This window comes from Streptomyces sp. WY228 (assembly GCF_019287315.1).
Classification (GTDB): Bacteria; Actinomycetota; Actinomycetes; order Streptomycetales; family Streptomycetaceae; genus Streptomyces; species Streptomyces caviscabies.
The window spans coordinates 4,899,669-4,956,095 of the sequence record NZ_CP079114.1 but is presented as its reverse complement, the minus strand read 5'-3'; the positions used below and the strand labels follow the sequence as shown (position 1 = coordinate 4,956,095).

At 73.3% G+C, this 56,427-nt stretch carries 51 protein-coding genes and 1 pseudogene (2 of these 52 running past the window's edge); 27 read left to right on the top strand and 25 right to left on the bottom strand.

The annotated features are described in order from the left end of the window. Window positions 1-880: the 3' portion of a transporter gene (locus KV381_RS21650; protein WP_218786032.1), read on the top strand. Its footprint begins 761 nt before the window's first position; the window shows 880 of its 1,641 coding nt (coding positions 762-1,641); its start codon lies beyond the left edge, outside the window; its stop codon occupies window positions 878-880. 34 nt (window positions 881-914) lie between these two features. Here KV381_RS21650 and KV381_RS21645 read toward each other — a convergent pair whose 3' ends face one another. Continuing rightward, entirely contained in the window at window positions 915-1,808 is an 894-nt protein-coding gene (locus KV381_RS21645) for an alpha/beta fold hydrolase (RefSeq protein ID WP_030083249.1), read from the bottom strand. 644 nt (window positions 1,809-2,452) lie between these two features. Beyond that, window positions 2,453-3,145, bottom strand: coding sequence for a metal-dependent transcriptional regulator (locus tag KV381_RS21640; protein WP_030083247.1), 693 nt, complete (start codon window positions 3,143-3,145; stop codon window positions 2,453-2,455). A gap of 210 nt (window positions 3,146-3,355) precedes the next feature. On the opposite strand from KV381_RS21640, the gene KV381_RS21635 reads away from it, so the two are divergent. Next, window positions 3,356-4,111 carry an SIS domain-containing protein gene (locus KV381_RS21635; protein ID WP_030083245.1) on the top strand — a complete coding sequence of 252 codons (756 nt, stop codon included), beginning with the start codon at window positions 3,356-3,358 and terminating at the stop codon, window positions 4,109-4,111. Here KV381_RS21635 and KV381_RS21630 read toward each other — a convergent pair. Both KV381_RS21630 and KV381_RS21625 read right to left on the bottom strand, forming a co-directional pair. Beyond that, a complete protein-coding gene (locus KV381_RS21630; RefSeq protein ID WP_218786031.1) occupies window positions 4,099-5,292 on the bottom strand; it encodes a HAMP domain-containing sensor histidine kinase in 1,194 nt (397 codons plus the stop codon). The genes KV381_RS21635 and KV381_RS21630 overlap by 13 nt on opposite strands. Next, window positions 5,289-5,978, bottom strand: coding sequence for a response regulator transcription factor (locus KV381_RS21625; RefSeq protein WP_193463718.1), 690 nt, complete (start codon window positions 5,976-5,978; stop codon window positions 5,289-5,291). The genes KV381_RS21630 and KV381_RS21625 overlap by 4 nt, the downstream gene beginning before the upstream one ends. A 128-nt stretch (window positions 5,979-6,106) precedes the next feature. On the opposite strand from KV381_RS21625, the gene KV381_RS21620 reads away from it, so the two are divergent. The 4 genes from KV381_RS21620 to KV381_RS36650 are packed head-to-tail and all read left to right on the top strand — an operon-like array spanning window position 6,107 to window position 9,715. Continuing rightward, the gene (locus KV381_RS21620; protein WP_218786030.1) at window positions 6,107-6,631 is read left to right on the top strand and encodes a hypothetical protein; all 525 of its coding nucleotides are present in this window, start codon (window positions 6,107-6,109) and stop codon (window positions 6,629-6,631) included. Further along, entirely contained in the window at window positions 6,628-7,692 is a 1,065-nt protein-coding gene (locus tag KV381_RS21615; RefSeq protein ID WP_218786029.1) for an efflux RND transporter periplasmic adaptor subunit, read from the top strand. The genes KV381_RS21620 and KV381_RS21615 overlap by 4 nt, the downstream gene beginning before the upstream one ends. After that, window positions 7,689-8,429 (top strand): ABC transporter ATP-binding protein, encoded by a 741-nt coding sequence (locus tag KV381_RS21610; RefSeq protein WP_218786028.1) that lies wholly within the window; start codon window positions 7,689-7,691, stop codon window positions 8,427-8,429. The genes KV381_RS21615 and KV381_RS21610 overlap by 4 nt, the downstream gene beginning before the upstream one ends. Further along, window positions 8,426-9,715: an ABC transporter permease gene (locus KV381_RS36650; RefSeq protein ID WP_256995135.1), complete on the top strand. Its 1,290-nt coding sequence runs from the start codon at window positions 8,426-8,428 to the stop codon at window positions 9,713-9,715. Before KV381_RS21610 ends, KV381_RS36650 begins: the two co-directional genes overlap by 4 nt. A 45-nt stretch (window positions 9,716-9,760) precedes the next feature. On the opposite strand, the gene KV381_RS36645 is transcribed toward KV381_RS36650, so the two are convergent. Continuing rightward, on the bottom strand, window positions 9,761-10,471 hold the full coding sequence (locus tag KV381_RS36645; protein WP_256995134.1) for a PAS domain-containing protein: 711 nt from the start codon (window positions 10,469-10,471) through the stop codon (window positions 9,761-9,763). A gap of 319 nt (window positions 10,472-10,790) precedes the next feature. Between KV381_RS36645 and KV381_RS21595 the strand changes: the two genes are divergently transcribed. Beyond that, window positions 10,791-12,188, top strand: a complete 1,398-nt coding sequence (locus tag KV381_RS21595; protein WP_218786027.1) for a phytase — start codon at window positions 10,791-10,793, stop codon at window positions 12,186-12,188. A gap of 307 nt (window positions 12,189-12,495) precedes the next feature. On the opposite strand, the gene pdxH is transcribed toward KV381_RS21595, so the two are convergent. Continuing rightward, window positions 12,496-13,137, bottom strand: a complete 642-nt coding sequence (pdxH, locus tag KV381_RS21590; RefSeq protein WP_030628306.1) for a pyridoxamine 5'-phosphate oxidase — start codon at window positions 13,135-13,137, stop codon at window positions 12,496-12,498. 262 nt (window positions 13,138-13,399) lie between these two features. On the opposite strand from pdxH, the gene KV381_RS21585 reads away from it, so the two are divergent. Next, window positions 13,400-14,503: a citrate synthase 2 gene (locus tag KV381_RS21585; RefSeq protein WP_030083225.1), complete on the top strand. Its 1,104-nt coding sequence runs from the start codon at window positions 13,400-13,402 to the stop codon at window positions 14,501-14,503. Window positions 14,504-14,603: 100 nt separating this feature from the next. Here the strand turns inward: KV381_RS21585 and KV381_RS21580 are convergent, their stop codons facing one another. Together KV381_RS21580 and KV381_RS21575 are read right to left on the bottom strand one after the other, a co-directional pair. Further along, a complete protein-coding gene (locus tag KV381_RS21580; protein WP_098024206.1) occupies window positions 14,604-15,191 on the bottom strand; it encodes a hypothetical protein in 588 nt (195 codons plus the stop codon). 92 nt (window positions 15,192-15,283) lie between these two features. Further along, entirely contained in the window at window positions 15,284-15,988 is a 705-nt protein-coding gene (locus tag KV381_RS21575; protein ID WP_218786026.1) for a bifunctional 2-polyprenyl-6-hydroxyphenol methylase/3-demethylubiquinol 3-O-methyltransferase UbiG, read from the bottom strand. Window positions 15,989-16,102: 114 nt separating this feature from the next. Between KV381_RS21575 and KV381_RS21570 the strand changes: the two genes are divergently transcribed. The 3 genes from KV381_RS21570 to KV381_RS21560 all read left to right on the top strand — a co-directional run bounded on the left by KV381_RS21570 (window position 16,103) and on the right by KV381_RS21560 (window position 18,905). Further along, on the top strand, window positions 16,103-16,711 hold the full coding sequence (locus KV381_RS21570) for a helix-turn-helix domain-containing protein (protein WP_193463726.1): 609 nt from the start codon (window positions 16,103-16,105) through the stop codon (window positions 16,709-16,711). Next, window positions 16,698-17,426: a uridine kinase gene (locus KV381_RS21565; RefSeq protein WP_218786025.1), complete on the top strand. Its 729-nt coding sequence runs from the start codon at window positions 16,698-16,700 to the stop codon at window positions 17,424-17,426. Before KV381_RS21570 ends, KV381_RS21565 begins: the two co-directional genes overlap by 14 nt. A 300-nt stretch (window positions 17,427-17,726) precedes the next feature. Beyond that, window positions 17,727-18,905 (top strand): alanine--tRNA ligase-related protein, encoded by a 1,179-nt coding sequence (locus KV381_RS21560; protein WP_030083215.1) that lies wholly within the window; start codon window positions 17,727-17,729, stop codon window positions 18,903-18,905. Window positions 18,906-18,985: 80 nt separating this feature from the next. Here KV381_RS21560 and KV381_RS21555 read toward each other — a convergent pair whose 3' ends face one another. Next, window positions 18,986-19,381, bottom strand: a complete 396-nt coding sequence (locus tag KV381_RS21555) for a GNAT family N-acetyltransferase (protein ID WP_086778669.1) — start codon at window positions 19,379-19,381, stop codon at window positions 18,986-18,988. A gap of 283 nt (window positions 19,382-19,664) precedes the next feature. Between KV381_RS21555 and KV381_RS21550 the strand changes: the two genes are divergently transcribed. Both KV381_RS21550 and KV381_RS21545 read left to right on the top strand, forming a co-directional pair. Then, window positions 19,665-20,072: a DUF4440 domain-containing protein gene (locus tag KV381_RS21550; protein ID WP_193463729.1), complete on the top strand. Its 408-nt coding sequence runs from the start codon at window positions 19,665-19,667 to the stop codon at window positions 20,070-20,072. Between the two features lie 140 nt (window positions 20,073-20,212). Next, a complete protein-coding gene (locus KV381_RS21545; RefSeq protein WP_218786024.1) occupies window positions 20,213-21,469 on the top strand; it encodes a serine hydrolase in 1,257 nt (418 codons plus the stop codon). A gap of 24 nt (window positions 21,470-21,493) precedes the next feature. Here KV381_RS21545 and KV381_RS21540 read toward each other — a convergent pair whose 3' ends face one another. The 10 genes from KV381_RS21540 to KV381_RS21495 form a co-directional block, all read right to left on the bottom strand. Beyond that, window positions 21,494-26,629, bottom strand: a complete 5,136-nt coding sequence (locus tag KV381_RS21540; protein WP_256995133.1) for a hypothetical protein — start codon at window positions 26,627-26,629, stop codon at window positions 21,494-21,496. A gap of 117 nt (window positions 26,630-26,746) precedes the next feature. Continuing rightward, a complete protein-coding gene (locus KV381_RS21535) occupies window positions 26,747-27,367 on the bottom strand; it encodes a TetR/AcrR family transcriptional regulator (protein ID WP_030628283.1) in 621 nt (206 codons plus the stop codon). Next, window positions 27,355-28,089, bottom strand: a complete 735-nt coding sequence (locus KV381_RS21530; protein WP_218786023.1) for an enoyl-CoA hydratase family protein — start codon at window positions 28,087-28,089, stop codon at window positions 27,355-27,357. Before KV381_RS21530 ends, KV381_RS21535 begins: the two co-directional genes overlap by 13 nt. Beyond that, on the bottom strand, window positions 28,086-29,678 hold the full coding sequence (locus tag KV381_RS21525; RefSeq protein WP_030628279.1) for a 4-coumarate--CoA ligase family protein: 1,593 nt from the start codon (window positions 29,676-29,678) through the stop codon (window positions 28,086-28,088). Before KV381_RS21525 ends, KV381_RS21530 begins: the two co-directional genes overlap by 4 nt. A gap of 150 nt (window positions 29,679-29,828) precedes the next feature. Then, a complete protein-coding gene (locus KV381_RS21520; RefSeq protein ID WP_030628277.1) occupies window positions 29,829-30,998 on the bottom strand; it encodes an acyl-CoA dehydrogenase family protein in 1,170 nt (389 codons plus the stop codon). Then, on the bottom strand, window positions 30,995-32,983 hold the full coding sequence (locus KV381_RS21515) for a biotin carboxylase N-terminal domain-containing protein (RefSeq protein WP_218786022.1): 1,989 nt from the start codon (window positions 32,981-32,983) through the stop codon (window positions 30,995-30,997). The genes KV381_RS21520 and KV381_RS21515 overlap by 4 nt, the downstream gene beginning before the upstream one ends. Window positions 32,984-32,990: 7 nt before the next feature. Next, window positions 32,991-34,589 carry an acyl-CoA carboxylase subunit beta gene (locus KV381_RS21510; protein WP_218786021.1) on the bottom strand — a complete coding sequence of 533 codons (1,599 nt, stop codon included), beginning with the start codon at window positions 34,587-34,589 and terminating at the stop codon, window positions 32,991-32,993. Continuing rightward, a complete protein-coding gene (locus tag KV381_RS21505) occupies window positions 34,586-36,325 on the bottom strand; it encodes an acyclic terpene utilization AtuA family protein (RefSeq protein ID WP_218786020.1) in 1,740 nt (579 codons plus the stop codon). The genes KV381_RS21510 and KV381_RS21505 overlap by 4 nt, the downstream gene beginning before the upstream one ends. Next, window positions 36,322-37,134 carry a TIGR03084 family metal-binding protein gene (locus KV381_RS21500; protein WP_218786019.1) on the bottom strand — a complete coding sequence of 271 codons (813 nt, stop codon included), beginning with the start codon at window positions 37,132-37,134 and terminating at the stop codon, window positions 36,322-36,324. Before KV381_RS21500 ends, KV381_RS21505 begins: the two co-directional genes overlap by 4 nt. A gap of 189 nt (window positions 37,135-37,323) precedes the next feature. Beyond that, window positions 37,324-37,878 carry a DinB family protein gene (locus tag KV381_RS21495; RefSeq protein WP_030628263.1) on the bottom strand — a complete coding sequence of 185 codons (555 nt, stop codon included), beginning with the start codon at window positions 37,876-37,878 and terminating at the stop codon, window positions 37,324-37,326. Between the two features lie 122 nt (window positions 37,879-38,000). Here KV381_RS21495 and KV381_RS21490 point away from each other — a divergent pair, with 122 nt between their 5' ends. The 3 genes from KV381_RS21490 to KV381_RS21480 all read left to right on the top strand — a co-directional run bounded on the left by KV381_RS21490 (window position 38,001) and on the right by KV381_RS21480 (window position 39,456). Continuing rightward, on the top strand, window positions 38,001-38,714 hold the full coding sequence (locus KV381_RS21490; RefSeq protein ID WP_218786018.1) for an NUDIX domain-containing protein: 714 nt from the start codon (window positions 38,001-38,003) through the stop codon (window positions 38,712-38,714). Window positions 38,715-38,782: 68 nt separating this feature from the next. Then, the gene (locus tag KV381_RS21485) at window positions 38,783-39,025 is read left to right on the top strand and encodes a CopG family transcriptional regulator (RefSeq protein WP_078611201.1); all 243 of its coding nucleotides are present in this window, start codon (window positions 38,783-38,785) and stop codon (window positions 39,023-39,025) included. After that, complete coding sequence (locus KV381_RS21480) at window positions 39,022-39,456, top strand: PIN domain-containing protein (RefSeq protein WP_103537514.1); 435 nt, start codon at window positions 39,022-39,024, stop codon at window positions 39,454-39,456. Before KV381_RS21485 ends, KV381_RS21480 begins: the two co-directional genes overlap by 4 nt. Window positions 39,457-39,488: 32 nt before the next feature. On the opposite strand, the gene KV381_RS21475 is transcribed toward KV381_RS21480, so the two are convergent. Further along, window positions 39,489-40,466, bottom strand: a complete 978-nt coding sequence (locus KV381_RS21475) for a DMT family transporter (RefSeq protein ID WP_030083180.1) — start codon at window positions 40,464-40,466, stop codon at window positions 39,489-39,491. A gap of 159 nt (window positions 40,467-40,625) precedes the next feature. On the opposite strand from KV381_RS21475, the gene KV381_RS21470 reads away from it, so the two are divergent. After that, window positions 40,626-41,510, top strand: a complete 885-nt coding sequence (locus KV381_RS21470; protein ID WP_030628253.1) for a LysR family transcriptional regulator — start codon at window positions 40,626-40,628, stop codon at window positions 41,508-41,510. A gap of 85 nt (window positions 41,511-41,595) precedes the next feature. Here KV381_RS21470 and KV381_RS21465 read toward each other — a convergent pair whose 3' ends face one another. Beyond that, on the bottom strand, window positions 41,596-42,621 hold the full coding sequence (locus KV381_RS21465) for a helix-turn-helix transcriptional regulator (protein WP_256995244.1): 1,026 nt from the start codon (window positions 42,619-42,621) through the stop codon (window positions 41,596-41,598). 359 nt (window positions 42,622-42,980) lie between these two features. Here KV381_RS21465 and KV381_RS21460 point away from each other — a divergent pair, with 359 nt between their 5' ends. Beyond that, entirely contained in the window at window positions 42,981-43,475 is a 495-nt protein-coding gene (locus tag KV381_RS21460) for a hypothetical protein (RefSeq protein ID WP_030628237.1), read from the top strand. Between the two features lie 19 nt (window positions 43,476-43,494). Here KV381_RS21460 and KV381_RS21455 read toward each other — a convergent pair whose 3' ends face one another. Next, window positions 43,495-46,398, bottom strand: a complete 2,904-nt coding sequence (locus KV381_RS21455; protein WP_218786016.1) for an FAD-binding and (Fe-S)-binding domain-containing protein — start codon at window positions 46,396-46,398, stop codon at window positions 43,495-43,497. A gap of 288 nt (window positions 46,399-46,686) precedes the next feature. Between KV381_RS21455 and KV381_RS21450 the strand changes: the two genes are divergently transcribed. From KV381_RS21450 to KV381_RS21415, 8 genes are all read left to right on the top strand, one after another. Further along, window positions 46,687-48,270, top strand: a complete 1,584-nt coding sequence (locus tag KV381_RS21450; protein WP_218786015.1) for a sensor histidine kinase KdpD — start codon at window positions 46,687-46,689, stop codon at window positions 48,268-48,270. After that, window positions 48,267-48,689 carry a roadblock/LC7 domain-containing protein gene (locus KV381_RS21445; RefSeq protein WP_030083168.1) on the top strand — a complete coding sequence of 141 codons (423 nt, stop codon included), beginning with the start codon at window positions 48,267-48,269 and terminating at the stop codon, window positions 48,687-48,689. The genes KV381_RS21450 and KV381_RS21445 overlap by 4 nt, the downstream gene beginning before the upstream one ends. Continuing rightward, entirely contained in the window at window positions 48,686-49,057 is a 372-nt protein-coding gene (locus KV381_RS21440) for a DUF742 domain-containing protein (RefSeq protein WP_030083166.1), read from the top strand. The genes KV381_RS21445 and KV381_RS21440 overlap by 4 nt, the downstream gene beginning before the upstream one ends. After that, the gene (locus KV381_RS21435) at window positions 49,038-49,727 is read left to right on the top strand and encodes an ATP/GTP-binding protein (protein WP_030628229.1); all 690 of its coding nucleotides are present in this window, start codon (window positions 49,038-49,040) and stop codon (window positions 49,725-49,727) included. Before KV381_RS21440 ends, KV381_RS21435 begins: the two co-directional genes overlap by 20 nt. Further along, window positions 49,724-50,986 carry a cytochrome P450 gene (locus KV381_RS21430; protein WP_030083163.1) on the top strand — a complete coding sequence of 421 codons (1,263 nt, stop codon included), beginning with the start codon at window positions 49,724-49,726 and terminating at the stop codon, window positions 50,984-50,986. The genes KV381_RS21435 and KV381_RS21430 overlap by 4 nt, the downstream gene beginning before the upstream one ends. Then, window positions 50,983-52,215 carry a cytochrome P450 gene (locus tag KV381_RS21425; RefSeq protein WP_030083161.1) on the top strand — a complete coding sequence of 411 codons (1,233 nt, stop codon included), beginning with the start codon at window positions 50,983-50,985 and terminating at the stop codon, window positions 52,213-52,215. Before KV381_RS21430 ends, KV381_RS21425 begins: the two co-directional genes overlap by 4 nt. Before the next feature lie 125 nt (window positions 52,216-52,340). After that, on the top strand, window positions 52,341-53,459 hold the full coding sequence (serC, locus tag KV381_RS21420) for a phosphoserine transaminase (RefSeq protein WP_218786014.1): 1,119 nt from the start codon (window positions 52,341-52,343) through the stop codon (window positions 53,457-53,459). A gap of 170 nt (window positions 53,460-53,629) precedes the next feature. Further along, window positions 53,630-54,241, top strand: a complete 612-nt coding sequence (locus KV381_RS21415) for a Uma2 family endonuclease (protein ID WP_030628222.1) — start codon at window positions 53,630-53,632, stop codon at window positions 54,239-54,241. A gap of 13 nt (window positions 54,242-54,254) precedes the next feature. On the opposite strand, the gene KV381_RS21410 is transcribed toward KV381_RS21415, so the two are convergent. The 3 genes from KV381_RS21410 to KV381_RS21400 all read right to left on the bottom strand — a co-directional run bounded on the left by KV381_RS21410 (window position 54,255) and on the right by KV381_RS21400 (window position 56,204). Then, on the bottom strand, window positions 54,255-54,668 hold the full coding sequence (locus KV381_RS21410) for a DUF4259 domain-containing protein (protein WP_218786013.1): 414 nt from the start codon (window positions 54,666-54,668) through the stop codon (window positions 54,255-54,257). A gap of 26 nt (window positions 54,669-54,694) precedes the next feature. Beyond that, window positions 54,695-55,414 carry a class I SAM-dependent methyltransferase gene (locus KV381_RS21405; RefSeq protein ID WP_218786012.1) on the bottom strand — a complete coding sequence of 240 codons (720 nt, stop codon included), beginning with the start codon at window positions 55,412-55,414 and terminating at the stop codon, window positions 54,695-54,697. 133 nt (window positions 55,415-55,547) lie between these two features. Continuing rightward, the gene (locus tag KV381_RS21400) at window positions 55,548-56,204 is read right to left on the bottom strand and encodes a hydrolase (RefSeq protein WP_030083154.1); all 657 of its coding nucleotides are present in this window, start codon (window positions 56,202-56,204) and stop codon (window positions 55,548-55,550) included. A gap of 191 nt (window positions 56,205-56,395) precedes the next feature. Here KV381_RS21400 and KV381_RS21395 point away from each other — a divergent pair. Continuing rightward, a pseudogene (locus KV381_RS21395) lies at window positions 56,396-56,427 on the top strand (MarR family transcriptional regulator) (its annotated part continues 202 nt past the right edge of the window); the annotation flags it as partial.

Sequence of the window (56,427 nt, the reverse complement as noted above, 5' to 3'; positions counted from 1 at the left end):
CCTGATCACGGTCGCCGCCCTGGTGGCGCTGATGTGGATGTGGCGGCGGAGCCTGGTGAAGCTGATGACCGCGCCGGACGGTTCGACCCTGGCCGCGGCGGAGCCGAGCCGCGAAAAGGACTCCGGCCGGGGCGGTCTGTCGGCGCTGCTGCCGGAGGGCCGCACGGCGACGGTGATGCAGCGCAGTCTGCGGTACGTGGCACGGGACCCGAAGACCAAGGCTGCCTGGGTGACGGCGCTGGCGGTCGGGGCGATCGTGCCGCTGCTCAACGCCGTCCAGGGCACCGGCTCGGTCTACTTCGCGTGCTTCGCCGCCGGAATGCTCGGCATGCAGATGTACAACCAGTTCGGCCAGGACACCTCGGCCTTCTGGATGGTGGCGCTGACGATCTCCTCGCCCCGGGACGCGTATGTCGAACTGCGGGCGCGGGCGCTGGTCCTGCTGCTGCTCACCCTGCCGTTCACGCTGGTCGTGTGTGTGGTGACGGCGGCGATGATCGGCGACTGGCGGTCGCTGCCGGGCGCGCTGGGCCTGTCGTTCGCGCTGCTGAGCTCGATGGTGGCGACGGGCGCGGTGGCCTCGGCGCTGTTCCCGTACTCGATTCCGCAGGAGGGCGCGTTCAAGAACGTGGTGCCGGGGCAGGGCGGTCTGGCCTGGATCTCGATCCTCGGCGGCATGCTGGCCGCCGCGCTGCTGGCGTCGCCGGTGATCGCGGCGACGGTCTGGATGCACCTCTCGGACCACCATGACGCGCTGTGGTTCATGGTGCCGGGCGGGCTGGCCTACGGGGCGCTCATCGGGTGGGCGGGGCTGAAGGTCGCCGCGCCGCGCACGGCGGCGCGGCTGCCGGAGATCCTGGCGGCGGTCAGCAAGGGCTGAGCCGCCGCCCTCGGGGAGGGGTGCGGGCCGGGGGCTACGGCGAGACCGGTTCGCGGTCGTCGCGGTTGTCCTCGGCGAGCTGTTCCAGGAAGGGTTCGACCGCGGCCCGCCAGCCCTCGGGCTGGTCGTAGTGGACGAGGTGGCCCGCGTCCGCCACCTCCGCGTACTGGCCGCGCGGCAGGACGCGGACCATCTCCTGGGCCTCGGCCCGGCCCAGCTCACCGTCGAGGCCGCGCAGCACCAGTGCGGGGCACCGGACCTGGGCCAGCTCCTCCCAGTGGGCGTCGAAGACCCAGGTGGCGCGGGAGCGGAGCATCTGGCGGCGGGAGAAGACCGGGCGCCAGCCGTCCTCGCTCTCGGCCATCACCTCGGCGTAGAACTCGCCGCGCGAGGGGTTCGGCCGCTCCACCCAGGGGTCGTCCTCGCCGAACCACTTCCGTACGTCGGCGAGGGTGGCGAAGGGCAGCGGCCAGGAGTCGAACCAGTCGCCCCACTCGCGCTGGGAGGCGGCTCCGAGGGCGGAGGCCCGCATGTCGCAGATGACGACGGCGCGGACCAGGTCGGGGCGCTTGGCGGCGAGCTGCCAGCCGGTGAGCGCTCCCATGGCATGGCCGACGACGGTGACGGGGCCGAGCCCGAGCTGTTCGATCGCGGCCTCGGCGTCGGAGACGTAGGCGTCGCGGGTGTACGGGCCGTCGGCGGGCTTGTCGCTGCGGCCGTGGCCCCGTTGGTCGAGGCCGACCGCGCGGTGCCGTTCGGCGAGCCAGCGGGCGGTCGGGGCCCAGTGCGAGGCCCGGCCCATCAGCCCGTGCAGCAGTAAGACCCCGGGAGCGCCGTCCGCTTCCGCGCGCCCCTTGGGCGGGTCGGCGAACTCCCATGCCGCGAGGCGTACGCCGTCGGTTCCGGTCACATCGATGCGCCGCACCATAGTCCTGGCACCCCCTTCTGGTCCTCGGTCACCGTGTGGTCGCCCCGCCAGGCTATCGAACTCTTATTCGAAAACGAGGTTGCGCCACCCAAGACCCCACGTTCGAGTGACACCGGTCAACGATTGATGCCGACCGGCCTGGGGAGATCTTCAGCGGGAGGCGGGCCGCTCGGGGACAGGGGCCCGCGGGAACTGACCTTGAGAGCTCGGGGCTCCGGGTCAGCACAGGGGAGGAACGGCCCCGGCGTCTGCGGACGCCGGGGCCGCCCGCTGTTCGAACGCAGCCTCCGGCGGGCGCCCGGCGGATCGGGGCCCGGCCTTCTCCGGCGGCCTCGACAACGATGGCAGGCGGCAGCGCGAACCGCCCCGCACCGGCCGGGACCGGCCCCTTCCGAAGCGTGACGGGCACCGTGCGGTGCGCGTGGTGGTACGACGGGCGCATTCCCTGCTCCCTCCCCGACCGTGCCGGCCGTGGCCGGCCGACACCCTCAGGTGCGCTGCCTGGCCTCAGCCTGGCATGTGACGCGTCCGGCCGCTGCCATTCCGGACGGAAACCGGAAAGCCCGCAGCACGGTGGGGCCACCGTGACCGGCCGCCGCACCGGCGCCGGACGACGAACGCCCCGGCACCGGGCGGCCGCCGGGTCAGCGCTTGGCGACGAAGACGTGCGAGGCGACGTCGGAGTCCAGCTCCGCCGCCTCCCCGCTGGAGCCGACCAGCACGCCGCCGGGCGACTCGGTCACGCTGACCACGGACCCGGGCTGCACCCCGGCCCTGCGCAGCGTGTACATCAGCTGCGCGTCGGTCTGGATCGGCTCCCCGATCCGCCGGACCACCACGGTCTTGCCCTCGGCGCCCGGGTCCAGGTCGGCCAGGCTCACCATGGAGGCGTCCAGGAACGGGTCGGCCTCGGCCTTCTCGCCCAGCTCCTCCAGGCCCGGGATGGGATTCCCGTACGGCGACTCCGTCGGGTGGCGCAGCAGCTCCAGCACCCGCCGCTCCACCGCCTCGCTCATCACGTGCTCCCAGCGACAGGCCTCGGCGTGGACCTGCTCCCACTCCAGGCCGATCACGTCCACGAGCAGACACTCGGCGAGCCGGTGCTTGCGCATGACGCGGGTGGCGAGGCGGCGGCCCTCCTCGGTCAGCTCCAGATGGCGGTCCCCCGCGACCTGGACCAGTCCGTCGCGCTCCATGCGGGCCACCGTCTGGCTGACGGTCGGACCGCTCTGGTCCAGCCGTTCGGCGATCCGGGCGCGCATGGGGACCACGCCTTCCTCTTCCAGTTCGAGGATGGTGCGGAGATACATCTCCGTGGTGTCGATCAGTCCGGACATACGTGCCCCTCGATGCTGTGACTAGAAAACGTCGTGCGATGGCCCTGCACCAATTCTGACGCATAGCACCGACAACCGTGCCGCCCCGGTGGAAGACCGGTGGAAGTGCGTACGGGCAGGGTCGCAGGGCGCTATTGACAGGCCACTGGTCCAGACCGCAACGTGATCGGCGGCACAGCCATTCCCACCCCGCCGAAAGGGCCCTTCCCGATGAGCGACAGCAAGCTGGCCGGCCAGTTCTTCGATGCGGCGATCGGCCTGCTGACGCGGGTGCGGGACGAGGAGGCGGACAGCATCGCCGCCGCCGGCGCGGCGATCGCGGACACCGTCGAGTCGGGCGGCCGGCTCTTCGCCTTCGGCGCCGGCCACTCCTCGCTGGCCGCCCAGGACGTCGTCTACCGCGCGGGCGGCCTGGCGCTGATGAACCTGCTCACCGTGCCCGGCGCGGTCGGCGTGGACGTCATGCCCGCGACGCTCGGTTCGGCGCTGGAGCGGGTGGACGGGCTCGCGTCGGCCGTCCTGGACTCCAGCCCCGCCACCGCCGGGGACCTCCTGGTGATCGTCTCGCTGTCCGGGCGCAACGCCCTGCCGGTCGAGATGGCGCAGAACGCCCGGGCCCTCGGACTGAAGGTCATCGGCCTCACCTCGGTCGCGTACGCGGAGCACACCCGCTCCCGGCACGCCTCGGGCGGCTTCCTGCGGGACCACTGCGACATCGTCCTGGACAGCAAGATCGCGATCGGCGACGCGGAGCTGACGGCCCCGGGCGTCGACGCCCCCTTCGCCCCCGCCTCCACCGTGGTGACCAGCGCGATCATGCAGGCGATGCTGGCGGCCGCCGTGGAGCGGCTGGTGGACCGGGGCATCGAGCCGCCGATGCTGCGCTCGGGGAACGTGGACGGCGGCCACGAGTGGAACGGCCGGGTCATGACGGAGTACCGGGACCGGATCTTCTACCGGCACTGAGCCGCGGCCTCCGGGACCCGGGCCGGCAGGACGACCCGGGCCGTCAGCCCGCCGCCCGGGTTGGCGCTCGCGGCGGCATCGCCGCCGTGCGCCCGCGCCACCGACGCCACGATGGAGAGCCCGAGGCCCGCGCCCTCGCCGGGCGCGTGGCGGCGGGCCCGGGCCCGGCGGAACGGTTCGAACAGCAGCGGCACGGTCGCCGGGTCCACCACCGGCCCGGTGTTGGCGACCTCCAGCCCGTCCGGCCCGACCCGGACCCGTACGGTCCCGCCGGGGTGGTTGTGGCGCAGCGCGTTGGCGACCAGGTTGTGCACGAGGTGGTCGAGCAGGACCGCGTCGCCCTCGACCGTCACCGGCCGGGCCGTCACATCCACGGTGATGTCCCGCTCCTTCGCCTCGGCGGCCAGCGCCTCGGTGACCGTGGCGGTGGTCTCGTCCAGCGCGACCCGCTCCCGCCGCCGCAGCCCCTCGTCGGAGACCGCGAGGAGCAGCAAGCCCTCGATGAGCCGCTCGCTGCTCGCGGCGGTGTCGATGAGCTTGTCCCGGATCCAGGCGACCTTCTCCGGCGGCGGGCCGTCGGCGAGCCCGATCTCGGCGGCGGCCCGCTGCACGGCGAGCGGGGTGCGCAGCTCGTGGGCGGCGTTGGCGGCGAACCGCTGCCGGGCGGCGACCACCTCCTGGATCCGGTCGAGCATCCCGTCGAAGGTGTCGGCCAGCTCCTTCAGCTCGCCGGGCGGCGCCTTCAGCGCGATCCGCTCGTGCAGGTTGGATCCGGAGAGCCGGCGGGCGCGGGCGGTGATGACGCCGACCGGCCGCAGCACCCGGCCCGCCATCCACCAGGCGAGGGCGACGGAGAGCGCGGAGTAGACGGCGAGGGAGACCCCGGAGACGGTCAGCAGCTGGCTGAGCGCGGCGTCCCCGGCGACGGTGCTGACCTTCTGCGCGACCGCGATCTGACCGGGTTCGAGCACCGCGGTCCGCGCCCAGTCCGAGGACGGCAGCGTGGGGGCCGCGGTGGCGCCGTCCAGCCGGGTGGCGGGCACGGCCGGGGCGACGGCGGTGACGATACCGGCGTACACACCCTCGCTGACCAGCAGATAGACGATGGCCAGCAGCAGGACGCCGGCCATCACCAGCAGTCCGCCGTACAGCGCGGCGAGACGGGTGCGCTCACTGTTCACCGGGCGCTCCCCGTACCGGCCCCGGGGGCGTCCCCGATGCGGTAGCCGGCCCCCGGCACGGTCTCGATCACCGGGGGTGCGCCGAGTTTGGCGCGGAGCTTGGAGAGGGTGACGCGGACCGCGTTGGTGCGGTAGCTGGTGTCCTCCTCCCACACCTCCTCGATCAGGTCGTCGCCGCTGACGACCGCGCCTTCGGCCCGCAGCAGGGTCTCCAGCACGGCGAACTCCTTGCGGGAGAGGGAGAGGAAGCGGCCGTCGCGGCAGACCTGGCGGCGGGCGGTGTCGAGCCGCAGCCCGGCCCGTTCCAGGACGGGCGGGAGGGCGGGGCGGGCGCGGCGGCCGAGCGCGAGGACCCGGGCGAGGAGTTCGTCGTACGCGAACGGCTTGGTCAGGTAGTCGTCGGCGCCGAGCCCGAGTCCGGCCACCCGGTCCCGTACGGTCCCGGCGGCGGTGAGCATCAGGATCCGGGTGAGCAGCCGCCGGGCGACGACCCGGCGGCACACCTCGTCGCCGTGCAGGCCCGGCAGGTCGCGGTCGAGGATCATCACGTCGTACGCGCCGAACCGCAGCCTCTCCAGCGCCGCCCGCCCGTCGGGGGCGATGTCCACGGCGACGGCGTCACGGCGCAGCCCCTCGGCGATCATCTCCGCCAGGAATTCCTCGTCCTCCACCACCAGCACGCGCATGGGCCCTGTGTACCCGAAAGCGATGTTTCGCCGGTGTAAGCGTCCGGGCTGAGAGAAACGAAACCGCGTCCTCGCGCACGCTCGGGCCGTCCCTGTACGGACCTGTCGGCACGCGACGAGGAGCCCCCATGAACCAGACCCTTTCCCGCCGGACCGCCGCGCGCTCACGCGGGCGCTCGCTCGCGGCGGCCTGTGCGCTGGCCGCCGCCCTCGCCCTGACCGCCACCGCCTGCTCGGGCGGCGACGGCGGCACGAAGGACGGCGGATCGGCCTCCGGCAGCAAGAAGACGAAGGAGGACCAGGCGCTGGAGCACCGCAAGTGCCTCCGCGACCACGGCCTGGACATCCCCGAGCCGAAGCCGGGCCAGGACGGCATGGGCGTGACCATCGACGGCGGCTCGATGGGCAAGGAGAAGATGGAGAAGGCGTTCAAGGCCTGCGAGGACAAGGCGGTCGGCGGCGGGCCCAAGGAGCTGTCGCAGGCGGAGAAGGACAAGATGGTCGCCTTCGCCCGGTGCATGCGCAAGAACGGTTTCGACATGCCCGACCCGAAGTTCGACGGCGGGGCGATGCAGGCGGCGCCCGCGCTGAAGTCGAAGGACATGAAGAAGTTCGAGAAGGCCAACAAGGCGTGCGAAAGCGTCGGCCGATGAAGCGCGGACGGGCCGTGACGGCGGCGGTCGCGGTGGCGGTGCTCGCGGCGACGGCCGGCTCCCTCGCCCTCACCCGGCTCGGGCCCGACGAGGAGGCCGGCGGGGCGAAGAACACCGGCCTGCCCCCGGCCACCGCCCCGGTCGAACGCGGGGACCTGCGCGACAGCGCCCAGGCCGACGGGACGCTCGGCTATGACAAGGAGCGCAAGGTCAACGCGGGCGCGGCGGGCACCGTGACCTGGACACCGCGGACCGGGTCGACCGTGGAGCGGAACGAGCGGCTGTACGAGATCGACGGCCGGCCGGTGCGCCTGATGTACGGCTCCGGGCCCATGTACCGGACGTTGAAGGCGGGCGACAAGGGCCGGGACGTGGAGCAGCTGGAGCGCAATCTCGCGGATCTGGGCTACACGGGCTTCACCCCGGACGACGAGTACACCGAGCTGACGGCGGCGGCCGTCGAGCGCTGGCAGAAGTCGCACGGCGCGAAGCAGACCGGAAAGGTCGGGCCCGCGGACATCGCGTTCGCGCCGGGGAAGGTCCGGATCAAGAGCATCGGCGCGGGCCTGGGCGAACAGGCGCAGCCCGGCGCCCCGGTCCTGGAGACGACCGGTTCCGAACGCATCGTGACGTTCCGGCTGGACGTGGCCGAGAGCCGGTTGGCGAAGACGGGCACGAAGGTCACCGTGGACCTGCCGGACGGCACGACCGCGGCGGGGAAGGTCTCCTCGGTCGGCCGGACCGCGAAGCAGGGCGACGATCCGCAGGACGACAGCCCCAAGGTCACGCTGACCGTGTCCTTCGACGAGCCGGACGAGGTCGACGGCTTCGACCAGTCGCCGGTCACGGTGAACCTGACGGGCGAGACCCGTGAGGACGTCCTGACCGTACCGGTGAACGCGCTGCTCGCCCTGCCCGGCGGCGGCTTCGGCCTCCAGGTCGTCCGGGGCGGCACGGTCCGCGAGGTGAAGGTCGAGCTCGGCATGTTCGCGGAGGGCCGGGTCGAGGTGTCCGGCGGCGGTCTGCGCGAGGGCGTGAAGGTCGGGGTGCCGAAGATATGAGCACCAACGCCGCCGCGGACCCGGCGCCCCGCCCCCGTACGGTCGTCGCCCTCTCCGGCGTCACCAAGGAGTACCCGGGCCCGGTCGCCGCGCTGCGCGGGGTGGACCTCGCCGTCGAGGAGGGCGAACTCCTCGGCATCGTGGGCCCGTCCGGCTCCGGCAAGTCCACGCTGCTGCACATCATCGGCACCCTGGACCGTCCCACCGCGGGCTCCGTCCACATCGCGGGCCACGACGTGGCGGCGCTCTCCGACCGCAGGCTCTCCGCGCTGCGCGCCCAGCACGTGGGCTTCGTCTTCCAGGCGTTCCACCTGGTGCCGGGCGTCAGCGCCCGCGACAACGTGGCGGAGGGCCTGCTCTACTCCGGCCTCTCCCGCTCGGTGCGCCGCCGCAGGGCGGCCGAGGCGCTGGACCGGGTCGGCCTGGCGGACCGCCTCGACCACAAGCCGCACCAGCTGTCCGGCGGCCAGAAGCAGCGGGTCGCCATCGCCCGTGCCGTCGTCGGCGAACCCGCCCTCCTGCTGGCCGACGAACCGACCGGGGCGCTCGACTCGGCGTCGGGCGCGGCGGTGATGGAGCTGCTGCGGGACCTGAACCAGGAGGGGGCCACGATCGCGGTGATCACGCACGACACGGAGATCGCGCGGGAGTTGCCGCGCGAGGTGCGGATCCGGGACGGCCGGGTGGTCGCGGACGTGATCCACGGGGCGGCCGCGGCGACGGGAGCGGGCCGGTGACCCGCACAGGCCGGGGCCGGGGCAGGCTGAAGGCGGCCCGGCTGAGCCCCCGGGACGTGGCGCACGTCGGCTCGTCCGGTCTGCGCAGCCGGCCGATGCGGGTGGTGCTCTCCGCCCTGGGCATCGCCATCGGCATCGCGACGATGATCTCGGTGGTCGGCATCTCCGCCTCCAGCCAGGCCCAACTGCTGAGAGAACTCGACAAGTTGGGCACCAACCTGCTCGTCGCCTCGCCCGGCGAGTCGATGTTCGCCGGGGAGGATGTGAAGCTGCCCGAGGAATCGGTCGGGATGGTCGGCCAGATCAAGGGCGTCCAGGACGTCGGCGCGACGGCCGATCTGAACGCGACCGTACGCCGCAACGAGAAGGTCGACGAGGGCGACACGGGCGGGATCGCGGTCAAGGCGACGACGGCCGGCCTGCTCCGGGTCCTGCGCGGCGAGGTCGGCAGCGGCCGCTGGCTGAACGCGGCGACCGGCCGCTACCCCTCCGTGGTCCTCGGCCATGTGTCGGCGGAGCGCCTGGGCGTCACGGAGCCCGGACAGCAAGTGTGGCTGGGCGACCGCACCACCGTCACCGGCGACGCCGCTTGCCGCTCGCCCCGGAGAGCCCGGGCGCTGGCGGGCGCACCGCGTCGGCACCCGCTCGGGCGACGGTCGACGGTCGGGCGGCCGGCGACCCTGCGCTCGACGATCCGGATCCGCGCCGGGCCGCGGCCTGCCGTGGGCCGACGCGATCACCCGGCCCGGCGGGGGCTGGCCACCTGGCCGGCGTCTGCGCGCGCGCGGGGCCGGCTGCCGGGCCTGGCCCACCGCCACCAGCCAGCGCGCGGCGGCGGTGGCGGCGCGGCCGACGCTGCCGGACGCCCAGCCGCCCGCACCTGGCCAGTCGACCGCCCCCGCGACCCGGGCCGCGACCGTCTCCGCGTACGCCGTGTCCGGGCGTTCGAAGGCGGCCCGGTTCGCCGCGCGGAGGAACGTCAGCACGCCCAGCGTCCGGCCCCGGCTCCGGAGCACCGCGCAGAGCGCGTGCGCCGCGTCCCGGGGCCAGCGGCGTTCGGTGGCCCAGGCCGCCGCAGCGGCCTCACCGGCGCTCGCGCTCGTCCGGACGGTGCCTGCGCCGACCCGAGGGCGGGTGGCGCCGTACCGCGGATCGGCGGGTGGCGGCCGTACGCCCGGCCGCCCGACCCGCGGCGCGGCAGCGGTCGCCGCCTCCATCGGGTCCTCGCACTCGACTGGCGGAACCGCAGCCGGTCGGCCTCCTGTTCACCGAGCTTGGCGGCGTGACGTCCCGGAACAGCCACCCCACCCCGAGCGGAACCGGCTCCTCCGTCAAGGGCGGCAGGAATCGCTGCCAGCACGGCGGTGCCGCCCGCAGCCGGGCAGGCCCCAGTCGACCCCTGCAGCCGCCGAGCGCGGCGGGCCGCCGAGCGCACGGGAGGCGTAGGCGTTGACGACCGTCGGGCGCAGGTCGACGTCGACGAGGACCACGCCCCAGGACGCGTCCTCCAGCAGCGCCTCGCTCAGCGCGATGGCCCGCTCCAGGTCGATCTGGGCGTGCACCTCGCTGAACGCGCAGTAGACCCCGGCCGGCTTGCCGTCCGCGCCGCGTACTCCGGCGGACTGGGTCCGCACCAGCACCCGGCCGCCGTCCTTGCGGAGCAGCGCGAACTCGTGCACCTGCCGCCCCGGCGCGTCCATGGCCGACATCAGCCGTGCCCGCACCTCGTCCGCGTCGGCCCGGCGCACCGCCCAGCCCGCGAACCCCGCCCGGCCCACGGCCTCCTGCGCCGACCAGCCGAGGATCCGTTCGGCCTCGCGGTTCCAGTGGGTGACCGTGCCGGCCGCGTCGAACGCGCAGAGCGCGGCGTCCATGCCGTCGAGCAGCGCCGCGAGCAGCTCGGACCCGTCCGGCGTGCCGGGGAGCCCGCCCTCGCCGGAGGCCGGGGCTCCGGGGTCCGTGGAGCACCCCGGCGGCCCGCCGCCGGAATCCTCGTCCGGACCGAGCTCGTCGGTGGTCCCGCTGCTCCTGGAAGCACCCACTCCGCACCCCCCGCAGAACGTGTCGGCCGTTTTCCCACGCGTCGCCGCGTGTATTGCTGCACGTCAGACCATTCAACTCGAACGTGACCCAGCACACATCAACTTCACGGAAATCATTTCCGCCACCGCCGTTTCCCCGATGGTTTCGCGCCACGCCGCGAACACCGCGGTGCGGGGAGTTCACCGACGGCACGGCGGTGCGTGGCGAAGCCGTCACACGGAGTCCACCGGGCGCGCCCAGCCTTGGGTCGCCTTCGTCCGCCCGGCCCGGCCTCGCCCCCGACCTCCCGGCCTCGCCCCCGACCTCCAGGAGCCCTCCGTGACGCCCTTCCGCACCGCACGTCCGGCGGCCGCGACCACCGTGGCCGTCTGCGCCGCGCTCGTGACCCTCGCCGCCGCGGCCCCCGCGCCCGCCGTCGCCCGGCAGGACGCCTCCCGCCCGCTCCCCGCCGTCACCCCGCGCGCCGAGACCGCCACGCTGTACGACGACGAGCAGGGCGGCAACGCCAACGCGGACGACCCCGCGATCTGGCGCAACCCGGACGACCCGGACCGCAGCCTGGTGATCGCCACCGCCAAGGAGGGCGGGCTGCGGGTCTACGGCCTGGACGCCCGCCTCGTGCAGTCGCTGCCCGCACCCGCCGCGCCCGGCCCGGACGACGCACCGGGCCGCTTCAACAACGTCGACCTGGTGCACGGCCTGCGGCTGGCCCCGGACCGGAACACGGGCCCGGCGGCGGGCCGGGGCAAGGGCCGCACGGCGGATCTGGCCGTCACCAGCGACCGGGGCCACGACCGGCTGCGCATCCACCGCATCGACCCGTCCCGCCCGGGCGGTCCACTGACCGACGTCACCGACCCGGCCGCGCCCCGGGTGTTCTCCGCCGGCCAGGACGAGGTCAACGAGCAGACGACGGCGTACGGTCTGGCCACCTGGACGGACCGCCGCAGCGGCCGTGCGTACGCGCTGGCCAGCCGCCGCAACCGGACGTCGATCGCGCTGCTGGAGCTGCTGCCGACCCGGTCCGGCACGGTCACGTACCGCAAGGTCCGCACCCTCGACCTGCCCTCCTCCTTCCGGCTGCCCGACGGCACGGCCTGGACGCCCTGCGGCGAGCCGGGCGAGCAGCCCCAGGTCGAGGGGATGGTGGTGGACCCGGCCGACGGCACGCTCTACGCGGGCCAGGAGGACGTGGGCGTCTGGCGGCTGCCCGCCGGCCTGCGGGGCAAGCCGGTGCTGGTCGACAAGGTCCGTGAGTACGGGGTGCCGGGGACGTACGACGAGGAGAGCGAGGAGTGCGCCCCCGGAAAGGACCCGGGCTTCGGCGGCACCCGCATCACGGCCGACGTGGAGGGCCTGACCCTGCTCCCCGAGCGGAACGGGGACCGCTATCTCCTGGCCTCCAGCCAGGGCGACGACACCTTCGCCGCGTATGCCCTCCGGACCGGCCGCGGGAACCGGGCCCTTCCCGGGTACGCGGGCGGCTTCCGGGTGACCGCCGCCTCGGCGACGCTGGACGGGTCCGAGGCCTGCGACGGTGCGGCGGTCCTGAACGAACCGCTCGGCAGCCGGTACCCGGGCGGCCTGCTCGTGGTCCAGGACGGCGACGCCACCCCTGCGCAGGAGGGCCGGGAGGCCACCGGCTTCAAGTTCGTGGACCTGCGGAAGGTCCGGGGCGCGCTGGGCCTGGCACAGCCGGCACGGGCCGCCGAATAAATCGCTTGTACCGCGATGCGGAGGGCTCTTAGGCTGTGGGCAGCGAAGAAAGGAGGTGTTCCGGAAGTGATTTCTTCTCGGACTCGTGAGGTGACTGCGGGCTGACGCCCGTCGTCGCGCTCTTTGCAGTGCATGGCCGGACGCCGGCCAATCCCAAGCAGTCACCGACCCGCAGGCTCGCCGGTAAGTCCGGCCGGCTCCTCTGTGCACGGAGGAACCAGAGCCTGCGGGTTTCTGCGTTGTACGGATGCCGGGCGCGAGGGCCTCACGGGCAGAGCCGCTCCACCCGCCATGGGGCCCCGGGCCCCTAAGGGCAGAGCCGCTCCACCCGCCACGGACCGCCGGACGCCCCGTCGCCCTCCCTGACGTACCGCAGCCGGTCGTGCAGCCGGTTCGCGTGCCCCTGCCAGAACTCGATCGTCTCGGGCACCACCCGGAAGCCGCCCCAGTGCGGCGGGGCCGGGACCTTCTCGCCCTCGGGGTAGCGGGCGGCGAGCTCCTCGTACCGGCCGGTCAGCTCCTCGCGGGAGCCGACGACGCTGGACTGGGCGCTGGCCCACGCGCCGAGCTGGGAGCCGTGCGGGCGGGTGCGGAAGTAGGCCACGGTCTCCTCGCGGGAGGTGCGGGTGGCGGTGCCGGTGACGATGACCTGGCGGGCCATCGGGTGCCAGGGGAAGAGCAGCGAGACGTGACTGTTCGCGGCCAGCTCGCGGCCCTTGCGGGAGTCGTAGTTGGTGAAGAAGACGAAGCCCCGGGCGTCGTACTGCTTGAGCAGCACGGTGCGCGAGGACGGGCGGCCGTCCGGGGTGGCGGTGGAGACGACCATCGCGTTGGGCTCGTGCAGCACCCCGCCTACGGCGACCTGGCGGAACCAGCGGGCGAACTGGTCCATCGGGTCGGGGCTGAGGTCACGCTCGGTGAAGTCCTCCGAGCGGTACTGCTCGCGCATGGCCGCCGGATCGGTGGTGGAATCGTCGGGGAAGGGTCCCGAAGAACCTTCTGGTGTGGGCACGGACCCATCCTGCCGCAGCGGCGGAGTGTGCCCGGCGGGGAGGGCCCGTAACCACGCACCGACGAAATGGAGTCCTGTGCCGGATGTCACGCTTCCCCGCTCCGTGGGTAGCCGCCAATATCTTGGGGCAGGCCTCGTGGGAGCCCTGGGGCCGTAGGGACTGTCGCCCATCCGCCCGCCGAACTGAGGGAGCCGCCTGATGTCCGACTTCGTACCCGGTCTTGAGGGAGTCGTCGCGTTCGAAACGGAGATCGCCGAACCGGACAAGGAAGGCGGTTCGCTCCGTTACCGAGGGGTCGACATCGAGGATCTCGTCGGCCATGTCTCGTTCGGGAACGTGTGGGGCCTGCTGGTGGACGGGGCGTTCGATCCCGGTCTGCCGCCCGCCGAGCCGTTCCCGATCCCGGTGCACTCCGGTGACATCCGGGTCGACGTGCAGTCGGCGCTGGCGATGCTCGCGCCCGTCTGGGGCCTGAAGCCGCTGCTGGACATCGACGAGGCGACCGCCCGCGACGACCTGGCGCGGGCGGCCGTGATGGCGCTGTCGTACGTCGCGCAGTCGGCGCGCGGCCAGGGGCGGCCGATGGTGCCGCAGAGCGAGATCGACAAGGCGCAGTCGGTGGTGGAACGGTTCATGATCCGCTGGCGCGGCGAGCCGGACCCGAAGCATGTGAAGGCGGTCGACGCCTACTGGACGTCGGCGGCCGAGCACGGCATGAACGCCTCCACGTTCACCGCCCGGGTCATCGCCTCGACCGGCGCGGACGTGGCGGCGGCCCTGTCCGGCGCGGTGGGCGCGATGTCGGGCCCGCTGCACGGCGGTGCCCCGTCCCGGGTCCTCGGCATGATCGAGGAGATCGAGCGCACGGGCGACGCGACCGCGTACGTGAAGCAGGCCCTGGACCGGGGCGAGCGCCTGATGGGCTTCGGCCACCGCGTCTACCGCGCCGAGGACCCGCGCGCCCGCGTCCTGCGCCGCACGGCCCGCGAGCTGGCCGCGCCGCGCTTCGAGGTGGCGGAGGCGCTGGAGAAGGCCGCGCTGGAGGAACTGCACGCCCGGCGTCCGGACCGCGTCCTGGCGACGAACGTGGAGTTCTGGGCGGCGATCGTGCTGGACTTCGCGGAGGTCCCGGCGCACATGTTCACGTCGATGTTCACGTGCGCCCGCACGGCGGGCTGGTCGGCGCACATCCTGGAGCAGAAGCGCACGGGCCGCCTGGTGCGCCCGTCGGCGACGTACATCGGCCCGGGGACCCGGGACCCGCGCGAGATCAGCGGGTACGAGGACATCGTCGCGGGCTGAGCCGGGCCGGGCGCACGGGGCCGGGCCGGGCGCACGGGGCCGGGCCGGGCGGGGCACGCCGCAACGGCCCGCCCCGCGCCGTCCCGCTCTGTCCGCCGGCTCAGATCTTCCCGCTCACCAGGACCGTACGGTGACCGTCCAGCCGGCGGTCGAACTCGGCGAGGAAGGCCGGGGTGAGGTCGGGCCACCCCCAGAAGGTGAAGCCGAGAGCGCCGAAGGCGAAGCAGTGCTCCATTCCGTCCCAGTCGACGAGCGGGGACGACGCGTCGCAGTGCGCGCACCGCACGAGGGCCTCGCCGCCCTCCTCCCAGTCGGCGATCGCCTCGGAGAAGGGCTCCCAGGCACCGGGGATGTCCTGCCAGGTCTTGTCCTTGAACTCGATGTCCCGCTCGCAGCGCGGACATCGGGCCGAGGACGGGTCGGCGTACTGCCCGGCGTCGAACACGGTGCGGGTGACGACCACGTCGAGCGCCCCGCCCTGCCAGGGCTCGCCCCAGCCGCTGCTGTCGACGACCTCCCGGATACGCGGTCCCGGCGGGTATCCGGGGTCGCTGCCGAGCGCGGGCTCGGTGCGGTCGGGCCCGATGACGCCCTCGGCCACGAGCCAGGCGACGACGCGCGCGGCCAGCGGTCCGGCGTCCGCCTCGGTGACATCACGATCGACGACGGTCTGGAAGTAATCCCCCACGACTCCCCCTCAGTCCTCTGCGACCTCTCGGTCCTCTCCGACGATCTCCACTCTGCCACCCGCCTCTGACACTCCCTGGATCCACGGCCCGTTCAGGCGGTCCCGCCCCGACGGACGGCGATGACGTTGTCGGTCACGGTGGCCGTCTCGCCGCCGGGCCCGGTGGCGGTCCGCCGGGGCGCGTGGCAGCGCTCGGTCCGCCAGCCGTCGCCGAGCCGCAGGGACGCGAGTACGTCGTCGGGGGCGGGGAACCGTACGTCCTCGTGACCGTCCCGCCAGGACCAGGGCGCGAGCGAGGCATGTTCGACCAACACGAGGAGGCCACCCGGGGCGACGGCCCGGGCCGCCCGCCGGAGCACCTGCTCGCGGGGAATCTCCACAGGGGTGTGGAAGTAACTGGCGGTCACCAGGTCGAAGTCCCCGTCGGGGAAGGACGCGGCCAGATCGTGCCGGCTCGGGTGGACCCGGTCGGCCAGCCCGGCCGCGTCGGCTCCGGCGGCGACCCGGCCCAGGGCGGTCGCCGAGACGTCGACGGCGGTGACGTCCCAGCCGAGCGAGGCGAGCCAGAGCGCGTCGCCGCCGTGCCCGCAGCCGAGGTCCAGCGCCCGGCCGGCGCCGCCCGGCTCGGGGGCCAGGGCGGTGACGACCTCGGCGAGAACGACGTTCGGCCTGGTGCCCCACCGCGCGTCCACGGCGGCGTAATGGCTCTCCCAGAATCCGGCGGAGTCGGTGGTCCCGGTGCCGGTCCCGGTGCCGGTGCCGGTCCCGGTGCCGGTCCCGGTGCTGTCGCTGCTCATCGGCGATGCCCTTCCCTCTGGCGGCCGCTCCGGATGAACGCCCCGCTCAGCAGGAAGGTGCGCCACCCCCTGCCGCACTTGCAAGATTCCATGCTGTTTCGGCAACCTGAAGGCATGGGAGACACGGGAAGCAAGGACGGCGTACTGGCTGCGGTGGGCCCCCGCCTGCGCGAACTGCGGCGCAAGCACGGCATGACGCTCGCCGAGCTGGCCGAGCGGACCGGGATCAACGAGAGCACCCTGTCCCGCCTGGAGGGCGGCACGCGCAAGCCCACGCTGGAGCTGCTGCTGCCGCTCGCGGAGGTCCACGCGGTCCCGCTGGACGAACTGGTGGGCGCGCCCCGCACCGGCGATCCGCGCATCCACCTGCGCCCGGTCAGCCGGGACGGCCTCACGTACGTACCGCTGAGCCGCCCCGGCGGAGTCCAGGCCCACAAGCTGCTGCTCCCGCCGCGACCGGACACCGAGCCGACCCTGCGCACGCACGAGGGCTTCGAGTGGCTGTACGTCCTGGCCGGCCGGCTCCGGCTGATCCTCGGCGAACGGACCCTCGTTCTGAAGCCCGGCGAGGCGGCCGAGTTCGACACGCATGTGCCGCACTGGCTCGGCCCCGACGACGACCGCACCGTAGAGCTGCTGGTCCTCTTCGGCCACCAGGGCGAACGGGCCCACTTGCGGGCCCGCCAGGAGCCTTTGCGAGGATCGGCCGATGGGACCCACTGAAGCGGCATCCGTACGCCACTCCCCCTCGACCTGGCAACAGCCCTGCCCCGCACCGGCGTCGGCCGAGCGCGGCGCCCTGACCGAAGCGCTCGCGGAGCGCGTACGGGCGCTCGGCCCGGGCCGGCTGCTCGTGGGCATCGACGGCTTCACGGCGGCGGGGAAGACGAGCTTCGGCCACGAACTCGCGGCGCGCATCGCGGAGTCGGGCCGCCCGGTGCTCCGGGCCACGCTGGACGACTTCAAGAACCCGTGGAAGGACCGCCACCTGTACGACCGGGAGTCGGGCGAGGGCTACTACCGCAACGCGTACGACTACGAGGCGGCCAGGCGCCTCCTGCTGGACCCGGCCCGCACCCCGGCGGCGACGTCCTGCTCCCTGTGCTCGATCGACCCGCTGACCCAGCGGAACCACGCGTCCGACACGACCCCGCTCACCCCGGACTCGGTGCTGATCGTGGACGGGGTCTTCGCGTTCCGGCCCGAGACCGACGCGTACTGGGACTTCCGGATCTGGATGGACGTGGACGCCGAACTCTCCGTACGCCGGGGTGCGGAACGCGACCAGAACTGGGCGGGCTCGGACGCGGAGGCCATCCACCGCGACCGCTACCTGGTGGCGGAGCGCCTGTACCTCGCGGAGGTGGACCCGCTGCCGAGGATGGACGCGGTCGTGGACAACACGGACTTCGCGCGGCCGAGGCTGATCACGGGCTGACCGAGGGGCCGCTCCCCTGCGCGGGGCAGGCGCGTCGCCCGGCGCGCCTGCGGTCCGGCAAATTCGTGTGCCTCATCGGGCGGGACCGCGTTATGGTCGGTGACATGAACGTCACCGGCCCACGCACCACCGCGACCGCGCGAGCGACCAGCTCGCCGGCCGCCGCCGCCTGACTTTCCTCATCCCCCGGCGACCGGAAACGGTCCGTCGGCAGTGCCGTGGAGCCTCTGGCCCCGGCCGGGTGACTGAACGGGTCCGTTCTCCGGTGCCTCCCCGCCACGACGCGAAGGAGCCACTCCCATGCGTACGGACCAGCTGATCAGCACGTTCGTCGAGTACTACGAAGAGCGCGGCCACCGCCGGATCACCGGCTCGACACTGCTGCCGCCGCCCGGCGACCCGGTGCTCTTCACCACCTCGGGCATGCACCCGCTCACGCCGTACCTGGAGGGCCGCCCCCATCCCCTGGGCAAGCGGCTGGTCAACGTACAGCGCTGTCTGCGCACCACCGACCTGGACGAGGTCGGGGACGCCACCCACCTGACCGTGTTCGAGATGCTCGGCACCTGGTCGCTGGGCGATTACGAGGGCCCGCTCAGCCTCGACTGGGGGTACGGCCTGCTCACCGAGGGCCTGGGCATCGACCCCGGCCTGCTGCACGCCACCGCCTTCGCCGGTGACGAACGGACGGGCCGGACGGGACCGGACACCGCTTCGGTCGAACTGTGGCAGCGCCTGGGCGTCCCCGTGGAACTCACCGTCGAGGACAACTGGTGGTCCAACGGACCGGTGGGCCCGTGCGGGCCCGACTCGGAGTTCTTCCTGTGGAGCGGCGACGGCCCGCCGCAGTCGACGCCCACCCGTGACGACCGCTGGGTGGAGGTGTGGAACCACGTGACGATGACCCACCGCCGCCTCGACGACGGCTCCCTCGTACCGCTGCCCCAGCGCAACGTCGACACCGGACTCGGCCTGGAACGGCTGGCCTCGCTGCTCCAGGGCCGGTCCTCCGTCTTCGAGTGCGACGTGTTCGACCCCTGGCGCCGCCTCGTACCGGCCCTGTGGACCCTGGACGAACCTTCGCTGCGCCTGGTCTGCGACCACCTGCGCTCGGTGGTCGTGCTGCTGGGCGACGGCGTGCGCCCGGCCAACACCGGACAGGGTTACGTGCTGCGCCGCCTGCTGCGCCGCGTACTCACCGTGCTCCGGCAGGAGGAGGCCCCTTCGCACGGAATCGGCGACCTCCCGGACGAGCTGATCCAGCACACCGTGGACCACTTCCGGCAGGACATGCGCCCGAGCGAGGTGCGCCGGACGCTGATCGACGAGGAGCAGCGGTTCGACCGGCTCCTGGAACGCGGCCGAACCGTGCTCGCCAGGCCCAGGTTCCGGGGCCCGCTGACCGAGGAGGACTTCCACTACCTCCACGACACGCACGGGCTGCCGCGCGAGCTGATCACGGGCCTGCGCGAGGAGTGATGGGGCGCGGTGGCCCGCGCCCGCACTCGGCGATCGACGGCCCGGCCGGGCGGGGGCCACGCCCGGCCGGGGCCCTCAGGTCACAGAGCGATCAGCCCTGCCACCGACTCTCTGAAACCGCACGCGTCGAAGTAGAAGGACCGCAAACGCTCTTCGAAGTCGACATGCAGCCACTCGCACCCCGCAGCACGGCTTCCCTCAGCAGCTGCCTCGACCAGCGCGGCTCCCACCCCGTTCGACCGACGGTGCTGAGCCACGACCGTGTCCAGGACGAACGCATGGACTCCGCCGTCCCAGGCGACATTGACGAAGCCGACCAGGCGATCGCCTTCCCGTGCGCAGACCCAGCCGAGGCTGTGCCGTCGAAGCCTTGCCCGCCAGTCCGTCTGCTCGACCGGATGCCCGAACCCTTGGGCATGCAGCTCGTTGAGCGCCGCGTTGTCGACGTCGCCCCGCCACTCGTACGTGATCGCCATGGCCCGAACCTAGTGAGCACCGGAGGCGGACCACGGAGCGGGCCGTCAGGCTCGGTCGCGGCACATGGCCCGATGACCGGCAGACGGATCACCCATCGCACAGCGGACGGCGTCCGCATACCCGGAACCTGGCGCCACGCCTTCATCCATCCGGAGGCCGCACGGCGCTCCGCTGCCGCCCCTGCCGGGCCGGGCCGACGAGCCCCCGGCCGGCGTCCTGACCGACGCGTCCGCCACCGAATCCGCCCTGACGGGCATGCCGCTCTTCGGCGATCATGAGCGGATGAGCCAGGAACCCCAGGACAGCACAGAGGTGAACGCGGCCATCGACGGCGAGCTGCGGCTGCTCGACCCCGCTGTGCGGCTCTCCCGGTCGCTCGCCGCGACGCTGCTCGACCCGGAGTTCGTCGAGGTCGGGGCGTCCGGGAGGCGGTGGACGTACGAGGAGATGGTCGCCGCGCTCCCCGATCTGGAGGGCGGAGGTGCGGACGGGCCGCGCTTCGAGCCCTCCGGGATGACCGGGGTGGTGCTGGCGCCCGGGCTGGTGCATCTCACGTACGAGACCGTCGTCGGCGGCGAGCGGGCCCGTCGGAGTTCGCTGTGGCGCAGGAGGGCCGGCGAGACGGCCTGGCGGTTGTACTACCACCAGGGGACGCCGGTTCCGGGCGGTGAGGGCTCCGGGCACGCCTGACTCCGCGCGGCTCCGAACGAGTGGACTTGGCAGGGCGCGGGCGGGATGCGGCACGGAGGCCTGGGGACGGATGGTGTCGTTGCCGTCCGTTCCGCTCCCCCCTCCCTCCCCCACACACGGCTCGGAAGAGGCATCCCCCCATGCGACGCTCCCCCGCTCGACGTCCGTTCGCCGCCCTGCTGCTCGCGGCGTCCGTCCTGACCCCGATGGCCATGGCTCCCGTCCCGGCGGTGCACGCCGCGACCCTCGACCAGCACGACCAGAGCGGGCAGGGCGGGCAGGGCGGCAGACATGAGCGGCACGGCGACGACCGCTGTCCGCCCGGTGGTCTCGACCCCGCGCTGACCGCCGAGCTCGACAGGACCATCGAGGACGTCCGCGAGCAGGCCGGCATCCCCGGTGCCGTCGTCGGGCTGTGGATGCCGGGCAAGGGCAGCTACATCCACGCGAGCGGCGTCGGCAACACGGTCACCGGTGAGCCGATGTCCGCCGGCACCCGCATCCGGATCGGCAGTGAGACCAAGACGTTCACCGTCACCGCGCTGCTCCAGCTCGTCGACGACAAGCGCGTCAAGCTGGACGATCCGATCTCCCGCTACGTCTCCGGCGTGCGCAACGGCGACCGGATCACGCTCCGTCAGCTCGCCGGGATGCGCAGCGGTCTGTTCCCGTACACCGCCGACGCCGGCTTCGTGCACGACCTGCTGAGCGATCCGTACCGCTCGTTCACCCCGCGCGGTGTGCTCGCGTACGGCATGCAGCACAAGAACACCTTCAAGCCGGGCGCGGAGTTCCAGTACTCCAACTCCAACCTCGTCCTGCTCGGGCTCGTGATCGAGAAGGTCACCGGTCAGCCCCTCGACCGCGTCATCCATGAGCGGGTGCTCCGCCCGGCCCGCCTGCGCAGCACGCTCTTCCCGACCGGGGCGGAGTTCCCCGAGCCGCACGCCCACGGCTACACCGACCAGACGCTGAGCGGTGAGACCGAGGACGCCACGGACTGGAACCCCAGCTGGGCGTGGGCCGCCGGGGCGATGATCTCCGATCTGCACGACCTGCGGCGCTGGGCCAAGGTCGTCGCCACAGGTGAGCTGCTCAGCCCGGAGACCCAGGCGCAGCGGCTCACGACCCTGCCGACCGGGTTCCCGGGGCTCAGCTACGGCCTGGGCATCTTCGAGACCGGCGGGTGGATCGGGCACAACGGTTCGCTGCCGGGGTACGAGACCGTGACCGTCTACCTGCCCGCGCAGAAGGCCACCATGGTCATCATGATCAACACGGACTCCCTCAGCGGGGGCCAGGAGCCGTCCACCCTGCTCGCCCGCGCGGTGACGCAGATCGCCACCCCGGACCACGTCTACGACGGCAGCGCCTCCCAGGGCCGCAACACTCCCTGAGGTCGGGAGCCCGCCAGGAGCCCGTCACGGCCCCGTCGGCGGTGGTGCGGCCGGGGCGCGCAGGCCCAGGTGGTCGCGTGGGTCGGTGACGGCGTCCGGGTGGGCGGCCAGGAGGCGGGTCGCCGTGGGCAGCGGCATGCGGACCACCACCGGGCGGGGCAGCGTCAGTTCGCGCTCCGCCACCGTCGTACGGGAGGAACGCACCCGGTCCGTCACCCGGGCCACCACCCTGACGTCCAGCGTGAACTGCACCAGCACCGAAGTGAACTTCGGCTTGTGCAGCGGCATCGAGCCCGCGCCGTGTGCCGCCGCGCCGCTCGCCGAGCCCGCGCCGCCCGTGTTGCCCATCAGCTGGTTGAGGCGGAACTCGTCGGCGTTCAGCACGCCCGCGCCGAGCAGCCCGCGCGCCTGCCTGCTCTGCTCGGCCGCGCTCTGGCCTTCGCCCTGGGTGGGGCGCGGCGCTCCCAGGTGGCTCTGGGCGACCGTCTCGAACGTCATCTTGTCCCCGGCGCCCAGCACCCGCCCCGCCCGCAGTCGCGCGTGCACCGACGCCCGGAGGTCCTGGCCCGACGCCCCGCTCGCGTGCACCGGCGGCAGCTCCGCCCCGGCGTTGGTGAGCAGCGGCAGCGCCGAGATCAGCCACTCGGTGGAGACCGCCTCGCCCAGGGTGTAGGCGGCGGCCTGGCCCTTCTGCCGGAAGCGGTCGCCGCCGCCCGCCGCCCGTACCGCCGTGTTCACCAACTCCCGTACGCGCGGCGCGCCCTGGAAGCCGTTCACCTGCGCCTCCATCGGCAGCGGCACCCCGTCGGCCCGCCAGGAGCCCAGTCCGGCCGGGTCGCCGGCCGGCCGGTCCGACGGGGCGCGCACCGGCGCCCGGCGCGGGGCGGTCGTCCGGCGCAGCGCCGTGAGGTCGCTCTCCAGGATCCGGTGGACCAGCGACGTACGGCCCGAGGCGGCGAACGCCAACCGGCGGTCTCCCCGGTGGAGTTCGAGGGTGGCGATGACCGGCACCCGCATCTTCGCCGCCTTCGCCGTCTTCGCCTCCGCGACCGTCTTCATCCCCAGCTGGCCCCGCGCGGCCTCGCCCCGGCGGCGTCCGGAGCCCGAGGCGACGCCGATTCCGGCCGCGGCCCCGGCGCTCTTGACCGGTCCCGCCCCGCCGTCCGGTTTGCCGGAGCCCGCGAGGACACCCTCCACACCGGTGGTCGCGCCCTCGTCGTGCGAGGTGGCCTGCTGGGCGGCCGCCGAGGTGATGTACTCCATGTCCCGGCCGTCGTCCGCCGCCCCCTCCCACGACCCCGCGCCGACCCGGTCCACCTTGAACACCGCCCAGTACGGCGTCCTGCGGCCGTCCAGCAGCTCCACGGTGACGCCGCCGTCCATGGCGCTGCCCAGCAGTCCGGTGGAGCCGTCCCGGTCCAGGACCCTCAGCAGGCGCTGCACGTTGTCGTTGCGGTCGCGGAGCTGCTGGCGGGGCAACAGGTCGTCGGACAGGTCCTGTTGGCCCGTGCGTGCGAGGGTGCCGCGCAGTCCGTCCAGCAGCGGCACGAAGTCCGGCAGCTCCTCGATCATGCCGAAGCCGAGCGGCAGATCGCGGGCGAGGGTCGGTCCCGGGCGGGCCGGCCCGCCGGGGACCGGCCCTCCGGACGCGGATGCCGTTGCCGGGGCCGCCGCTGACGTGGACGCCTCCGCCGATGCCGCCGCCGGTGCCGCCGACGTCGATGCCTCCGCATCCAGCTTCAGCGCCTTCCGCGCCGACTCCGGCAGCTCCACCCCCGCCGCCCGCAGCTGCTCCGCCGTCAGCCACACCGCCGCCGCGCCCGGCAGGGTCCGGGCCGCGTCCGCGACGTACGGGCCGCCGCCGGTGACCTTGACCTCCGCGACCATCGTGACGAGCAGGTCGCAGCGGACCAGATACAGCGGGGCCTTCTTGGGGGTGTGGGCGTTGCGCTCCACGGTGCCCGACACCGTGGCGGCCTCGCTGTCGCCCCTGCCTGTCGTGCGGTACCCCGACATGCCTTCGCCGACCCGCCACTCCGCGCCGTTCTGTACGCCGGTGGCCCCGACCTGGACCGTGCTGGAGGTGCCCTCCCCCTGCTGTCCGCCGGCCTGGTGGCCGCCCAGCAGATACGTCTCCGTGCCGGGGCCCGCCGCCTCGTGCACCAACTGCGGTGCGGCCAGCGCCAGCCGGGTGCCCACCGCGCCGTTCAGCGCGGCCAGCCGGCGCGGGTAGCGCAGGTTCTTCACCACCCAGCCGGAAGACGCCGCCTGCCGCAGCGCGGCCGTGATCGCCCGGGGGCTGAAGCGTTCCTCGACCGCCAGCCGGGGGGCCAGGCCCTCCGTGGCGAGCGCCGGGTCCTGGCGGCCCGCCCTGCCGCGGGCGGCGGCCCGGGACAGCAGGGCCAGGGCGAGATCGCGGACCGGCTGCCCGTCGCCGATCGTTTCCACCAGCTGCCAGTCCCGTACGAGCTGCCCGGTGGCCGGGGCCGGGGCCGCCCGGGACAGTTCGCCGATGCCCGCCGCGCCGACGGCCTGCTCCGGGCCGGGGGCCTGGCCTCCGCCCGCGTCCAGGCGCGCCTTCTCCTCCGTACCGACGGTGAACTCGGACGGCGTCAGCAGCCGGACGTTCTGCTCCTCCATGTGCAGGCCGGACAGCAGCTTCGCCTCCGGCGCGTCCCGCCCGGGGCCGCCCGGGGTCACGGCGCGGGCCAGCTTGCGCTGCCGTGAGGTCATGGTGACGTCCACGTTCAGCCGTAGCGCCGCCCCGAACGCGCTCGCCTTCTCCGACCCGTTGGTGAGCACGTCGGTACGGGTGGTGGGGCCGCCCTGGTTGCGGCGGGAGCCCGAGCTCTGCCGCTCGTAGCGGGCCGAGCCGGTCAGGACGCCGGGGACCAGGCGGGCCTGGGCCAGCACCATGCCGCCGATGGAGCGCGAACTGCTGCGCCCGCTCTGCGCGTTGGCGGCGACGCCGGAGTGGGCGCGCACCAGCCAGTCGTCGATGTCCCCGAGGTGGCTCGCCTCGCCCAACTCGCCGTGGACGCGGAGCTGTACGTCGTGGGAGTGCATCGCGGACTTGCGGCGCAGCCGTACCCGGATGCCGGTCGAGAGCAACTGGTCCTTGTTCACCCGCAGGTTGGCCTCGGAGAGGGCGGCCATCAGCTCGCGGTGGTTGGTGCGCTGCGCCTCGTCCTCCTCCCTGCTGAGGCCCGCCGGGGGCGCGGTGGCGCCGAAGGCGGGCAGATAGCCGGTCAGCCGGGGGTCGGTGGCGAACAGCTCCTGCACGGCCTTCACCATGGGCGCGGTGTCGAGCCGGCCGAGCGTGACGCTCGATCCCATCGCGCCGAAGGGCAGGTGGCGTTCGTCCGCCGCGCGTCCCTCGCCTTCTTCGTCGTTCGCCCCGGGGGCCCACGGCCGCGGCTCCGGTCTCTTGATGAACGCGTCCGCCGTCACCCCGGGCGGCAGCGGCAGCCCCAACTCCTGTGCCTCGTCCGCCCGCAGGCTCACCCATACGCGCATCGCGTGGGTGGCCTCCCGTGCCTCCGGGCGCAGGATCGCCCGGACCGACCGGGGCCCGGTGCCCTCCACGGTGAACTCCACCGTCCCGAGGTACAGCGCCTTCTCGCCGCGCACCTCCGCGCCCTGCCGGCTGGAGACGGTCTGCTCGTTCACGCTGAACCTGGCCTTGCGGGCGGCGGCGACCGGCATCGCGGTGGCCCGCACCACGGCCGCGTTGGCCGCGGCCCCGACCCCGATCGCCGGGCCGACGCCGCCCGCGACGGCGCGCCCCTTGCCCGCCGACTCGGTCGCGGTGTGCTGGGCCTGCTGGTGGGTACGGAGCTGCGTCCTGCCGGTGGACCAGGCGGGCGACAGACCGGTGACGGCGGCGCGCATGCGGTAACTGCCGGCGCTGCTGCCGTCCTTGGAGTACAGGTCGTCGCCGGTGACGCCGTTGCCCAGCAGCCGGGGCAGGTCCTCCAGCACGGTCGCGGTGGCGGTCGCCTCGTACAGCCGGGAGCGGCCGGGTGCTCCGGGTGCGGTCACGGAGGGGTGCAGGACGGAGGCGACCGCGTCGAACAGGCCGCCGCCGCCCTGGTGCGGCCCCTCGGTGTCGGAGACGGCGACCGGGGCCAGCGAGTCGGCCAGCGCGACCCGGTGCGCGAGGTCGTCGTCCACCGGCCGCGGCCGGTCCGGCGCCCCGGTGCCCGCCGGGATGAGGTGCTCGGTGGGCACCCGCTGGGTGAGGCCGCCCGAGCCCCGGAATGTCTGCTCGTCGCCGCCCGCCTGGGGCCGGATCCGTACGACGTACACCACCCGGCGATTCACTTCCACCGAGCCCTTGTCGCTGCGCAGGACCCGTGGTTCGGCGACGCCCCGCTGGGCGCGGGAGTCCCGCGAGGACTGCCAGGGCTGGACGCTGCCGGTCACCGCGCCGCCCAGCCACAGCCCCGGTGCGACCGGGGCGAGCCCGAAGGCCGTGCCGCCCACGCCGGTGCTGGAGGAGTTGCCGGACGTTCTGCTCGCGGTGGCCCCGCTGTTGTGCTGGACGTCGACCTTGGTCTCCTTGCCCTCGGCCTCGTCGACCGCGGCGAGCGGCGCCCCGCCCGGGTCCGGTGCGGCCGACGGCAGGTCGGCGGCCGGGTGGAAGGTGGGCGGCCGGTCGTCGGGCGCGGGCGCGATGCGCACGGTCACGTCGAACCCGTCGCCGCCGCCCTGTCCGCCCTCCGTCGCGAACGCACGGCCCCGGCCGAAGAACGACTCGGGCCTCCCGGCCAGTTCGGCGGCGATGGCGGCCACCGTGCCACCGCCGTGGCCCACGACGGCCGCGACGGCGCTGCGCACGAACTCCTGCCCGGTCAGCCCGTACGCGGTGGACAGTCCGCCCGCCTCCAGGTCCATCAGGTACGGCGGCAGCACGAGCCCCTGTTCGGCCCGCTCGTCGATGGCCGGGGGCGGGGCGGCGGGCCGCTTCTGGCGGCGCAGCGCCCGGGTGGTGGCCTCGTTGCCCAGCATCCGCTGCAGGGGCATCAGACCGCCGGGACCGCCGCCGAAGACCCCCGGTCCGGCCGGAAGCACGGCCCGACGCGCCTGCTCGGCGTCCCTGGACACACCTCGCGCGCCCGCGCCCGCGCCGTCGTTCGCTGACCACTGCTGCCTCCGCACAGCGTCAACGTAGCCAGCGGTTCGGCGGCCCACGGTCGTTCGGACGGCTGTGCGGACGTTCGCCGCCCACTCCTCACCCTCGCGCCAACTCCCGTACACCGGAAGGTCCGCACGGGCTCAGCCCTGGGGCGGCCCCAGCCCCTCCTCCACCAGCGTCGCCCACTGCGCCACCACCCGCGCCCGCCGCGCGGTGTCGTCGGTGAGGAGGTTGGCGAGGCCGAGGCCGCGGGCCATGTCCAGCAGGCCCTGGACCGTCTCGCGGGCGCCGGGGCGGGACTCGTCCGCGCCGAGGAGTTCGACGGCGATGCGGTGGGTCTCGCGGCCCACCCGGGCCTCCAGCTCCGTGACGCGCGGGTGGAGCTGGGCCTCGTTGGAGGCGGCCACCCAGAGCTGGAGCGCGGCCCGGAACAGCGGGCCGGTGTAGAGGTCGACGAGGGCCGCGACCACCTCGGCCCGGCCCTGGACGGGCAGCGCGCGCAGGGCGGCGGAGCGTTCCTCGGCGACGTACTCCACGGCACCCGTGAACAGGTCCTCGCGGGTCGGGAAATGGTGCTGGGCCGCGCCGCGCGAGACGCCGGCCCGCTCGGCGACGACGGAGACGGTGGAGCCCGCCCAGCCGTGTTCGGCCAGGCAGGCCACCGCGGCCTCCAGGAGCCGCTGCCGGGTCGCCCGGCTGCGGTCCTGCTTGGGCGCGTGAGCAGCCCGAGGAGTGGTGGAGGAGGAGGTCACCGCACCCACGCTGGGTCCCGTCGTTCCAGGAAGGCCGTCATCCCCTCCCTCGCCTCGTCGGAGGCGAACAACGCGGCGGATCGGGCGATGAGGTCTTCGGCGTACTGGTCGAAGCTCCTCAGCACCGTAGCCGTGACCAGCTCCTTCGATGCGGCCAGCCCCTGCGGCGAGGCCCGGCGCAGCCCGTCCAGGACCGGGACGAGCGCCTTGTCCACGTCCTCGGCGGCCTCCGTCACCAGCGAGATCCTGGCCGCCTCCGCCGCGTCGAAGCGCTCACCGGTGAGGTAGTAGCGGTTGGCGGCCGTACGGTCCAGGCGCGGGAGCAGCGTGAGCGAGATGACCGCCGGGGCCAGGCCGAGGCGGGACTCGGTGAGGGCGAAGGACGACGCCTCGCCCGCCACCGCGATGTCGCAGGCCGCGAGCAGGCCCAGACCGCCCGCCCGGACATGGCCGTCCACCCGGGCCACCACCGGTTTCGGCAGCGCCACGATCTCCCGCATCAGGCCCACGAACGCCGCCGGGTCCGGCGGTGCCTTCAGGTCCGCCCCGGCGCAGAACGTCGACCCGGTGTGGGCCAGCACCACCGCCCGTACGGTGTCGTCGGCGGCACAGTCCGCCAGGGCGTCGCGCAACTGCGCCACCAGCGCCGCCGAGAGCGCGTTGCGGTTGGCCGGGGAGTCGAGCGTCAGCGTCGCGATGCCCCGCTCCCCGGTCCGTACGATCAGGGTCACTTCGCGTCGGTCCTCTCCGTCTTCTCGCGGTCGCGCAGCTCGCGCCGGAGGATCTTGCCGGATGCCGCCCGGGGCACCGCGTCGATGAACTCGGCCTGCCGCACCTTCTTGTACGGGGACACGCGCTCGGCGACGTACGCCATCACGTCGTCCTCGGTCAGGCCGTCCGCCGCCGGGCCCCGGACCAGGAACGCCTTCGGGATCTCGTTGCCCTCGGCGTCGTACACCCCGATCACCGCCGCGTCCGCCACCTGCTCATGGGTCAGGAGCAGGGCCTCCAGCTCGGCGGGGGCCACCTGGTAGCCCTTGTACTTGATCAGTTCCTTCACCCGGTCGACGACGTACAGCCAGCCGTCCTCGTCGGTCCGGCCGACGTCGCCCGTGTGCACCCAGCCGTCCGCGTCGATCATGTCGGCGGTGGCGTCGGGCCGGCCCAGATAGCCCTTCATCACCTGCGGGCCGCGGATGAGGATCTCGCCGTCCGCGCCCGGTTCGGCGTCCTTCGCCGGGTCCTCCAGCGACACGATCCGCATCTCGGTGCCCGGCAGCAGCTTGCCGACCGTGCCCGGCGGCGGCTGCTCGACGGAGAGCGGCACCACGTGCGTGCCCGGCGACAGCTCCGTCATGCCGTACGCCTGCCGCACCGGCGGGACGCCGAGCCGGGCCGAACAGGCGGCGGCCAGGTCGGCGTCGAGCGGGGCCGCCGCACTCACGATGTACTGGAGCGAGGAGAGGTCGTACTCCCCCACCAGCGGGTGCTTCGCCAGCGCCAGCACGATCGGCGGGGCCACGTACAGGCCGCTGATCCGGTGCGTCTGGATGGCCTCCAGGAACTGCGCCAGGTCGAAGCGGGGCAGGACGACGACGGTCGAGCCGCAGCGCAGCGGGACGTTCATCAGGGCGGTGAGGCCGTAGATGTGGAAGAAGGGGAGGACGGCGAGGATCCGGTCGCCCTCGCCCATCGGGATGAACGGTCTCAGCTGCTCCAGGTTGGTCGCGATCGACCGGTGCGTGAGCATCACGCCCTTGGGCGTGCCGGTGGTGCCGGAGCTGTACGGGAGGGCCGCGACGTCCTCGCCGGGGTCGATCGCGATCTCCGGTTCGGGGGCGGTGGAGGAGAGCATGTCGAGGATGGAGGTGTGGCCCTCCGCCTGGTCGCAGACGTAGATCTCCCGTACGCCGCCAGTGAGTTCGGCCGCACGGCGGGCCGTCGCCAGGAGCGGCGAGACCGTGACGATCCACTTCGCGCCGCTGTCGGAGAGCTGCTTGGCGAACTCCTCGGGCGTGGCCAGCGGGTGGACCGTGGTGACGGAGGCCCCGGCGCGGGTGGCCCCGTAGAAGACCGCCGGGTAGGCGATGGTGTTCGGGCTGTGCAGGGCCAGCACGTCGCCCTTCCTGAGCCCCGCCTCGGCCAGTGCGGCGGCGATGCGCCGGTGGAAGCCGTCGAGCTGGGCGTACGTGAGGGAGGTGCCGTTCGTCCCGTCGATCAGGGCGACGGTGTCGCCGAACCCGGCGGCGTCGCCGAGGACCGCGTCGTGGATGGGCGTGTCGAGGGCCGGTACGTCTGCGTACTCGCTGCGGAACACCATGGCGGTCCCCTGTCGTCGCGGCCGCCCGCGCCGCCGGGGCGGTGGCGCGGGACGCCGTGCGGGTGTGGAGGGTCAGAATCGCCCCCGTGGGGGAGGTATGGGGAGGGGTCGGACGGGATCAGATCACGGAGGCCGGGGAGAGGACGGGGACTAGTACGACTTCGGCAGGCCCAGCGACTGGTGCGAGACGTAGTTCAGGATCATCTCTCGGCTGACCGGGGCTATGCGGGCCACCCGGGACGCAGTGATCAGCGACGCGAGGCCGTATTCGCGGGTCAGGCCGTTGCCGCCGAGGGTGTGCACGGCCTGGTCGACCGCCTTCACGCACGCCTCCCCGGCCGCGTACTTCGCCATGTTCGCCGCCTCGCCCGCCCCGATGTCGTCGCCCTCGTCGTACAGCCGGGCCGCCTTCTGCATCATCAGGCGCGACAGCTCCAGGTCGATGTGCGCGGTGGCGAGCGGGTGCGCGATGGCCTGGTGGGAGCCGATGGGTGCCTTCCAGACCTGGCGGGTACGGGCGTACTCCACGGCCTTGCCGAGGGCGAAGCGGCCCATGCCGATGCCGAACGCGGCCGTCATGATCCGTTCGGGGTTGAGCCCGGCGAAGAGCTGGAGCAGGCCCGCGTCCTCGTCGCCGACGAGCGCGTCGGCGGGCAGGCGTACGTCGTCCAGGACGAGTTCGAACTGCTTCTCGGGGGCGTGGAGTTCCATGTCGATCTGGTTCCGGCCGAAGCCGGGGGCGTCGCGCGGGACGATGAACAGGCAGGGCTTCAGCTTGCCGGAGCGGGCGTCCTCGGTGCGGCCGACGATCAGCGTGGCGTCGGCTATGTCGACGCCGGAGACGAAGACCTTGCGGCCGGTGAGGAGCCAGTCGTCGCCGTCGCGGCGGGCGGTGGTGGTGATGCGGTGCGAGTTGGAGCCCGCGTCGGGTTCGGTGATGCCGAAGGCCATGGTGAGGCTGCCGTCGGCGAGGCCCGGCAGCCACGTCTGCTTCTGTTCCTCCGTGCCGAAGCGGGCGATGACCGTGCCGCAGATCGCGGGCGAGACGATCATCATCAGGAGCGGCGAGCCGGCCGCTCCCAACTCCTCCAGCACGATGGAGAGTTCGGCCATGCCGCCGCCTCCGCCGCCGTACTCCTCGGGAAGGTTCACCCCGAGGTAGCCGAGCTTCGCGGCCTCGGCCCACAGCTCGTCGGTGTGGTTGCCCTCGCGGATGACGGTGGTCATGTAGTCGCGCCCGTACCGCTTTCCGAGGGCGGCGACGGCTGCGCGCAGGGCCTGGTGCTCTTCGGTTTCGAGGGCGGTGCGTGCGGTGCTCATGCGGTCTCCTCCGGTACGGAAAGGGGTACGGGGGTGGCGGCCGGGTCCTCCTGGACCACGGCGAGCAGCGCGCCGACCTCGACCTGGTGGCCGGGGGCGGCGTGCAGGGCGGTGAGGGTGCCGGCGGCGGGGGCGAGGATGCGGTGCTCCATCTTCATCGCCTCCAGCCAGATCAGCGGCTGCCCGGCCGTGACGGCGGCCCCGGCGGCCAGGCCCTCCGCGAGGCGGACGACGGTCCCGGGCATGGGGGCGAGCAGGGAGCCGGGGGCGGTGTGGGTGGCGGGGTCGGTGAAGCGGGGCAGGGCGGTGAAGGTGTGCGCGGCGTCGGCGGTGTCCACGTGGATCCGGTCGCCGTGCGTGCTGATGACGAAGTGCCGTGTCACGCCGTCGACTTCGAGGGTGACGCGGTCGGGTGCGGCGGCCGGGACCCGGACGCCGGGGGCGTCGTGCGGTTCCGGGGTGCCGGTGCGTCCGGTGCGGTAGGCGACCTCGTGTTCGGTCCCGTCGGGTTCGCTCCGGTAGCGCTTGCGCTGGGGCCCCGAGGGCACGTTGCGCCAGGCCCCGAAGCGGGTGGGGGCCGGGCCGCCGGGTGCGGTGGTGTTGCGTACGGCCGAGGCCAGGGCGGCGGCGAGGGCGGCGGTGGCGGGGTCGCCGGCTCCCGGGGCGGTCAGGGCGGCCAGGTGCCGGTCGTAGAACCCGGTGTCCAGGCGCGCCGCCGCGAAGTCCGGGTGGCGCAACGACCGTACGAGCAGCTCGCGGTTGGTGACCGGGCCGTGGATCCGGGCCCTCTCCAGCGCGCGGGCGAGCAGCCGGACGGCCTCGGCTCGGGTCGGCGCGTGGGCGATGACCTTGGCGAGCATCGGGTCGTAGTGCACGCCGATGGTGTCGCCGCCGGTGTACCCGGTGTCCAGGCGCAGGCCGGGTGCGTCCGGCACCTCCAGTGCGTGCAGGGCCCCGGTCTGCGGCTGCCAGTCGCGGGCCGGGTCCTCGGCGTAGAGCCGGGCCTCGACCGCGTGGCCGGACGGCTGCGGGGGCGCGGCCGACGGCAGCGGCTCGCCCTCGGCCACGCGCAGTTGCAGGGCGACCAGGTCGAGCCCGAACACGGCCTCCGTGACCGGGTGTTCGACCTGGAGGCGGGTGTTCATCTCCAGGAAGTACGGGCGGCCGTCGGCGGAGACCAGGAACTCCACGGTGCCCGCGCCCCGGTAGTCCACGGCACGGGCCGCCGCCACCGCCGCCTCGTGGAGCCGGGTCCGCAGGGTCTCGTCCAGACCGGGGGCCGGGGCCTCCTCGATGACCTTCTGGTGGCGGCGCTGGAGCGAGCAGTCGCGGGTGCCGAGCGCCCACACGGTGTCGTGCGAGTCGGCCATGACCTGGACCTCGACGTGCCGGCCGCGTTCCACGTACGGCTCGGCGAAGACCTCGCCGTCACCGAAGGCCGACGCCGCCTCCGCGGCGGCTGCCAGCAACTCACCCGGCAGCGCGTCGAGTTCACGGACGATCCGCATGCCGCGCCCGCCGCCGCCGGAGGCCGCCTTGAGCAGCAGCGGCAGATCGTCCTCGCCCGCCGTCGCCGGGTCCACCGGGGCGAGCAGCGGCACCCCGGCCCCGGCCATCAGCTCCTTGGCCCGGGTCTTGGACGCCATCAGCTCGATGGCCTTCACCGGCGGGCCCACCCAGACGAGCCCCGCGTCCTGCACGGCGGCGGCAAAGGCGGCGTTCTCGGAGAGGAAGCCGTAGCCGGGGTGCACGGCGTCCGCCCCGGCGGCCAGCGCGGCGGCCACGACGAGGTCGCCGCGCAGATAGGTGTCGGCGGGCGCGGCCCCCGGCAGCCGTACGGCGAGGTCCGCCTCCCGTACGTGCAGGGCGTCGGCGTCCGCGTCGGAGTACACGGCGACCGTGGTGATGCCCAGGTCACGGCAGGTGCGGAAGATCCGGCAGGCGATCTCGCCCCGGTTGGCGACGAGCAACGTGGTGATGGTCATCTGGGCCTCACATCCGGAAGACGCCGAAGCCGCCGCGGGCGCCCTCGACCGGTGCGGTGTGGATCGCGGACAGGCACATGCCGAGGACGGTCCGGGTGTCGCGCGGGTCGATGACCCCGTCGTCGTACAGCCGCCCGGACAGGAACATCGGCAGCGACTCCGACTCGATCTGCTGCTCCACCAGGGCGCGCAGTCCGGCGTCCGCCTCGTCGTCGTACGGCTGCCCCTTCGCCGCCGCCGAGGCGCGGGCGACGATGGAGAGCACACCCGCGAGCTGCTGCGGGCCCATGACGGCGGACTTGCTGCTGGGCCAGGCGAAGAGGAAGCGCGGGTCGTAGGCGCGGCCGCACATGCCGTAGTGCCCGGCTCCGTAGGACGCGCCCATCAGGACCGACAGATGCGGGACCTTCGAGTTCGCCACCGCGTTGATCATCATCGCGCCGTGCTTGATGATGCCGCCCTGCTCGTACTCCTTGCCGACCATGTAGCCGGTGGTGTTGTGGAGGAAGAGGAGCGGGATGTCGCGCTGGTTGGCGAGCTGGATGAACTGGGCGGCCTTCTGCGACTCCTCGCTGAACAGCACCCCTTGGGCGTTGGCGAGAATCCCGACCGGATAGCCGTGCAGCCGCGCCCACCCCGTCACCAGGCTCGTCCCGTACAGCGGCTTGAACGCGTCGAAGTCCGAGCCGTCCACCAGCCGGGCGATGACCTCGCGCGGGTCGAACGGCACCTTCAGATCGCCCGGCACGATGCCGAGCAGCTCGTCCTCGTCGTACTTCGGCGGCTCGGCGGGGCCCGGATCGGTGTGCGCCTTACGCCAGTTGAGGCGGGCGACGATGCGTCGTGCCTGGCGGATCGCGTCGTGCTCGTCGACGGCGAAGTGGTCGGCGAGCCCGGAGGTGCGGGCGTGCATCTCGGCCCCGCCGAGCGATTCGTCGTCGCTCTCCTCGCCGGTGGCCATCTTCACCAGGGGCGGTCCGCCGAGGAAGACCTTGGACCGCTCCTTGATCATCACGGTGTGGTCGGACATGCCGGGGACGTACGCACCGCCCGCCGTCGAGTTGCCGAACACGACGGCCACGGTGGGGATTCCGGCGGCGGAGAGCCGGGTGAGGTCCCGGAACAGCGCCCCGCCCGGGATGAAGATCTCCTTCTGGGAGGGCAGGTCGGCCCCGCCCGACTCCACCAGGCTGATGGTCGGGAGGCGGTTGGCGAAGGCGATCTCGTTGGCGCGCAGGGCCTTCTTCAGCGTCCAGGGGTTGGAGGCTCCGCCGCGTACGGTCGGGTCGTTGGCGGTGATCAGGCACTCGACGCCCTCCACCACCCCGATCCCGGTGACGAGCGAGGCCCCGACGGCATAGTCGCTGCCCCAGGCGGCCAGCGGCGACAGCTCCAGGAACGGGGTGTCGGGGTCGACGAGCAGCTCGATCCGCTCGCGGGCCGGGAGCTTGCCGCGCCCCCGGTGCCGGGTCACGTACTTCTCGCCGCCGCCCGCGAGCGCCTTGGCGTGCTCGGCCTCCAGCTCGGCGAGCTTCTCCACCATGGTGGCCCGATGGGCGGCGTACTCGGGGCTGCTGGGGTCGAGCGCGGTGGGCAGGATGGTCATGCGGTCACCTCCGGGAGGGGGATGCCTTCCAGCAGCGGTACGGGGACGGGCAGCCACCGGGACCGCAGCCACTCCCCCACCGCCTTGGCCTGCGGGTCGAACCGGGCCTGGGCGGCGACGCCCTCGCCCAGGAGGCCGTGGACGGTGAAGTTCAGGGCGCGCAGGTTGGGCAGGACATGGCGGACGACGGTCAAGTCGGCGGTCTCCGGCAGGAGTTCCTTGAACCGCTCGACGGTCAGCTCGTGCGCCAGCCATCGCCAGGCGTCGTCGTCGCGCACCCAGACGCCCACGTTGGCGTCGCCGCCCTTGTCGCCGCTGCGCGCGCCCGCGATCAGTCCGAGCGGGACGCGCCGGGTGGGAGCGGTGGAGGGGTACGGGTCGGGCAGCGGCGGTTCGCCGACGTCGGCCAACTCCTGTGTGATCGCGGGAGGTTCGATGATCAAGCGGCTTCCGTCCGGCAGCACGGCGGAGTGCTCGACCTCGCCCGCCGGTACGGGCCGGGCCTCGAACACCCCGTAGGGAGCGCCCTTTCCGGGCGGGGCGGTGACATGGAAGCCCGGGTAGCTGCCGAGGGCGAGCTCGATGGCGGCGGAGGAGACGGCACGGCCGACCGCCTCGGCGTCCTGGTCGCGCACGACGAGCCGGAGCAGCGCGCCGGCCCGCTCCTCGGTGTCGGCGTCGGCGTGATCGGTACGGGACAGCTCCCAGCGCACCTCGGCGGGCGGGCGGCCGCCGCCGCGCTCCAGGGCGTCGGCGAACTGGTCCTGTACGAGACGGGCCTTGGCCTCGATGTCCAGGCCGGTGAGGACGAACACGACCTCGTTGCGCCAGCCGCCGAGCCGGGTGAGCCCGGCCTTGAGGGTGGGCGGCGGGGCCTCGCCGCGTACGCCGTCGATACGGACCCGGTCCGGGCCGTCGGCCGTGAGCCGCACGGTGTCCAGGCGGGCGGTGACGTCGGGGCCCGCGTACCGGGCTCCGCCGGTCTCGTACAGGAGTTGGGCGGTGACGGTGGAGAGGTCGACGACCCCGCCCGTGCCGTCGTGCTTGGTGATGACGGACGAACCGTCGGCGTGGATCTCGGCGAGCGGGAAGCCGGGGCGGCGGAGGAGGGCGGGGTCGTACGCGCCGAAGAAGGCGTGGTTGCCGCCGGTCGCCTGCGTGCCGCATTCCAGGACGTGCCCGGCGACCACGGCGCCCGCGAGCGCGTCCAGGTCGTCCGGGCCCCAGCCGAAGTGGGCGGCGGCGGGCCCGGTGACCAGGGCCGCGTCGGTGACCCGGCCCGTGACGACGACCTCGGCCCCGGCCCGCAGACAGGCGGCGATCCCGGAACCGCCGAGGTAGGCGTTGGCGGTGAGGAACCCGTCCGGCACGGGCAGGCTGTCGCCCTCGACATGCGCGACGGTGACGGGCACGCCGACCTTGGCCGCCAGCTTCCGTACGGCGTCGGCGAGTCCGGCCGGGTTGAGGCCGCCCGCGTTGGCGACGATCTTCACCCCGCGCTCGTGGGCGAGGCCGAGCCCTTCCTCCAACTGGCGCAGGAAGGTGGTGGCGTAGCCCTTCTCCGGGTCCTTGAGGCGGCTGCGGCCGAGGATGAGCATGGTCAGCTCGGCCAGATAGTCGCCGGTGAGGACGTCGAGAGGGCCGTCGGTGAGCATGTCGCGCAGCGCGTCGAAGCGGTCGCCGTAGAAGCCTGAGGCGTTGCCGATCCGGAGCGGCGCGGGATCGGGGGCGGTCATCGGTCACCTCGCCCGGCCTGCTCCGCGCGGGGCAGCCGGCCCGGTCCGGGAGGTCCGGCGAAGGCCTGGGCGATGGAGAGCCACTGGTCGGCGTCGCGTCCGTCGGCGGTGACCGCGAGGTCGGAGCGGTGGGCGCGCTGGGTGACCAGGAGGCAGAAGTCGAGGAGCGGCCCGGTGACGCGCTGGGCCGCGCCCTCCGGCCCGTACGCGATCATCTCGTCGTCCGGGGTGCGGAGTTCGACGCGGAACTCGGCCTCGGGTGCGGTGATGCCGCGTACCGCGTAGGCGTAGTTCCGGGCCCGTACGCCGATCCGCGCCACATGCCGGAGCCGGGCGGTGGGGGTCCGGGTCACGCCGAGGGCGTCGGCGATGTCCTGGCCGTGCGCCCAGGTCTCCATGAGCCGGGCGGTCGCCATGGACGCCACGCTCATCGGCGGCCCGTACCAGGGGATCCGGGTGCCGTCCGGGGCGTCGCGGAGGACCTTGTCGAGCCGCTGCCGGCCCTCCCGCCAGCGAGCCAGCAGGGCGTCCGGGGCGTGGGCGGCGACCAGGGCGTCGGCCGCCTCGTCGACGAAGGATTCGGGGGCGGCGAGAGCCTTGGTCACCTCGTCGCCGAACCGGTCCGGCTCGGTGGCCGCCAGCAGCGCGACCTCGTCGGTCCAGCTGAGGTGGGCGATCTGGTGGGCCACGGTCCACCGCTCGGCGGGCGTGGGGCCACGCCAGCCCGGGGCATCCAACTCCCTCACCAGCTCGTCGAGTTCGTCGCTCTCTTCGCGCAGATCGTCGATCACGGCTACGACAGCGGACACGTGCGCTCCCCTCGGGACCGGGTGTGGTGCCCAGGAGCATGGCAGCGCCCCAGGAAACAATCAAGCACGCTTGCATGATTTTCTGCCCGCAGACCGCCGACCGCAGGCCGCAGACCGCCGACCGCAGGCCGCAGACCGCCGGGGCGACGCCCACCGCGCCGCGCCGCGCCGCCGGTCACTCGCCGCCGGTCACTCTCCGCCCATGGCCGCCTTCGCCATCCGCTCCGTCGTGCTGGCCCCGTCGAGCGCCTCGCGGACGATGTCCGCGTGACCGCTGTGGTGGGCGACCTCGCGGAACGCGTGCAGCAGGACGTGCCGGACGGTCCAGACGAGGGGCTCCGGCGGCGACCAGGGGTAGCGCGGCAGGGTGATCGCCCGGTCGAGGTCGGGTTCCTCGCGGACGGCCCGGTCGAAGGCCTCCGCCCCGGCCCGGAACGCGTCGAGGTGGCCGGCGAGGGTTTCGCCGTCGGTCATGCGGTTGCCGTCCGGATCGAGATCGGCCCAGCCGACCTCGGGGGCGGCGCTGCCGTCGATCACGGACAGCCAGCTGCGCTGCACCTCGGCGAGGTGCTTGACGAGGCCGCCGAGGGTCAGCTCGCTGACGGTCGACCGGGTGCGGGCCTGCTCGTCGGTGAGCCCGGTGACCGTGTAGAGGAAGTTGGTGCGCTGGTCGGCGACCATGGCCAGCAGGTCTTCGCGTTCGCCGGTCTTCGGGGCGGTGCCGTTCGGTTCGGTGGGTTCCACGGCTGACCTCCGGGGGGGCGGGGCGGGCGGGTTGGCTCGATCCGGCGACTCTAGAGCGGGGCACCGTACGGACGAAGGCATTCCGGCGGCGGTGCGGCCGTGGTGCGCGTTAGCCTCCGTCGATGACTGCCGAAACCCGCCCGGTGACCGTCCGGTTCGACGCGGACCAGCTGGTCCTGGAGCTCCGCCATGACGCCGAGGGCGCCTACTACGCGTTCCCCGACGGCCGCTCCGGGGCCCCCGGCGCACCGCGCGTCGCCCTGTCCCTGGCGGAGGCCGTCCATGCGCGCATCCGGCCGACCGGCACCGCGGAAACGGTCCTGCGCGCCTGGGCGGAAGGCACGGCCCCACCGGGCCCGGTGACCCTGGACGATCCTGCGGCCGTTCCGCCGGTACGGGTGCGGGCCGGGGCGATCGTCATCCGCGACGGGGCCATGCTGCTGATCCGCTTCGAGGAGGACGGCGCTCCGTACTACGAGATTCCGGGCGGCGGCGTCGAGGAGGGCGAGACCCCGGAGGAGGCCGTCGTACGCGAGCTCGACGAGGAGACCGGCCTGACCGGGGCCGTCGGGCCCGAGGTGGCCCGGGTGTGGAAGGGCGGGCGGCACGAGCACTACTTCCTCGTCTCCGCCACCGGCGAGGTCGGCGCACCGGAGACGCTGGACACCTACGGCGGCGCCCCGGTCTGGATACCGCTGGAGCACCTGCCCGACACCCCGCTGTGGCCCCGCCGGCTGTCCTGGCGCATCGAGCACTGGCACCGGACGGGCTGGCCGGACCGCCCGGCCGAACTGGCCGACTCGATCACCGAACTCGGCCCGCCGTGCCGGTGGTGAGGGGCGTACGCCCAGCCCCGCCCTCTACCACCCTGCCCTACGTAGGGCAGGGTGGTAAATTGGACAGCATGATAAAGACGACCGTGTACCTTCCGGACGAATTGGAAGTGCGACTGGACGCCGAGTCGTCCGCGACCGGCGTCAGCAAGGCCGAGCTCATCCGGCGCGGCATCGCCATGCTGCTGGACAGCGCCGAGCGGCCGAAGCACAGCCGTGAGCTGCCCGTCTTCGACAGCGGACGCTCCCGTACGCCCGACGAGATGGACAGCTCCGTCTACGAGCACATCAAGGAACGGGCCGCGCGCCGTTGATCATCGTCGCCGATACCTCGGCCCTCTTCGCCGCGTTCGACGCCGCCCAGACCGAGCACGCCGCAGCGGCGAAGATCCTGGAGTACGAGCGGCTGGCGATCTCGCCGCTCGTCGTCACCGAACTGGATCACCTGGTCCACCGCGACCTGGGGTTCCCGGCGGCCCTGCAGGTGATGGAGGCGCTGAACTCCCGCATGGACGATGGGCAGTACCGTCTCGCCGAGCTCAAGCTCGCGGACCTGCACACCGCCCACGAGGTCCGGCGGAAGTACGAAGGGCTGCGGCTCGGCCTGGCCGACGCCGTCGGAGTGGTCCTGGCCGACCGCTACCGAACAGATCGCATCTTCACCCTGGACCAGCGCGACTTCCGCGCGATGTCACCGCTGACCCCCGGACTGGACTCCTTCCGGATCCTGCCCGCCGACGGCTGAAGGCCGGCCCGCACCCCGCCGTCAGGGACGGCTCACGGTTCGCGGCGGCCCGTCCGGCTGCGCACCGCGCCGATGCTGGCCCCGATGACGAGGGCGATGGCGAGGGCGTCCGTCGTGGAGAGTGCCTGGTCCAGGATCAGGAAGCCCGCTCCGGCGGCGATGGCCGGCTCCAGGCTCATCATCACGGCGAACGTGGGCGCGGGCAGCCGGCGCAGGGCCATCAGCTCCAGGGTGTACGGGAGGACCGAGCTGAGGACCGCCACCGCCGCGCCGAGCGCCACGGTGGACGGGACCGTCAGCTTCGCCCCGGACTCGATGATGCCGAGCGGCAGCGAGAGGACCGCGGCGACCACCATCGCCAGCGCGAGCCCGTCCGCCTGCGGGAAGCGGCGGCCGGTGCGGGCGCTGAACACGATGTACGCCGCCCACATCGCCCCGGCCGCCAGGGCGAACGCCGCGCCGAGCGGGTCGAGGCGGTCGAAGCCGCCGCCGCCCAGCAGGACGACGCCGACGAGGGCGAGGCCCGCCCAGAGCGCGTTGATCAGGCGGCGGGAGGCGAACACCGAGAGGGCGAGCGGGCCGAGCACCTCCAGGGTGACGGCGATGCCGAGCGGGATACGGTCCAGCGCCAGGTAGAACAGCGTGTTCATGCCGCCCATCGCGACGCCGAAGGCGAGCACCGTGCCCCAGTCGGCACGCGAGTGGCCGCGCAGCCTGGGCCGGCAGATCACCAGCAGGATCAGCGCGGCGGCGGCCAGCCGCAGGGTGACGACGCCCAGCGCGCCCGCCTTGGGCATCAGGAGCGCCGCGACGGCCGAGCCGAACTGGACGGACAGGCCGCCCGCGACCACCAGCGCGATCGGCACGAGCGCCGCCCGGCGCCCGGCCCCGGTCCGCCCGGCGGCGGGCGCGCCCGTACCGTCCGCACCGGTGCCTTCGAGTGCCGTCGCCGCTTCGGGCACGGCGACGGCTGCGGCGGCCGGTTCGGCGGCGCTGCGCTGGTCGTTCACGGGGACCTTCCAAGGGAACAGGGACACGATGACTCAGTACACTGTAATGGACTGGACGGTACGGGAAGCCGCACTGTGCCGCCAGAGGTTTTCCTTCACCGTAGGGACGCCCGCGCGTTCCGTGAAATACCGATCACGCTCTCGTTATGCTCACCACGCATGAACGAGGGACCTTCCACCGGCCGCCCCGTGGAACTCCGGCATCTGCGGGCCTTCCTCGCGGTCGCCGACGAGCTCAACATCACGCGCGCCGCCGCCCGCCTCCGGCTCACCCAGCCCGCCGTGTCCCGCACCCTCGCGGCGCTGGAACGGCACCTGGGCGTCCGGCTCGTCGACCGTTCCACCCACCACCTCGCCCTGACCCCCGACGGTGTCGCCTTCCGCGACAAGGCCGCCGCCGCGGTCGCCGCCTTCGACGAGGCACTGGCCCCCGGGCGGCTGCGCACCTGGCCGCTGCGGCTCGGCCACGCCTGGTCCGCGTTCGGGCCGTACACCACACCGCTGCTGCGGACCTGGCAGGAGCGCCACCCGGGAACCCCGCTGGAACTCCTGCGGATCGACGACCGCACCGCCGGCCTGACCCGGGGCGAGGTCGATGCGGCGCTGCTGCGGGGGCCCGTGGACGCTCCGGGGCTCGTCACGGAGGTGCTGTTCACCGAGGTCCGGGTGGCGGCGGTGACCGCGGACGGGCCGCTCGCGGGACGCGCCTCGCTCGCCCTCGCGGACCTCGCGGACGGGCCCGTCGTCCTGAACACCGTCTCCGGCACCACGACCGTCGGCCTCTGGCCGCCGCACGCCCGCCCGGCCGCCACCCTCACCGTGGGCAACACAGACGACTGGCTCACCGCCATCGCCGCCGGACGCGGCAGCGGGATCTCCACCGCCTCGACCGCGACCCTGCACCCGCACGCCGGGGTCGCCTACGTCCCGCTCGACGACGCCCCGGGCGTCCCGGTCCTCCTCGCCCGCCGTGACGCCCCCGGCCACCCTGCTCTCCCCCAACTGGCCGCGCTGGCCCGCGAGATCATCGCCCGGGGACCGTAGGCGCGCGACGAGGGCGCGGATCGTCCGGCGGATCGGCCTCGTCGACTCCCGTACGGCACGGGCGCCCCGGCTACGGCCCGGGCGCTCAGCCGGCGACCGGAGTGCCGTGCGGGTGGTCCAGGAGGGCGAGGCCCTTCGGAGTGACGGTGTGCAGCACATGCCGGCCCCGGCGGACGCTCAGGAGCAGGCCCGATCCGCGCAGCACCGCCGTGTGCTGGCTGACGGCGGCCGGGGAGATGCCGAGCCGTCGGGCGAGGTCGCCGGTCGTGCGCCCGTTCACGACGTCCTCCAGGACGGCGGCGCGGGTGCAGCCCATGAGCGCTCCCAGCCCGCCGCCACGACCGTCCGGGCCCTCCGTGCCGTCCGCACCGCAGGACGTGTCCCGGTCCGCCGCCCAGCCGAGGCTGTGCTCGACCGGGTAGACGATGACCGGCGTCAGCTCCTCGCAGGCCAGCGTGATCGGCGTCCGTACGCAGAAGAAGGACGGTTGCAGCAGCAGTCCCCGGCCGTCCAGCCGGAGGTCCTTATCGACGGGGTAGTCGGCCTCCAGCACCGGGGGCCGCCACCGCAGCACCGGACGCAGGCTCTGCAGCAGCGCTTCCGTGCCCCCGCTCAGCACCGCCCGGGCCCGGACCGTCAGATCGGCGTCGAGCTGCTCCCGGATCCGCGGTCCGAACGGCGCCAGCGCCTGCCGGTGGTAGCCGAGCAGCGCCTCTCCCAGCCGGCGCAGGTCCTGCGGTCTCCCGTCGGCGAGCGCCCGGGTGTCGGCGGGCAGCGGCCGTGACCGGGGGCGCGCGGCGGCGAGCCGCCGCAGATCGCCGCGCAGCACGGTCCGGGTGGTGCCGAGCACGGTGTCGACCGCGTGCGGCAGGTCGAGGTCGCCGCGCAGGTCGGGGGTGAGGAAGTCCGGGAAGAAGCCGCGCGGCGGAAGCAAGGGGCCCAGGGGCCGGATGGCCGGGGGCGGCCGGTGCAGGACGCGCCGGCGCCAGTCGCCGAACACCAGCGGCTTCGCCCCGGTGAGCAGGACATGGAAGCTGTTGACGATCTCCCACAGGGGGTCGGGGCCCGTGGCGACGCGGACGCGTGCGATGTCCTCGGTGGTGAAGTGCACCCGCAGCAAGGGGATCTCCTCTGACGACGGTGGTTCACGCGAGGAGACACCCGAGCGCGCCGAAGCGCTGCGGCACGTACGACCCCCCGTGGTCGGACCGGCCCTATCACCCTCGGTTCCCGCCACGACGGCAACAAGAAGAAGTCTCGGAAATGTCCGAAAAGTATGCCCTCGTCGGCACTTCTTCGACGCGCGGACCGCCCTGCCGCCGCTCGTTTAAGCGGGAGCTTCACCGTGTGGCGCGGACCGCGCCCACGCCGACACCTTGGATGGCGTACGGGGCACGGGGAAGCACCGACGCTCCCGTACCCACCGGCGTGCGGAGCCCGCGCGCCGTCGTCCACCAGGGGGATTCACACATGCGCAAGCACCGTTCGACCATCGGCGCCCTCGGCGCCCTGTCCATCGTGCTGCTGGCACCGTTCGTCGGCACCGCCCAGGCCGCCGCACCCGCCGACCGGGGTGCGGGCGAGCAGATCCTGACCGCCCCGGCCGCGCCCGAGGGCGCGGAGACCGCGACCGCCCGGGGAGCGGCCGCCGTGGCGCCGACCCTCTCACCCGGCGCCGACTACCAGCACGTGGCGCCCGGCGGCACCTTCGGCTGCAAGGCCGGCAACCTCTGCGCGTCGGTCTGGGACCCGACCAAGTCGAAGTGGAAGATCTACTTCCTCTACACCTGCAACCGGTACTACCTCTCCAACTGGGAGGGAACCGGCCAGTACTGGAACAGGCAGACGGGCACACCGACGTCGACCTTCTACGGCCAGAGCGGCAACACGATCAAGAGCTTCAAGCCGTTCTCCGGGAAGCGCGACCAGAGCTGGTCCCCCGTCTGGTCCATCCGTAACTGCTGATCACACCGGATCGGCCGCCTCACACGCCGGGCTCCAGCTCCTCCGCGATCACCTCCGCGAGGTGCCGGGCCCGGCGTCCGGCGAGCTGGTCCAGCTGGGTGCGGCAGGAGAAGCCGTCGGCGAGGAGTTCCGTACCGGGCTCCGCTTCCCTTACGGCGGGGAGCAGTTGCTCCTCCGCGCAGGCGGCGGACACCTCCCAGTGGCCTTTCTCGAAGCCGAAGTTCCCGGCCAGTCCGCAGCACCCGCCACTGAGTTCGCCGGTCAGACCGAGCCGTTCGCGCAGTCGGCGTTCCGCCGCGTCGCCGAGGACCGCGTGCTGGTGGCAGTGCGTCTGTCCGGCGGCCGGCCGGTCCAGGCGGGGCGGCGTCCAGTCGGGGGCGTACTCCTCCAGGTACTGGGCGAACGTCCTCACGGAAGCGGCTAGTTCGGCGGCGCGCGGATCGTCGGGAAGGAGCTCGGGCAGATCGGTGCGGAGCGTCGCCGCGCAGCTCGGCTCCAGGACGACGAGCGGGTGGCCGGGGAAGAGGCCGAGCCGGTCCAGGGTGCGGCGCATCACGCGGCGGGCCGCGTCGAGCTGGCCGGTCGACACATAGGTGAGGCCGCAGCACAGTCCGGGGACGGGCGGCAGCACCGTACGCCCCGTCGCCTCCTCCAGCACCCGCACGGCCGCCCGGCCCACCTGCGGTGACAGGTGCTCGGTGAAAGTGTCCGCCCAGAGGGCCACCACCCGGTCCGAGGAGAGGATGTGCGTCCCGCCGCCCTGGTGGCGGCGCAGCCAGCGGCTGTACGTCTCCGTCGCCAGGACCGGGATCGTGCGCTCGGGCGCGATCCCGGCCAGCCGTTTCGCGAGCGCGGCGAGCGGCCGCAGCCGGGCCAGGGCGTTGAGCGGGCGGGCGAACGGGGCGGCCGGCCGCAGCCACCGCGGGAGGCGGCCCATCGCGTAGTGGGCGGCGGGCCTGAGCCTGCCCTTGTAGTGGTGGTGCAGGAACTCCGCCTTGTACGTGGCCATGTCGACGCCCACCGGGCAGTCGCTGCGGCAGCCCTTGCAGGAGAGGCAGAGGTCGAGCGCGTCCCGCACCTCCGTGCTCCGCCAGCCGTCCGTGATGACCTCGCCCGCCAGCATCTCGTGCAGCAGCCGGGCCCGGCCCCGGGTCGAGTGGGCCTCCTCGCCGGTCGCCCGGAAGGACGGGCACATGACGCCCGCGCCGCCCGCCTTCTCCGTACGGCACTTGGCGACGCCGACGCAGCGGCGGACCGCGCCCGCGAAGTCGCCGCCGTCCTGCGGGTAGCCGAACTCCACGTCCACCGGGCGTTTCGGCAGGACCGCGAAGCGCAGGTTCTCGTCGAGGCGGGCCGGGCGGGCGAGGATGCCCGGGTTCAGGCCGCCGGACGGGTCCCACAGGTCCTTGAACTGCCCGAACAGAGCGACGAGTTCGTCTCCGTACATCCGGGGCAGCAGTTCCGCGCGCGCCTGGCCGTCGCCGTGTTCGCCGCTGAGGGAGCCGCCGTGCGCGACGACGAGGTCGGCCGTCTCCTCGGAGAACCGGCGGAAACGGGCCACTCCCTCCGGGCTGATCAGGTCGAAGTCGATGCGGACGTGGATGCAGCCGTCGCCGAAGTGGCCGTACGGGGTGCCGCGCAGGCCGTGTTCGGCGAGCAGCACCCGGAAGTCGCGGAGGTACGCGCCGAGCCGGGCGGGCGGCACCGCGCAGTCCTCCCAGCCGGGCCAGGCCTCACTGCCGTCGGGCGTCCGGGTCGCGGTGCCGGCGGCGTCCTCGCGGATCCGCCACAGGGCCCGCTGCCCGGCCGGGTCCGTGACGACCGTGCCGTCCACGGCGTCGGCGGCCCGCAGGACGCGTTCGGCGTGCGCTCTCGCCTCGGCCGGAGTGTCGCCGCCGGTCTCGACGAACAGCCAGGCGGCCCCGCCCGGCAGCCCGGCCGCCTCCCGTACGAGGTCGGCGGCCATGCCCTCGACGGTGAGCGGGCCGTACGGAAGGAGGCCCGGGGCGGCGTCGGCGGCGGCGGACTCGTCGGCGTATCCGAGGACGGCCAGGGCACGGGCGCGCGGGGCCTCGACCAGGCGCACGGTGGCCTCGGTGACGACGCCGAGGGTGCCCTCGCTGCCGCAGAAGGCCCGGACCGGGTCGGGGCCGCCGGGGTGTTCGGGGAGCAGGGCGTCGAGCGCGTAGCCGGAGATGCGGCGCGGGAGGTCGGGGTAGCCGGTGCGGAGGAGGGCGAGGTGGGAGGCGATCAGTTCGGTGACGCCTTCGGGGCCGTGGGCCGTCGCCCCGCGCGTACCCCGGGCGCCTTCGGGGCGCGCCCCGCTCCCCTGCTCCAGACGCAGCGCCTCGCCGCCGTAGCGGACCACCGACAGCGCCCGCACGTTGTCCGCCGTGGTGCCCCAGGCCACCGAGTGCGCGCCGCAGGAGTTGTTGCCGATCATTCCGCCGAGGGTGCAGCGGCTGTGGGTGGAGGGGTCGGGGCCGAAGGTCAGGCCGTGGGGTGCGGCGGCGGCCCGCAGGTCGTCCAGGATCACTCCGGGCTGGACGACGGCGGTGCGGGTGGCGGGGTCCAGGTCGAGGACCGTGCGCAGATGGCGGGTCAGATCGAGGACGAGGCCGGTGCCGGTGGCCTGTCCGGCGATGGGCGTGCCGCCGCCGCGCGCCACCACCGGCACCCCGTGCTCCCGGCACACGGCCAGGGCGGCGGCGATGTCCTCGGCGTCGCGCGGGGCGAGCACGCCGAGCGGGACACGGCGGTGGTTGGAGGCGTCCATGGTCGTCAACGCCCGTGCGGTGGCGCCGAAGTCGCTCGTGCCGCGTACGGCGGAGCGGAGCGCGGCGACGAAATCCGGGGAAGCGGCAGGGGAAGCCGGGGAGGCGGCGGGGGAAGGTCCGGTACGCGGTCGATGCTGTTCGGCCATTCCTTCAGCATGCCGTCGGCACAGGTGAACTCTTGGGATCCGCGCGGACGAAAGTGGGTAAGCCGCACAAAAAAGCCCACAAGATCTTCCCAAACAGACCGTCAAGTCTCCTATAGTGACCAAGACTTGCGCAGGAACTATCAGCTCCAGTTGTGCATGATCGCCCGCACCCGTACCGAACTGTCCTGAATTCGACTGGTCGGTTTCGCTCGATCCGCACTGCCCGCACGACCCGTACCGCACGCACCGCCCCATGCCACCCGCACCGTCCGCCACCGAGGACTCCGATTGCGCCCCTCACACCGGCCCACCGCACTCGCCCTGCTGATCTCGGCAGCCGCAACCGGCACGCTGACCCTGTGGGGCGTCGCCGCGGCCCCCGAAACGGTACGGACTCCGCTGGCCTGGGGCGCGGGCGCGGCCGCCGTGCTGCTGAGCGTCTGCGTGGCCGTCACCGTCCACACCCTGGGGACCGCGCGGACGCTGCGCGCCCTGCGGGCCGCCGACGCCCAGCGGTTCACCTCCGAGACCTCGCGGCTGGTCTCCTCCTCCGCCGTCGAGGCCCAGCGCTTCACCGCGGAGACGGCCAGGATCAAGGGCGCCGCCTCCGCCGAGACCGCTCGGGTCGCCGCCGAGGCCCGTGCCGAGAACGAGCGGATCGCCGCGGACGCCGCCGCCGAGCAGGCCCGGCTCCAGGTCACCGTGGACCGGCTGACCGCCCGCGCCACCCGCGCCGAGACCGAGCGCTCCGCGGCCGTCGCCGCCTGCGCCAACGCGGCGGGGCGGATGCAGGCCCTGGCCACCAGCATGCTGGCCGACCTCCGCGAGATGGAGCACCGGCACTCCGACGAGTCCGTGCTCGGGGACCTGCTCCACCTGGACCACCGCACCGCCCAGGCGGGCCGCCTCGCCGACTCCATCGCCGTGCTGACCGGGGCCCGTTCCGGGCGGCGCTGGGCCAAGCCGATCGTCATGGAGTCGATCCTGCGCGGCGCGATGGGCCGGATCGGCAGCTACCAGCGGGTCCGGCTGCACTCCACCAGCGACGTCGCCATCGCCGGCCACGCGGCCGAGGGCGTCATGCACGCGCTCGCCGAACTGCTCGACAACGCGGCCAACTTCTCGCCGCCCACCGCCGAGGTCCATGTGTACGTGGAGGAGGTCCCGGCGGGCATCGTCATCACCGTCGAGGACAGCGGGCTCGTGATGAGCGAGGTGCAGCTGCGCCGTGCGGAGCGGGCCGTCTCGGCCGAGAACCAGGACCTCACCAACCTCTCCGGCACCCGCCTCGGACTCGCCGTCGTCGGCCGGCTGGCCCGTAAGCACGGCCTGACCGTCTCCTTCCGCCCGTCCGCCCGGGGCGGCACCGGCGCGCTGATGATGCTCCCGCAGGAGCTGATCTCCCGCGCGACCGCACCGGCCGCGGCGGCAGCCCCGACGGCGACGGCGGCGATCCCGGCCCAGACGAGCCCGGACCGGGCCGGCACCACCGCGCCGGCCACCGCCACCGCCTCCACACCCGCCGAGCCGGAGCCCTCGCACGCCTCGGCCGCCGGAACGGACACCTCCGACGCCGCCCCCACGGCCCGGAGCCTCGCCGAGGACGACGCCTCCACGCCCCCGACCCCGGTCGCGGAGTCGGAGTCGGAGTCCACCGGCGCCGTGCCCGCGTTCGGCGAGAGCGGCCTGCCCAAGCGCCGCCGCGGCCGCACCCTGGCCGCCGCCGAAGCCCGTACCGGCAACGCCACCCCCGGCGGAGCCGACACCCCCCGGGCCCGTACCACCGACCCGAAGGTCCAGGCCGCGCGCTTCAGCACCTTCAGCAAGGCGGTACGTGCCAACTCCCCGCACCCGGAAGGCAACACCCGATGACCGCGACCACCGACGAGAAGCTCAACTGGCTGCTGGAGGGGCTGCTCGACCGCACCCCCGGTACCCGTCACGCCCTCGTCCTGTCCCGCGACGGCCTCAAGCTGTGCCGCACCCCCGAGCTCTCCGTCGACCAGGCCGACCAGCTGGCCGCGATCTCCGCCGGGATCCAGAGCCTGTCGCACGGGGCCTCCGTCGAGTTCGGCGACGGCACCGGCGGCGTACGGTCCGCGATGGCCGAGTTCTACGGTGGCGTGCTGTTCATCGTCGAGGCGGGGGCCGGGGCCCACCTGGCCGTCGTCGCCGACGAGGACTCCGACGTCGGCCTCGTCGGCCACAACATGAGCGAGCTCGTCGAGCAGCTCGGTGAGCACCTGGTCGCCCCGCCGCGCTCACCCGTGGCAGAGAGTTCGGCCGTATGACGACGGCACCCCGCCCCCGACCGGGCCGCGACGACGATCCGGACCGGCTGTACACCCTCACCGGGGGACGCAGCCGTTCCGACTCCGCCGCCTTCGACCTGGTGACGCTCGTCGTCGCCGAGTGCGATCCGGCCCCCGGGATGCAGTCCGAGCACGTCGCGATCCTGCGGATGTGCCAGGGCCCCACCGCCGTCGTCGAGATAGCCGCGAACCTGAACCTGCCGGTCAGCATCGTCCGCATCATGCTGTGCGACCTGCTCGACACCGGCCGGATCAGCGCCCGCCACCCCCGTACAGCCCGAGTCGCGGACCGGCTCCCCGACCCCGACATCCTGGAACAGGTGCTCGTTGGACTCCGCAACCTCTGACCGCGCCGCCCTGAGCGCGACGGCCGACAACGGACTCAAGATCGTTGTCGTCGGCGGCTTCGGGGTCGGCAAGACCACCATGGTCCGATCCGTGAGCGAGATCCGTCCGCTCAACACGGAGGAGACCATGACCCGCGCGGGCGAGGCCGTCGACGACCTCGACGGCGTCCAGGCCAAGACGTCCACCACGGTGGCGTTCGACTTCGGCCGGATCACGCTCGACGAACGCTCCGTGCTGTACCTCTTCGGCGCGCCCGGACAGGAGCGCTTCTGGTTCCTGTGGGACCGGCTGTTCTCCGGCACGCTCGGCGCGGTCGTCCTCGTCGACACCCGCCGGCTCGCCGACTCCTGGTACGCCATCGACCGCCTGGAGCACCACGGCACCCCGTTCATCGTGGCGTGCAACGACTTCGGCGGCCCGCTCCACAGCGAGCAGCAGATCCGCGAGGCCCTGGACCTCTCGGAGGACGTGCCGCTGGTGGAGTGCGACGCCCGCGACCGGTCCTCCAGCAAGTACGTGCTCATCACGCTCGTCGAGCACCTCGCCGCGCTCTCCGCCGCCCGCCTCCAGGCCACCGGAACGACCGCCGCCGGAACGTCTGCCTCCGCGGCGGCCGCTCCCGCGGCGGCCCTGGCGGCGGCCGGCCCGACCCCGGAGTCCGCCCCGTGACCACTGTCTCCGGCTGCCCCGTCACCCACACGTCCGTACCCCTGTCCGGGCCCCGCTTCCAGATCGACCCGGTCCAGCTCTACCGGGACCTGCGACGCGAACACGGGGCCATCGCCCCGGTCGTGCTGGACGGCGACGTGCCCGCCTGGCTCGTCCTCGGCTACCGCGAGCTGCACCAGGTCACCGGCGACCCGGTCCTCTTCAGCCGGGACTCCGACCTGTGGAACCAGTGGGACCGCATCCCGGACGACTGGCCGCTGCTGCCGATGATCGGGCGCAAGCAGAACTCGATCCTCTACACCGTCGGCGAGCGCCACAGCGTCCGCGCCATGATGATCAGCAACGCGCTGGAGGGCGTCGACCCGTTCTCCCTGAAGCGGTACGCGGAGGAGTTCGCGGACGAGCTGATCGACCGGTTCTGCACCAAGGGCTCGGTCGACATCATCGCGGAGTACGCCAAGCTGCTGCCCGCGCTCGTGCTGGCCAGGATCTACGGCTATCCGGAGGAGGTCATCCGCCCGTTGGTCGGCTCGATCAACGACATCACGGACGGGCTGGAGCGGGCCATCGCGGGTTCCCAGCACCTGGGTGAGGCCACGTTCCAGCTGCTGGCCGAGAAGCACGCGACGCCGGGTGACGACGTCGTCAGCCGCATGATCGCCGACGAGGGCGGGTTCACCGACGAGGAGATCGTCCAGGACCTGATGGTCATGATCGTCGCCGGCCACCAGCCGACCGCCGACTGGATGGGCAACTCCCTGCGCCTGATGCTCACCGACGACCGGTTCGCCGCCTCGCTCTCGGGCGGCCGGCACAGCGTCGCCGAGGCGATGAACGAGGTTCTCTGGGAGGACACCCCGACGCAGAACGTGGCGGGCCGCTGGGCCGTCCGCGACACCCACATCGGCGGCCGCCACGTCCGCGCCGGCGATCTGCTGCTCCTCGGCCTGGCCGCTGCCAACGGCGACCCGCAGGTGCGCACCGACGGCTCCGCTCTGACCGGCGGCAACAACGCCTTCCTCTCCTTCGGCCACGGCGAGCACCGCTGCCCGTTCCCGGCCCAGGAGACCGCCGAGGTCATCGCCCGTACCGGCGTCGAGGTCCTGCTCGACCGGCTGCCGGACGTGGACCTCGCCGTCCCCGCCGAGCAGCTCACCCGCCGCCCGTCACCGTGGCTGCGCGGTCTGACGGACCTGCCGGTGACCTTCACGCCCACGCCCGCCCTCGGCAGACCCGGAACCTTCGGAGGCCCCGCATGACCCGCATCGCGCTCGACCCCTTCGTCAGAGACCTCGACGGCGAGAGCGCCGCGCTGCGGGCCGCCGGTCCGCTGGCCGAGGTGGAACTGCCGGGCGGTGTACACGTGTACGCGGTCACCCGCCACGCGGAGGCCCGCGCGCTGCTCACCGACAGCCGGGTGGTCAAGGACATCAACGTCTGGGGCGCGTGGCAGCGCGGCGAGATACCGATGGACTGGCCACTGATCGGCCTGGCCAACCCGGGCCGCTCGATGCTGACGGTCGACGGGGCCGACCACCGCAGGCTCCGTACGCTGGTGGCGCAGGCGCTCACCGTGAAGCGGGTCGAGCGGCTGCGGGCAGGGATCGAGGCGCTGACGAACGCGAGCCTGGAGAAGCTGGCGGCCCTCCCGGCCGGGGACCCGGTGGACCTGAAGGCGGAGTTCGCCTATCCCCTCCCCATGAACGTCATCAGCGAGCTGATGGGCGTGGACGCGGCGGACCACCCGCGGCTGAAGGAACTGTTCGAGAAGTTCTTCTCGACACAGACCCCGCCGGAGGAGTTCGTCCAGCTGATGACCGATCTCGACATCCTCTTCCGGAGGATCATCGAGGACAAGCGGACGAACCCCGGCGACGACCTCACCAGTGCGCTGATCGCCGCCTCCGAGAACGGTGACCACCTCACCGACGAGGAGATCCTCAACACCCTGCAGCTGATCATCGCCGCCGGACACGAGACCACCATCAGCCTGATCGTGAACGCGGTGAGGGCCCTCCAGACCCACCCCGAGCAGCGCAAGAAGGTGCTGAACGGGGAGATCGGGTGGGACGGCGTGATCGAGGAGACGCTGCGCTGGAACACCCCGACCTCGCACGTCCTGATCCGCTTCGCGACGGAGGACATCGAGGTCGGCGACAAGGTCCTGCCGAAGGGCGAAGCACTGATCGTCTCGTTCGCGGCCCTGGGCCGGGACGAGCGGCAGCACGGCCCGACGGCGGGCGAGTTCGACGCCACCCGCACCCCGAACCGCCACATCGCCTTCGGCCACGGCCCGCACGTCTGCCCGGGCGCGGCGCTGTCCCGCCTGGAGGCGGGCATCGCGCTCCCCGCCCTCTACGAGCGCTTCCCGGATCTGGACCTGGCGGTCCCGGCGTCCGAGCTGCGCAACAAGCCGATCGTGACGCAGAACGATCTGTACGAGCTGCCGGTGGAGCTGGGCTGCCCGTTCGGCGGCGACAAGAAGTAGCCCCCGCGCACGCGGTCCACGGGCCGGAGCACACGTCTCCGGGTGACGTCCACGGGCCGGAGCACACGTCTCATCGGACGGACACGGTTACGAAGCCGTGCCACCGAGGGACTACGCTCCGTCCCGTGGCCGACATCCAGATTCCCGCTGACATCAAGCCCGCCGACGGACGCTTCGGCGCCGGTCCTTCCAAGGTGCGGACGGAGGCGCTCGACGCGCTGGCCGCCACCGGCACCTCTCTCCTCGGTACGTCCCACCGCCAGGCCCCGGTCAAGAACCTGGTCGGCGAGGTACGGGACGGTGTGCGCGCGCTCTTCTCCCTGCCCGAGGGTTACGAAGTCATCCTCGGCAACGGCGGCTCCACCGCCTTCTGGGACGTGGCGACGCACGGTCTGATCGACTCGAAGTCCCAGCACCTGAACTTCGGCGAGTTCTCGTCGAAGTTCGCCAAGGCCGCGAAGCTCGCGCCCTGGCTGTCCGACCCCACGGTCATCGCCTCCGACCCGGGCACCCACCCGGACCCGCAGGCCGAGGCGGGCGTCGACGTCTACGCCTTCACCCACAACGAGACGTCGACGGGTGTCGCGGCCCCGGTCAAGCGCGTCGCGGGCGCCGACGAGGGCGCGCTGGTCCTGGTGGACGCCACCTCGGGCGCGGGCGGCCTGCCGGTCGACATCACCGAGTCCGACGTCTACTACTTCGCCCCGCAGAAGTCCTTCGCCTCCGACGGCGGCCTGTGGATCGGTGTCTTCTCCCCGGCGGCACTGGAGCGCGCGGCCCGGATCCACGCCTCGGGCCGGCACATCCCGGAGTTCTTCTCGCTGCCCACGGCGATCGACAACTCCCTCAAGAACCAGACGTACAACACCCCGGCGCTGGCCACCCTCTTCCTGCTGAACGAGCAGCTGAAGTGGATGAACACCCAGGGCGGCCTGGACTTCACGACCGGCCGCACGGCGGCTTCGTCGGGCCACCTCTACGGCTGGGCCGACGAGTCGAAGTACGCCACCCCGTTCGTCACGGACCCGGCGAAGCGCTCGCAGGTCATCGGCACGATCGACTTCGCGGACGAGATCGACGCGGCGGCCGTCGCCAAGGTGCTGCGCACCAACGGCATCGTGGACACCGAGCCGTACCGCAAGCTGGGCCGCAACCAGCTGCGCGTGGCGATGTTCCCGGCGATCGACCCGGCGGACGTGCAGGCGCTGACGGCCTGCATCGACTACGTGATCGAGAAGCTGTAGTCCTTCGGTTCTGTACGGCTGTACGGCTGTACGGAGGCGGCCCGGCACCCACGTGGGTGCCGGGCCGTTTCTGCTTCACTCGACCGGGTGGCATAGGCCAGGAGCGCGATCTCGGGCAGTCCCGCCCTACGATGATGCTCTCGACACCAGCCCGTTCCAGGAGGCCCGCAATGTCTGCAGCAGCAGCCGAGCACCCCTGTGACGGTGAGCCGGAAACGCTGCTGGAAACGGCCAACCGTCTCATGGAACAGCTTCCGGGGCATCGCGTCGAGATCATCGGAGGCCTCGTCACCGTGGCACCACCCCCGGACGGCCCGCATGCCAAAGCCCTGACCACACTCATGGTCCCCTTCCTCTCCGCCGGTCTGCACGGCGAGGAGTCGAATGTCCTCCAGGGCATCGGCCTCTGGCTACCCAGTGGCCCCGAGGACTACGTGATCCCCGACCTGGCGATCGTGGACGCCGACTTCGACGAGCACCTGATCGAAAACAACTGCTACGACCCCGCCTGCTTCCGCCTGGTCCTGGAGGTCACCTCCGGGAATTACCAGACCGACCTGCGCCACAAGGTCGCCGCCTACGCCCAGGCCAAGATCCCGGTGTACGTCATCGTCGACCGCAAGCACGGCCGGGTCCACGTCCTGACCGACCCCCTCCCCGCCGGCTACGACCGCCACGAGGTCTACGCCCCCGGCCAGAAAGCCCCGCTGCCCACCTCCATCGGCGCCGAAGTCTCCCTGGACGTCGAAGAACTCGTACGCGCGGGCAGCCCGAAACGCTGAGAGTCCTCGGAGGTCACTCCCCCGGCGCGCCCGCCAGCACCGCCCGCAGCGCGGCTATCCCCGCCAGCCACTCCTGGTCCGCGCCGGCCTCCGCCCACAGGTCCAGCGGCTCCGCGTTCTTCGCGGTGAGGCGGTCCAGGGCGCGGACGGCCAGCGGGCGCAGGTCGGCGGGGAGCGGCGGCAGGGGCTCCTTCGGGCCGTACGCCGTGGTGACGGGCTCGCCGCCGGGGCACTGGGCGGCGACCAGCGCGGCGGCGGCCACCGCCTCCTCACCCTCGTCCACATAGTCCTCCGGCCCGGTGTCCGCGACGGTGGTCAGGACGGCCCGGAGCACATCCGCCTTCTTCGCCGTCTCCGCGTCGTCGACCCGGCCGCCGAAGTCGGCGGCGGTGTCGTTGTCGAAGTGGCCGATGTCCCAGGCGCCCATGGGGTCCCCCTCAATCCGTGTGCCGGTCAGTCCGTCGTGCTGATGTCCCCATCCTCACAGCCACCACTGACAATCGGCCTGCGCGCGAGGACGAACCCCTGTGGCGCCCGCTCCGGGAACGGCCCGTCCGTCTCCCGCTCCCGCCACACCCGGGACACCACCTCCAGGCCCGCGTCCCGCAGCAGTTCGGCGATCCCTTCCGGCTGCCGCCGGTGGAAGACGAGGGAGATCTCCGCGCCCAGCGCCTCCGTCATACGCAGCGGCTCGTCGCCGACCTGGAAGCCCAGCTGTACATGGGCGCCGGGCGCCAGGACGCGGTGGAACTCCGCGAAGACGCGCGGCAGTTCCCCGTCCGGGACGTGGATCGTCGAGTACCAGGCGAGCAGTCCGCCCAGCGAGGCGTCCGGCAGGTCGAGGGCGAGCATGGAGCCCTCCTCGAAGCGCAGTCCGGGGTGCTCCTGCCGCGCCACCGCGAGCATCCGCGGGGAGAGGTCGATCCCGAACACGTCCAGTCCCCGGCCGAGTCCGTGGAGGTACTCGGTCACCCGGCCCGTTCCGCAGCCGACATCGGCCACCGGGAGCCCGCCGCTCGCCGCCGCGAGCTCCGCGAACGTACCCAACAGCGCGCGTTCCAGGGGCTTGGCGGCCAGCTCGCCGCGAGCGAACTCGACGTAGGCGGGGGCCAGGGCGTCGTACGAGTCACGGGTGGCGCGCTGGAAGTCGGTGGCGGGGCCGGAGATGGTCATGGCCGTCACTCCAGGCGGAGGGAGAGGAGGGGAGGCCGGGGAGAGGGAGTCCTGACGCCTCCCCCTCCGTCCCCTCCTCTTCCCTCCCCCGCCCCTTCCCTCCCCACCCGTCCGCCGTCGAGCGGCCTCGGCGTCAGGCAGCGCTGCCGGGGGGCGTCGCGAGGAGCTGCTGCTCCCAGGCGTAGGCGATACCCGAGGCCCCGCCGTGCTGGGCCTGGATCTCGATCACGGCCGGCACGGTCTCCTCGCGGGCCCAGTCGCGCTGCCACTCGGCGAGCACGGCCACCCAGGTGATCGGCACGACACCCGCCTGGACCATGCGTCGCACCGCCGTCTCGTGCGACTCCACCGACGCGCCTCCCGAGGCGTCGACGACGGCATAGACCTCGAAGCCCTCACCGGCCGCCTGGATGGCGGGCATCGCCAGGCAGACCTCCGTCCAGAGCCCCGCGAGGATCAGCTTCTTGCGCCCGGTCGCCTTGACGGCATCGACGACGCGCTCGTCCTGCCACGTGTTGACGAGGGTCCTGTTGATCGGCTTCTGCTCCGGGAACACGTCCTGTATCCCCTGGAAGATCAGGCCGCCGCGCTCCTCCAGGACGGTCGTCAGGATGGTCGGGACGTCGAACGCCTTGGCCGCCTTGGCGAGGCCGACGACGTTGTTGACGACCATCGTCGGCTCATGACTGTTCAGGTTGGCGACCTGGAACGGCTGATGGTCGATCAGCACCAGGACGCTCTCCTCGGGCGTCAGCAGCGCATCGAGTCCGGCCTTGTTCTGGGTGCTCATGGGGTTCCCCTTCTGGAGCGTCGCGCCCGTGGATCCGGGCAGCGACCGGCATTCCGGCATCATTTGGTTGACGCGTCATCCACATTAGGCACGGATGGTTGACGGGTCAACCACAACTCCGGGCGGGCGACTTGGCGCCCATGCCGAGGATCCGGTGGAGACAGTCCGTACGGCCTCGCTACGCTCCTCGCATGAACGCGACGCCTCGCTGGCTCACCCCGGA

Coding starts and splice junctions, on each gene's coding strand:
- KV381_RS21645 (WP_030083249.1), bottom strand. CDS start 1,808: ATGGTGCGGCGCATCGATGTGACCGGAACCGACGGCGTACGCCTCGCG.
- KV381_RS21640 (WP_030083247.1), bottom strand. CDS start 3,145: ATGTCCGGACTGATCGACACCACGGAGATGTATCTCCGCACCATCCTC.
- KV381_RS21635 (WP_030083245.1), top strand. CDS start 3,356: ATGAGCGACAGCAAGCTGGCCGGCCAGTTCTTCGATGCGGCGATCGGC.
- KV381_RS21625 (WP_193463718.1), bottom strand. CDS start 5,978: ATGCGCGTGCTGGTGGTGGAGGACGAGGAATTCCTGGCGGAGATGATC.
- KV381_RS21620 (WP_218786030.1), top strand. CDS start 6,107: ATGAACCAGACCCTTTCCCGCCGGACCGCCGCGCGCTCACGCGGGCGC.
- KV381_RS21615 (WP_218786029.1), top strand. CDS start 6,628: ATGAAGCGCGGACGGGCCGTGACGGCGGCGGTCGCGGTGGCGGTGCTC.
- KV381_RS21610 (WP_218786028.1), top strand. CDS start 7,689: ATGAGCACCAACGCCGCCGCGGACCCGGCGCCCCGCCCCCGTACGGTC.
- pdxH (WP_030628306.1), bottom strand. CDS start 13,137: ATGCGCGAGCAGTACCGCTCGGAGGACTTCACCGAGCGTGACCTCAGC.
- KV381_RS21585 (WP_030083225.1), top strand. CDS start 13,400: ATGTCCGACTTCGTACCCGGTCTTGAGGGAGTCGTCGCGTTCGAAACG.
- KV381_RS21575 (WP_218786026.1), bottom strand. CDS start 15,988: ATGAGCAGCGACAGCACCGGGACCGGCACCGGGACCGGCACCGGCACC.
- KV381_RS21570 (WP_193463726.1), top strand. CDS start 16,103: ATGGGAGACACGGGAAGCAAGGACGGCGTACTGGCTGCGGTGGGCCCC.
- KV381_RS21565 (WP_218786025.1), top strand. CDS start 16,698: ATGGGACCCACTGAAGCGGCATCCGTACGCCACTCCCCCTCGACCTGG.
- KV381_RS21560 (WP_030083215.1), top strand. CDS start 17,727: ATGCGTACGGACCAGCTGATCAGCACGTTCGTCGAGTACTACGAAGAG.
- KV381_RS21555 (WP_086778669.1), bottom strand. CDS start 19,381: ATGGCGATCACGTACGAGTGGCGGGGCGACGTCGACAACGCGGCGCTC.
- KV381_RS21550 (WP_193463729.1), top strand. CDS start 19,665: ATGAGCCAGGAACCCCAGGACAGCACAGAGGTGAACGCGGCCATCGAC.
- KV381_RS21545 (WP_218786024.1), top strand. CDS start 20,213: ATGCGACGCTCCCCCGCTCGACGTCCGTTCGCCGCCCTGCTGCTCGCG.
- KV381_RS21525 (WP_030628279.1), bottom strand. CDS start 29,678: ATGGTGTTCCGCAGCGAGTACGCAGACGTACCGGCCCTCGACACGCCC.
- KV381_RS21520 (WP_030628277.1), bottom strand. CDS start 30,998: ATGAGCACCGCACGCACCGCCCTCGAAACCGAAGAGCACCAGGCCCTG.
- KV381_RS21515 (WP_218786022.1), bottom strand. CDS start 32,983: ATGACCATCACCACGTTGCTCGTCGCCAACCGGGGCGAGATCGCCTGC.
- KV381_RS21510 (WP_218786021.1), bottom strand. CDS start 34,589: ATGACCATCCTGCCCACCGCGCTCGACCCCAGCAGCCCCGAGTACGCC.
- KV381_RS21505 (WP_218786020.1), bottom strand. CDS start 36,325: ATGACCGCCCCCGATCCCGCGCCGCTCCGGATCGGCAACGCCTCAGGC.
- KV381_RS21490 (WP_218786018.1), top strand. CDS start 38,001: ATGACTGCCGAAACCCGCCCGGTGACCGTCCGGTTCGACGCGGACCAG.
- KV381_RS21485 (WP_078611201.1), top strand. CDS start 38,783: ATGATAAAGACGACCGTGTACCTTCCGGACGAATTGGAAGTGCGACTG.
- KV381_RS21470 (WP_030628253.1), top strand. CDS start 40,626: ATGAACGAGGGACCTTCCACCGGCCGCCCCGTGGAACTCCGGCATCTG.
- KV381_RS21460 (WP_030628237.1), top strand. CDS start 42,981: ATGCGCAAGCACCGTTCGACCATCGGCGCCCTCGGCGCCCTGTCCATC.
- KV381_RS21455 (WP_218786016.1), bottom strand. CDS start 46,398: ATGGCCGAACAGCATCGACCGCGTACCGGACCTTCCCCCGCCGCCTCC.
- KV381_RS21445 (WP_030083168.1), top strand. CDS start 48,267: ATGACCGCGACCACCGACGAGAAGCTCAACTGGCTGCTGGAGGGGCTG.
- KV381_RS21440 (WP_030083166.1), top strand. CDS start 48,686: ATGACGACGGCACCCCGCCCCCGACCGGGCCGCGACGACGATCCGGAC.
- KV381_RS21425 (WP_030083161.1), top strand. CDS start 50,983: ATGACCCGCATCGCGCTCGACCCCTTCGTCAGAGACCTCGACGGCGAG.
- KV381_RS21415 (WP_030628222.1), top strand. CDS start 53,630: ATGTCTGCAGCAGCAGCCGAGCACCCCTGTGACGGTGAGCCGGAAACG.
- KV381_RS21410 (WP_218786013.1), bottom strand. CDS start 54,668: ATGGGCGCCTGGGACATCGGCCACTTCGACAACGACACCGCCGCCGAC.
- KV381_RS21405 (WP_218786012.1), bottom strand. CDS start 55,414: ATGACCATCTCCGGCCCCGCCACCGACTTCCAGCGCGCCACCCGTGAC.
- KV381_RS21400 (WP_030083154.1), bottom strand. CDS start 56,204: ATGAGCACCCAGAACAAGGCCGGACTCGATGCGCTGCTGACGCCCGAG.